Below are 41989 nucleotides of genomic sequence, written 5' to 3'. Positions count from 1 at the left end.
CCTGCCGAAATCCGCCAAAAAATCGCACCAACCGCGATGGCTTGCGGTAACGCAACACGATTTTCAGCAGCCTGCTAGATTTCGTTCCGTCCGACGCCTGCGGCGCTCACCCGGTCAAAGCGGGTGAGGGCGCGTAGCACAGGCTCCCCGCATTTTTGTCACGGCCGGCATCGATCGCCGGCCCTCTCGTTTGCCGATTCGGGTACTTGAAGCATTAGAAATCCTTAAAGAACAGGGTAAATTTCTATGCTTAATCCGATATTAACCGCGACATGTGAAGTTGAACCCAACGGAAAGTTGCACGGCCGTCCTGTGGGGGTTGGCGAAATATTCGCGGGGGCATGTCATGAAGAAATACTTGAGTGCGATTGCGGCGGTATTGTTGGGCGGTGCCCCTGCGATGGCGGCGGACCTTTACATCGAAGATCCCGGCGATCCGGCGCCGGTCGTCGTCGGCGGATGGTATCTGCGCGGCCATCTCGGCATGAGCAACCAGCGGCTCGGCAGCATGGAGCATGAGTTGTTCGACGACGTCGCGCTTCATGAATTCGTCGATGAGGGCAGCTTCGACAGCGCACCGCTGGCAGGCGTGGGTATCGGCTACCAGTTCAATGATTGGCTGCGCATGGACGGCATCGTCGAATATCGCGGCAAGGCGGATTTCTCCGCGCTCGACCGCTACGACGGCGACGGTGACGGCGTATTCGACAACACCAACGACTATGACGGCGCCAAGTCGGAGTGGTTGTTGATGGCCAACGCCTATGTCGACATCGGCGACTGGTACGGCGTCAAGCCCTATGTCGGCGCCGGTATCGGCGCCTCACGCAACACGATCTCCGGTTTCCGCGACGTCAACGTGCCGATGGCCGGCGTCGCCTATGCGGACGAAGACCCGACCTGGAATTTTGCCTGGGCGCTCCATGCCGGCGTCGCCTATCAGGCGACCGAGCGGCTGGCGATCGATTTCGGCTACAGCTACGTCGACCTCGGAGATGCTAAGACCGGCAAGCTCCGCGCCTACGATGGCAGCGTCGTCAACGCCCCGATGCATTTCGAGGACATCACGTCGCACGATTTCAAGCTCGGCATGCGCTACGCGCTGCAATAGTCGACCGCCTGCGGAGCCGGATTTCGTTTCAGGGGCCGCATTGCGGCCCCTTTTTTGACCGCAGATCTCCCGAAAACCCACGCCCATAGAGGGCGCTCTTTCGACCTCGGCAGCACGAACAGATGAAGACGCTCGCGACCACCTTCTTTCTCCTCTCCGCCGCACTCGCCCATGCCGGCCCGCCGGCGAAGGTTCCCTCGTCGGACCCGGATGACATGACGGCGCGGCGGTTTCTCACCGGCAGCGATTTCGAAACCGGCATGACCTTTGCCGAGGTCCAGGCGGTCATCTCGCGCAGGTACGCGGATTGGCAGAAGACGGAAAACCGCCTGCCGGTGAAGACGAAGCAGGATGGCGCGCCGGCGACCTTCGTGGCGACGGTCGAGTTGAAATCGCCGCGCGCGCCGGGCGACTCGCCGCTCTCCGATGTCTATCGGCTTTCCTTCACCTCGCCGCTCTCGGGAAGCGTGCTTTACGGCATCACCCGCGACGTCAAGTTCTCCCACCTCCCGAAGGACCGCATTGCCACCGGGCAATGGGTGCGAACGCTTTCGGCCTACTGGGGAGAACCCTATGCCGTTGTGGGGCCGGATGAGGACAAGTTGGTTTCGGCTGCCTTCTTCTTCAACGACGCCGGCGTCGCCACCGCGCGGGGCGATGGCTTCTGCACGAAGATGTTCGCGAAACTGGATGCGATTTCGCGAAATGCCGCCGACAACACCAGGGAAGTCATTGGCGAGATAGAAAAGGAGGGCTGCCATTTCCTGGTCGAGGCAAGAGCAATCGTGGGCGAACACGATCTGCTCGTGCGCACGCTGTCGCGACGCACGGATGTGCACGCTTACGTGAAGGACATGGATGCGCGCCAATCGCGCGGAAGCCGATAAGGTCATGACGGATCGCGTGTCCTGGGCGCCCTCGATTGCGTGAATTTTCCGTCAACGGATATGCTTAACCGTCGGTTAACTTGTCGCTGCCAATAGTTAACGCCGATGCGGTCGTCATGGCCGCCGATACGGACGATTGGCAGGACGCTGAAAATGGACAGGCGGAAATGGGTTTGCGGCATCGCTTTGAGTGCCGGCTTGCTGCTGCCCGGCGCGGTCCTCGCCGACGACGAGGATTTGCTCGACGCGCCGGAAATCAAGATTTCCACCGAAGCGAACGCCGGTGGCCGCGTCTACTTGCGCGGTGACATCGGCTATTCCGGCTGGCGGGATGAGGGCGACCCCTTCTACCGCAGCTTCGACGGCGGCACGGGCAGCTACGACCATGTTCCGTTCGACAATGCCCGCTTCGACAAGCCTCTCTCCGGCACCGTCGGCATCGGCTACCGGTTCACCGACGTCCTGCGCGCCGATGTGACGGCCGAATATCTCGAAGGCCGCTTCGACGGTTCTTCGTTCACATCCGGTCCGTGCGCGGGCGAGGGGGCGGGGACATCCTGCGCCTTGTCGGATACCGCCAATTTCTCCGCCCTCGGGCTGATGGCGAACGGCTATGTCGACCTCGCGACGCTTGCCGGCTTCACGCCCTATCTCGGCGCCGGCATCGGCGCGACCCGCATCGACTGGAACACGGTCCATGAAACGTCCGCCTGCGTCGCCGGCGGCGGCGCCTGCTCCGGTGCGACGGGCACGGCCTCCTATCGGGGAGAGGATAGCTGGCGGTTCACCTACGCCCTGATGGCGGGTGTCTCCTACGACGTGACGGACCGGCTGAAATTCGACGTCGGCTATCGCTATTCGCATGTTGCAGGCGGCGACATGTTCGGCTTCGGCGCCGAGGCGCTTTCGGGCGCTGCCGGCACGAAAGGGCACGACGACGGCCTCTCCCGGCACGAGATCCGCGCCGGCCTGCGCTTCGCCCTTTGGTAAGAGGGCAGGCGCTATGCTCGGAACGCCATAAATTTTTTCAAACGCGACGCAACGCGCTTGACTTCCTCTCCGACCCGCAATATTCACGGCGGCGGGACACCCCTCCCCAACGAGGGGCTTCTATCTGAGAGGATAGCATATGACGAAGCCTGCCAAGCCGGCCGTGCGCCCGGCAAATACCCATTTCTCTTCTGGTCCTTGCGCGAAGCGTCCCGGTTGGACGCTCGAAGCTCTCTCCGATGCGCCGCTCGGTCGTTCGCACCGCGCCAAGATCGGCAAGACGAAGCTGAAGCAAGCCATCGACCTTACCCGCGAAATTCTCGAAGTGCCGGCCGACTACCGCATCGGCATCGTGCCCGCTTCCGATACCGGCGCCGTCGAAATGGCGCTGTGGTCGCTGCTCGGCGCCCGTGGCGTCGACATGCTGGCCTGGGAAAGCTTTGGTGCGGGCTGGGTCACCGACGTGGTCAAGCAGCTTAAGCTTGCCGACGTCCGCCGGTTCGAAGCCGATTACGGCGAGCTGCCGGATCTCTCCAACGTCGACTTCGACCGCGACGTCGTCTTCACCTGGAACGGCACGACGTCGGGCGTGCGCGTGCCGAACGCCGATTTCATTCCTGCCGACCGCAAGGGCCTGACGATCTGCGACGCGACGTCCGCCGCCTTCGCCCAGGCTCTCGATTTTGCCAAGCTCGACGTCGTCACCTTCTCCTGGCAGAAGGTACTGGGCGGCGAGGGTGCCCATGGCGTGCTCATCCTGAGCCCGCGCGCGGTCGAGCGGTTGGAAACCTATGTCCCCGCCTGGCCGCTGCCGAAGATCTTCCGCATGACCAAGGGCGGCAAGCTGATCGAAGGCATCTTCACCGGCGAGACGATCAACACGCCGTCGATGCTCTGCGTCGAGGATTACATCGATGCGCTCCTCTGGGCGAAGTCGGTCGGCGGCCTCGAGGGCCTGATCGCCCGTGCAAACGCCAATGCCGATGTCATCCACCGGTTCGTCGCCGCCAACGACTGGATCGCCAACCTCGCGGTCAAGCCGGAGACGCGCTCCAACACCTCCGTCTGCCTGAAGATCGTCGACGGCGACGTTGCGGCGCTCGATGCGGATGCGCAGGCCGCCTTCGCCAAGGGCGTCGTCGCCCTCCTCGACAAGGAAGGCGTCGCCTTCGATGTCGGCCACTATCGCGATGCCCCGTCCGGCCTGCGCATCTGGGCCGGCGCGACCATCGAGACGTCCGACATGGAAGCGCTGATGCCGTGGCTCACCTGGGCCTTCGAGACCCAGAAGGCAACGCTTTCGCAGGCCGCCGCCTGATCCGATGCGATTGCTTCGCTCTCGAGGAGGGCGAAGCCGTTTCCGAACCGCTCAAGACCTGATCTTCAAGGAGGCCTTCATGGCACCTCGCGTTCTCGTATCCGACGAACTGTCGGAAACCGCCGTCCAGATATTCCGCAACCACGGCGTCGAAGTGGATTTCCAGCCGAAGCTCGGCAAGGACAAGGAAAAGCTTGCCGAAATCATCGGCAATTACGATGGTCTCGCCATTCGCTCGGCCACCAAGGTGACCGAAAAGCTGATTGCCGCGGCCACCAACCTCAAGGTGGTCGGCCGTGCCGGCATCGGCGTCGACAATGTCGACATCCCCGCCGCCTCGCGCCGCGGCATCATCGTCATGAATACCCCCTTCGGCAACTCGATCACCACCGCCGAGCATGCGATCGCGCTGATGTTCGCCGTCGCCCGCCAGCTTCCGGCCGCCGACAATTCGACCCAGTCCGGCAAGTGGGAGAAATCCAAGTTCATGGGTGTCGAGATCACCGGCAAGGTGCTCGGCGTCATCGGCGCCGGCAATATCGGCTCGATCGTTTGCGCCCGCGCCATCGGCCTCAAGATGCACGTCGTCGCCTACGACCCGTTCCTGTCGAAGGAGCGGGCGGAGGAGATGGGCGTCGTCAAGGTCGAGCTCGACGAGTTGCTCGCCCAGGCCGACTTCATCACCCTGCACGTGCCGCTGACCGACAAGACGCGCAACATCCTGAACGCCGAAGCGATCGCCAAGACCAAGCCTGGCGTGCGCATCATCAACTGCGCCCGCGGCGGCCTCGTCGATGAAAGGGCGCTTGCCGAAGCGCTGAAGTCCGGCCATGTCGCCGGCGCCGGCTTCGACGTGTTCGAGGTGGAGCCCGCCACCGAAAGCCCGCTCTTCGGCCTGCCGAACGTCGTCTGCACCCCGCATCTCGGCGCCTCGACGACCGAGGCGCAGGAGAACGTCGCGCTCCAGGTCGCCGAGCAGATGTCCGAATATCTCGTCAAGGGCGCGGTGACCAACGCCATCAACATGCCGTCGATCACGGCGGAAGAGGCGCCGATCCTCAAGCCCTTCATCCGGCTCGCCGATGTGCTCGGCGCCTTCGTCGGCCAGGTCACCGAAAGCGCGATCAAGGAGATCGAGATCCTTTACGACGGTTCGACCGCGGCGATGAACACCAAGGCGCTGACGAGCGCCGTGCTTGCCGGCCTGATCCGCCCGCAGGTGGCCGACGTCAACATGGTTTCGGCGCCGATCATGGTGAAGGAAAAGGGCATCATCCTGTCCGAGGTCAAGCGCGACAAGACGGGCGTCTTCGACGGTTACATCAAGCTGACGGTGACGACGGCGAACCAGACGCGCTCGGTCGCGGGCACCGTCTTCTCCGACGGCAAGCCGCGCTTCATCCAGATCAAGGGCATCAACCTCGATGCGGATGTCGGCAACCACATGGTCTACATCACCAACACCGACGTTCCCGGCATGATCGGCTTCATCGGCACGACGCTCGGCGACGCCGGCGTCAACATCGCCAATTTCCAGCTCGGCCGCGAGAAGCAGGCCGGCGATGCGATCGCGCTGCTCTATGTGGACGGACCGGTTTCCGAGACGGTCCTCGACCGGCTTCGCGCCAACCCGGCAGTCCGCCAGGCAAAACCGCTGGTCTTCAACGTCGATTGAGGGGGCTCCACCCCTTCAGGCGTTGTTGAAAACTTCACCCTCCCCCCAAGAACCACAAGGGGGGAGGGGCTTTCCCCGTAGCGCCGCCGCGAGTCCCTTCTCCCCGTCAAGAATGGCGAGAAGGTTCCGGCAGGCGGATGAGCGGCCGGCACGCGGCCCGCTTGCACCACCCGAAGCGAAACGTCCTACTTCGACGGCTTCGGCCGTCCCCGCTCCGCGATTGCGATGCCGCCGAGGACGAGCGCCAGCGCCACGAGATGGAACGGCTGGAACGCCTCCCCGACGAGCAGGACGGAAAGAAGCGTCCCGAATACAGGAATGGCGTTGATGAAGAGGCCGGCACGGTTGGCGCCGATCATCTCGACGCCGCGGACATAGAGGACCTGCGACATCAGCGACGGGAAGATCGCGGCATAGAGGATGATCGCCCAGCCGGTCGCATCCGGCGCGAGCGCACTGCCGCTTGCCACTTCCCAGCCGAGGAGCGGAATGGCGCTCAGCAGCGCGCCGAAGGCCGGCGCGGCGATGAAACTCTGCCAATGCATGTTGGGCTTCCAGCGCAGCGCCACCGTATAGGCGGCATAGACGATGCAGGCGAGGATCATCAGCACGTCGCCGAAGTTGAACCGCAGCCGCATCAGGCTGGCGACGTCGCCATGGGCGGCCGTCAGCAGCACGCCGGTCAGGGTCACGGTAAAGCCGACGACCTGGGCAAGCGAGGCCTTCATCCGAAAAAGGGCGAAATTGAAGATGAAGATCAGCATCGGAATGCCGGCCTGCAGGATCACCGCATTGATGGCGCTCGTATATTTCACCGCCGAATAGAGAAAGGCGTTGAACAAGGTGAAGCCGATGGCGCCATAGGCGATGAGTTGCAGCCAGTGACGGCGGATCTTGTCCCAGTCGCGGCGGATCTGGGGCGTCATCAATGCGAGGATGACGGTGATCGCCACCAGCCAACGCAGCGTCGTCAGCATCATCGGGCTCACATGGCCGACGGCCATCTTGCCCGCGACCGAGTTGCCGCCCCAGAAGAGCGTGGTGATGCTGAGGTAGAAATAGGCCTTGGCGTTCACGATGATGCGATCCCGATGGGAATGGAGGAGGGGCTGCCGGAAAGGCGGAAGAGTTTTCGAGGTATAGGCGGTAACGTCGCAACTTGCCATTCAAAAAGGGCCGGCGGCGGTTTACAACGGGGTCGCTTTCCGCAAGACAACACAGTATAGATGCGCGGGTTTGAGAACGGCGCAAACGCTTCATGCGCGTGTGAACAGGAAGAGAATTATGACGAACGTCGTGGTGGTCGGTTCCCAGTGGGGCGACGAAGGCAAAGGCAAGATCGTGGACTGGCTCTCGGAGCGTGCCGACATCGTCGTGCGCTTCCAGGGCGGTCACAATGCCGGCCATACGCTGGTGATCGACGGCGTCAGCTACAAGCTGTCGCTGCTGCCGTCGGGCGTCGTGCGCCCCGGCAAGCTCGCCGTCATCGGCAATGGCGTGGTGATCGACCCGCATGCGCTGATCGCCGAGATCGACAAGCTGGCGGCTCAGGGCGTCAAGGTCGCGCCCGACAACCTGCGCATCGCCGACAATGCCACGCTGATCCTCTCGCTCCACCGCGAGCTCGACGGCATCCGCGAGGATGCGGCGTCGAACAGCGGCACCAAGATCGGCACGACCCGCCGCGGCATCGGCCCCGCCTATGAGGACAAGGTCGGCCGGCGGGCGATCCGCGTCATGGACCTCGCCGATGGCGACACGCTGCCGGCCAAGGTCGACCGGCTCCTGACCCACCACAATGCGCTGCGTCGCGGCCTCGGCGAGGCGGAGATCAGCCACCAGGCGATCATGGACGAGCTTTCCGCCGTCTCCGCGCGGATCTTGCCGTTCATGGATACGATCTGGCTGCTGCTCGACCGGGAGCGCCGCAAGGGCGCGCGCATCCTCTTCGAGGGCGCCCAGGGCACGCTGCTCGACATCGACCACGGCACCTACCCCTTCGTCACCTCGTCGAACACCGTCGCCGGCCAGGCTGCCGCCGGCTCGGGCATGGGGCCGGGCTCGCTCGGCTACATCCTCGGCATCACCAAGGCCTATACGACGCGCGTCGGCGAGGGGCCGTTCCCGACGGAGCTCAACGACGAGGTCGGCCAGTTCCTCGGCGAGCGCGGCCATGAATTCGGCACGGTGACCGGGCGCAAGCGCCGCTGCGGCTGGTTCGACGCCGCTCTCGTGCGCCAGTCGGTCGCCGCCAACGGCATCACCGGCATCGCGCTCACCAAGCTCGATGTGCTCGACGGCCTCGACGAATTGAAGATCTGCGTCGGCTATACTCTGGACGGGCAGCAGATCGACCATCTGCCGGCAAGTCAGGCACAGCAAGCTTCGGTAAAGCCAGTCTATATTACGCTCGAGGGGTGGAAGGAATCGACGGTCGGTGCCCGCAGTTGGGCCGATCTTCCGGCGCAGGCGATCAAATATGTTCGCCAGGTCGAGGAGTTGATCGGAGCGCCGGTCGCGCTTCTTTCAACGAGCCCGGAACGCGACGACACGATACTTGTGACGGACCCTTTTGAGGACTAGGGTCAAGACGTATCAAATTCGTCCATTCTGGTCCGGTCCGCGGGGAATAGATGGGAGAAAACAGCGCAAGGCGCGACCTTGAGGTCCGGTCGAGCCTTGCCTTCGATCAGGCGGCCCATGGACCGGGACCTGAAGGGGCGGGAACGCTTTCGCGCCCCGCAGACTGGACGACGTCAATATGGCCTGACCCTGGTGTCGGCGCAAAGGAAATGGCATCGCGGGCGCGGCCGCGCGCCTGCAAGTTGAGAAAGTTCTGATGGCGGATTTTGTTGCAGTTATTCGCAGGACGGTCGACGGCCTGTCGGAAAACACTCCGGAAATGCGAGGCAGGGTCTACGAGAAGGCGCGCAGTGCCGTGCGGCGCCAGCTCGAGAACATGAATCCCCGGCCGTCGGACGACATGATCAACCGCCAGCTCAACAAGCTGGAACAGGCGATCGCCGAGGTCGAAAGCGAGAACGCCGAAGCGCTGCCGGCTGTCGACGAGGCCGAACCGGCCGAGCCCGCGGCGGCCGAAGCGGCCCCTGCCGAAGCCCCCGCTGCCGAAGCCCCCGCCATGGAACCCGGCGCCGCAGCGCCCGCCGCCGCGGAAGAGCATGTCGTCCCGGCCCCTGATGAGGTGGAGGCGCATCCGGCCGCTTCGGAGGAGGTCGGGCAGCAATCCGCAGTCGAACCCGAGGAGCCGGCCGCGGAACCGTCTGCGGCTGAAGAGCCGTCAGTAGCGCCCCATACCGAGGCGCAAGAGGAGCCGCAGCCAATCGAGGCCGCCCCGGCGGCCGAGGTCGGCGCGCACGAAACGACGCAGTACGAGGAAGCCGCCGCGGCCGAGACGCCGGCGAGCGAAGTGGCGCATGAGGCCGACGGCGGAGAGGCGATCGAGCCGGCTCACGCCGCAGCGGAATGGGGAACGCCGGCCGAGGCGCAACCGGAGCCCGAGGTCCAGGATGAGGCCGCGGCGCCCGAGGCGGGCGCGGCCGAGCCCCAGCCCGTCGACGAACCGGCTCCGCCGGCCGAGGCGCCGGCGCAGGCGGAGCGGCCCTCCGAATGGGCGCTGCCCGAATGGGAGGATCCCGCGCCCTCCGTCGGGCCGAGCGCACCGCAGGCGGCACCCGAACGGGAGAAGGAGGCGGCCCCGTCCGAGCCGGCGCGGCTCGGCATGCATCCCGTCGAACCGGAAGCGGTTGAGCCGCGCAACGACGAGGCGGCTGCCGCACGCTCCTGGTCCTTCGATGACGGCGACCCCTTTGCCGCCGGGGCCGAAGACAAGAAGGGCAAGGCCGAGGAGCCCGACATCTCCGAATGGTCATGGCCGGTGGAAAAGGCGCCGGCGGCCGCGAACGAGGAGGCACGCGCCAGCACCGCCTGGGATCATATAGACGATCTGCTCGGCTTCGACGAAGGCGGGCGGGCGGCGAACGGCTCGGCCGTGACCGGCCCGGAGAAGGACGCCGAGCTCGGGCCGTCACCGGCGCCGGCCGGCCAGCGCCCGCCGTCCTACCGTGCCACGCCCAAGCCTCGCCTGTTCGGCATCAAGCGGCTCGTAATCGGTGCGGTGATCGTTCTTCTCCTCGGCGGCGGCGGTTACGCCTACTGGCAGAACCGGGAGGCGGGCAATGCCTGGCTCTCGGACATGGTCGCCAGGATCATGCCCGCCGGACCCGCCGAAGCGCCGCAGGCGCCGGCCGGCGAGGGCGAGCCGGAAGAACAACCGGCCGAACTTTCGGGCAAGCCGGATGAGGCCGCGCCGCCCCAGGAAGGCTCGACCAAGTTTACGCAGCGGCTGCTTGCCGACGGAACCGAGCGGGACGAGGGACCTGCAGGCGCGAACGGCACGGCCGCCTCGCAGGAGGGCAAGTCCGTTGCGGCGCAGACGGAGGCCGTCCGGCCGCCGAACGACGAGGCCGGCGTGCAGCAGGCCGCGACCGATCCCGCGACCACGCCGGCGGCGGGCCAGGGCAACGCCCAGCCGGCACAGCCCGAGATTTCCGTCGCCGATGGCGAGAAGATGTTCCTCTACGAGGAGCGGCTCGGCCAGTCGTCGCCGACCGCGATCCCCGGCGCCGTCGCCTGGTCGATCAAGGAGGAATCTCCGGGCGGTGATGCCAAGCCGGAGCCCGCGATCCAGGCCCAGATCAGCGTTCCGGACCGCGGCCTGACCGCGCTGATGACGATCAAGCGCAACGCCGATCCGTCGCTGCCGGCGAGCCACGTGATCGAGTTCGTGTTCTCGCTGCCCGAGAACTTCGAGGGCGGCAGCATCGACGGCGTCCAGCGCGTGTCGATGAAGCGCACCGAGCAGGACCGCGGCGATCCGCTGATCGCGGTACCGGCGAAGATCACCGACGATTTCCACATGATCGCGCTCAATGATTTCGCCGAGGCCGTCAGCGCCAATACCGAGCTCCTGCGCAGCCGCTCTTGGATCGATATACCGATCACCTACCGGAACGGACGCCGCGCCCTCCTGACGCTCGAGAAGGGGCCGAGCGGGACCGAGGCCTTCACCAAGGCCCTGCAGGCCTGGGCCACTCTCGGCAACACGGCGGCGAGCGGGCAATAGCAATAAGAGCACCGGGTCCAGAAACAAAAAATCCCGGCTGGAGAGCCCAGCCGGGATTTTTGCTTTATTCCCTATTGGGCCGCTTATGCGCCCTCGACGACGGGTAGCGCGTTGGCGCGCTCCAACGCGGCTTTCCTGACCGCGTCCTGGACCTTTTCGAAGGCGCGGACCTCGATCTGGCGGACGCGCTCGCGGCTGATGTCGAACTCGGACGAGAGCTCCTCGAGCGTCACTGGTTCCTCCGTCAGCCGGCGGGCCTCGAAGATGCGGCGCTCGCGGTCGTTCAGGACCTTCATGGCGCCGGCGAGGAGGGCACGGCGGCTGTCCAGCTCGTCCTGTTCGATAAGGATTTCTTCCTGGTTGTCGTGCTCGTCGACCAGCCAATCCTGCCACTGGCCGGAATCGCCCTCGCTGGCCTTGATCGGCGCGTTGAGCGACGCGTCTCCGGAGAGGCGCCGGTTCATCGAGACGACCTCGTCCTCGCTGACCTTTAGCGTCGTTGCGATCTCCTTGACCTGTTCGGGCTTCAGATCGCCCTCGTCGAGCGCCTGGATGCGACCCTTCAACCGCCTGAGATTGAAGAACAGCCGCTTCTGGTTGGCGGTGGTGCCCATTTTGACCAGCGACCACGAGCGCAGGATATATTCCTGGATCGCGGCCTTGATCCACCACATGGCGTAGGTCGCCAGACGGAAGCCGCGATCGGGTTCGAACTTCTTGACGGCCTGCATCAGGCCGACGTTGCCCTCGGATATGACTTCGCCAATCGGCAGGCCGTAGCCGCGATAGCCCATCGCGATCTTGGCGACGAGGCGAAGATGGCTGGTTACGAGCTTGTGCGCGGCGTTGCGATCGTCATGCTCCTGGTACCGCTTGGCGAGCATGTACTCTTCCTGCGGCTCGAGCATCGGAAATTTGCGGATTTCATCAAGATAGCGGTTGAGACCGCCCTCTCCAGCAGCAATGGTCGGCAAGGTATTGCGGGCCATGAAGCACCCCCTTTGTGCGTCTCCAGCCTCCAAGACGGCAGGCCGGGCCTGTGGGTCTTCATCCAGACCCCACGAGGCTAGAAGATAAGTACGGCGAAAGCATGATTCAAGGACTCCGGTTTCACGCTGCCGTGAAGCCAGAGAAAGGGAATGTTGCGATTTGAAGCTCCTATAAGATTGGAATCCTTCGTCGCCAATTCAAGGGTTGGATCGCCCGCTCGCCGCTGGATTGCGGGCATTTTTCGGATTGCCTGGAGCGGACGCTCATCCCGCTTTGAGGGCTTCGATCAGTTCGGCCATGTCCTGCGGCAGCGGCGCCTTGAAATGCATGGTTTCGCCGGTCGAGGGATGCTCGAACTGCAGCATGAAGGCGTGCAGCGCCTGCCGGGGAAAGCGGTTGACCATGGTCTTCGCCGGCTCCGGCAGCAGGTTGGCCTTGGTGCGAAAGGCAGCGCCGTAGTCGGGGTCGCCGATCAGCGGGTGGCCGATATGGGCCATGTGGACGCGGATCTGATGGGTACGCCCGGTTTCGAGATGGCATTCGACCGCCGAGGCGAGACAGGTGCCGTCCGGTTTCTCGTGATAGCGCTCGACGACCTCGTAATGCGTGATCGCCTCGCGCGCGTCGTCGCTTTCTTCGCGCTTGACGGCCCGCTTCGTCCTGTCGCCGCCGCGCCCGAGCGGCGCGTCTATCACGCCCTTCAACTGGCGGGGCCGGCCCCAGATCACCGCGCGGTAGGCGCGCTCCAGCGGTCCGTTGCGGCCGTGGTCGGCGAACTGGTCGGAGAGGTGGCGGTGGGCGGCATCGTTCTTCGCCGCCACCATGACGCCGCTGGTGTCCTTGTCGAGCCGATGCACGATGCCCGGGCGCCTGACGCCGCCGATACCGGAAAGACTGTCGCCGCAATGATGGATCAGCGCATTGACGAGCGTCCCGGTCCAGTTGCCGGCGCCGGGATGCACGACCAGGCCGGCCGGCTTCACGAGCACGATCAGGTCGTGGTCCTCGTAAAGCACGTCGAGCGGGATTGCCTCGCCCTTGGGCTCGGGATCCTCGGGCTCCGGCAGGGCGATCTCGAAGCTGTCGCCCGGATGGACCTTCCGCTTCGGCTCGACGATCGTCGCGCCGTTGATCGAAACGGCGCCCTGCTCGATCAGGCCCTTGATGCGGTTGCGCGAAAATTCGCCCGAAAGCGCCTCGGTCAGGAAGGCGTCGAGCCGGCCGGCCGCGTCGTTGCCGGCCGTCAGGACTTTCCTATTGCCGGCCGCTTGTTTAAAGGGATCGTTCATTCCGTTTCAATTCCGCTAGAAAGCCGACTATGACCATCGAGCCCGATCATCAGGAAGACGACAAGCCACTCGATCCCGCGATGGAGAACGTCCGCCGCAAGATGGTGCGCCTGCAGCTCGTATCGGCCGGCGTGATGCTGATCATGCTTATGGCCGTCCTCGGGGCGATTGTCTACAAGCTGACGCGCCCGGACGGGCGCAGCGAAACTGCCCAGCCGGCGATCGGCGTACCCGGGGATGCGCCGGTCAACGCCATCGCGGCCCTGCCGGCCGGCTTCTCCGTCAGTGACGTGGCGCTATCCGGCTCGCAAGTGCTCTTCTACGGCAGCCTGCCGGGGGCCGAGCCGCGCGCGATCGTCTTCGACATCGCTGCGGGCCGCATCGTCGCCGACGTCACCGTCAGGACGAATTGACGACATGGCCATGCCGCCCGTCCGCATCGACGATCCGGCCGACCCGCGCATAGCCGGGTTCGTGTCGATCAAGGAGCGCGACCTGACCGGCCGGCAGGGCCGCTTCATCGCCGAAGGCACCGTCGTGCTGCGGATGCTCGCCGCCGCGCATCGCGCCGGACGGGGCATCGCCGCGGAGGCGATCCTGCTGCTCGAGAACCGGCTCGCCGGCCTTGCCGACGTGCTGGCCGAATTCCCGGCCGATCTGCCCGTCTTCGTGGCCGATGGCCGGGTCTTCGACGCGATCGCCGGCTTCAACATGCATCGCGGCGTCCTCGCGCTCGGGCGGCGCGACCAGATGCCGGGGCGGGACGCGCTGCTTGCCGCGCTTGCCGCGGAAAGCCTCGCGCTCGCTGCCTGCGGCCTGTCGAACCACGACAATATGGGCGCGCTCTTTCGCAACGCCGCCGCCTTCGGCGTCGATGCCTTGCTGATGGACGGGTCGAGCTGCGATCCGATGTATCGCAAGGCGATCCGCGTTTCGGTCGGATCGGTGCTGACGCTGCCGTTTGCGCGCGAAGGGACGATTGCGGAGCTGATCGAGCGGCTGCAGGCCGCGGGCTTCGCGCTCTGGGGCCTGTCGCCGCGCGGGGAAACCGACATTGCCGATATTCCGCCGACACCGCGCACGGCGCTGCTCGTCGGCACCGAAGGCGAGGGTCTGCCCGACAAAATACTTGCGGCGATCCGCACGGCGCGAATCCGCCAGCGCCCGGGTCTCGACAGCCTGAACGTGGCGACGGCGGCCGCCATCGCGCTGCACCAGGTCGCGCGCACCAACGGCCGGATCTGAACGAAGTATATAAGCAGGGGGAGTTGCCCCTCATCCCGCTGCCGCGACCTTCTCCCCGTTTTTACGGGGAGAAGGGGTATGCCGCGGCGCGGCGAGTCCCCTTCTCCTCGCGTGCGGCCGCGTGCGGGGAGAAGGTGGCCGGCAGGCCGGATGAGGGGCGAATCCAGGATCGCAGCATCACTCGGGGGGCAGCATCTCCTTCGCCCGCTGGGCGAGGCTCTTGCGGTCTTTCTCCTTCGCTGCATCCTCGCCGGCAAGCAGACCGTGGATCGGCGAGGCCTTGCCTTCGCGCATCGCGGTCAGCGCCACCATGCCGGCGGCGATCTGGGCGACCTCCTCGCGCAGTGCTTCGTCGTGGGCGGAGGATTTCGTGTTGGTGAGGCGTTCGGAGAGAGCGGTGGCGCGGTTTCTGAGATCGTCGGAAAGCCCGGTCGTGTCGTGGGCCTCGGCTGTCGGTTCCGTCTCGTGCCTTGCGACGCTTGCCTTCGTGTGGTGCGTTCGCTTCGGGGCGTGGAGGCCGGCGGCGCGAAGCGCTTTCGTCGCTTCGCGCAGTTCGTGCTTGGCGTCCTGGATCTGCGACTGCAGCCGCGCGACCTCTGCCGCCCGCTGATCGAGCGCACTCTCGCGGTCGGCATTGGCCGCCGTTTCGCCGGCGAGCCGGCTTTCGAGCTGGCGTATGCGCCGCTCGTCCCTGCCGAGGCGCAGTTCCATTTCCCGTGCGCGTGCATTCTCGGCCTTGAGATCGGCGCGCAACGCCTCGCGCTCGTCGCGCAGCGCCGCCAGGCGGCTCTTCAGGTGTTCGATTTCGGTCTCGCGCGCCGCAAGGTCTATCCGGAGGCCATTGAGGTCGGTGGCGTGCCTGTCGACCTGACCGCTCAGCGCGAGCACCGTCTCGGTCTTGGCGCCGTTGTCGCGCTCCGAGGCAACGACGGTCGCCTCCATGGTTTCGATCCGCTCCTGGAACTGCCGGATGGCGGAGCGCATGTCGGCGGCCTCGAGGTTCATGTCCGCGATCTGCGCCTGCAGTTCGGCATTCTCGCTCGCCAGTTTGCGGGCTTCCTGCAGCGCCTTCTCGTTCGCGAGCATCAGCGCGACACCCTTGTCGCGCTCGCGTCGAAGCGCCTGCAGCGCCTTGGCATTCTCGACGGCATAGGCGGCGCGGGCGGCGTCCCTTTGCGCGCGCACCTCCTGCGGACTCAGCGGCATCGTCGCTTTCAGCCGATCTTCGGCGAAACGCACGATGCGTCTCTGGATCGCCGGCGCAACCAGCAAGCCGATGACGACCGCCGTCAGAAAACCCAGGGCAAAAAGTAACGCGTATTCAATCACGTGCTGGCCGTTTCAAATCTGGACCGGATCCGATGCCTGTTCGCCTTGGGCAGTCATTCGCTTTATGCAGTAAACATGATGTAGGAAATGCTGCAACACTTCCTCGACGGCTGCACGCTTTTTTCAGGCGGGCAGGGTGTCGCCCGCCGAACGCCTCTACGCATCTCAGAAGGGATTCCAGGTCGGCTGCTGTGTCAGCTTGAGATAGCCGACATTGACGCCGAGCCTCGCGCCGATACCGGTGCGGATCGGCACGACGACGACCTGCTCATCGGTCAGCACGGTCATGCCGACGCCGGCGACCACGTAAGCAGAGCCGGAAACGCCGCCGAAGCGCTTGTAGAGGGCCGGAACGCTCGGAAGATTGTAGACGAGCATCATCGCGCGGCTGCCCTGGCCGCCCCAGTCGAGCCCGAGCGATGGGCCCTGCCAGAAGAGCGTGTGCTGGCCGACGTTCTTCGTATAGAGCTGACCCTCGCCATAGGTAAGGCCCGCGATGAACGCGCCGGACCCCTCCTGTCCGAGAATGTAGCCGTTCGGCAGACCGTAGCGCTCGAAGGCGCGCTCGACCACCTTGGCAAGGCCGCCGGAGGTCTCGCCGAAGAAGCTGTGACCGGCATCGACGATCTCCTGCATGGTGTACTGGCTTCCGTCCGGAGACTGGGCATGCGCCGCGGACAGGCCGGCGACCAGCAGGCCGGCCGCCAGAGCCACCGTGGTCAGAATAGCGCGGACAGCCACTGCGGTCGTCTTCATCATCGGCTGCATCGTTTCCTCCGTCAGGCACGACAGCGATGCGGCGAGCCGGCTGCGATAGCCGGCTTTCGCATCAATCACGCGGTCGGCGCCGTTATGGGCCATTTCTCACAGGAATGCGCACGGGGCGCACTAGCTTTTTCAACGGGCGCACCTTATCCGCTTTCGCCAGATCAGCTGAAAGCGGGGCGCTCCGACAATTTGAACCGATGATCTTAACAATCGGTTTACCAAATGTGATGTCATTATGGCCTATTGAGAGAAGCGCCTCCGCCGCGCGCCCCATGGCGTCAGCCATGGCGGCGCCGGAGCCTTCAATGGGATGTGGCGCGCCCGGATGGAACCGAGCAAGGAAATATGATGGCGAAGAATCCGAACCTGACGTTGACGGGACCTGACCTGGCCGCGCTGCTGTGCAGCCGGGTTTGCCACGACATCATCTCGCCGGTCGGCGCCATCAACAACGGGCTCGAGCTCCTCGACGAGGGCGGCGCCGATGCCGACGCGATGGATCTGATCCGCACCAGCGCGCTCAACGCCTCGGTGCGCCTGAAGTTCGCGCGCCTCGCCTTCGGCGCCTCGGGCTCGGTCGGCGCCTCGATCGACACCGGCGAGGCGGAAAAGGCGGCCAAGGATTTCGCCGCGGCGGAAAAGAAGACCGAGGTCAGCTGGAACGGACCGCGCGCGATCATCGCCAAGAACAGGGTCAAGCTCCTGTTGAACCTGTTCCTCATCGCCTATGGCGCGATCCCGCGCGGCGGCTCGATCGATGTCACGCTGGAGAACCCGGAATTCGATGCGACCTTCACCCTCGTCGCCAAGGGGCGGATGATGCGCGTGCCGCCGAAGCTCGTGGAACTGATCTCCGGCACGCCGGAGGAGGCGGTCGATGCGCATTCGATCCAACCCTATTACACGGTGCTCCTGGCGGAGGAGGCCGGCATGACCATCGACGTCGTGTCGACCGGCGAGGAGATCGTCTTCACCGCGCGCACCGAGGCCTGAGCCTTCAGCAGCTCGAAGTGAACGCGCGTTCCTGAGCCGGGCGGAGGGTCACGAGCCCCCTTTGCCGGCGAAGCGCCTGCCTTGGCGGCCCAGTGTCTTCCCGAGCGCCGTTGCAGCGTCCGGTTGCAAGCCCGCCGCTGGCGTCACCGCGGTAACTGTTTCTTTGCCAAATCCCCGTAGGATCGTCTCATGGACGCCTTTTCGCGTCCCGTGAGGCGTGAAGGAGTTGAACATGCGCCGCTTGATGATTGCTGATGGGTCGGATGTCGTGCGCAAGGTCGGGAAACGCATCCTGTCGGGCATGGGGTTCCTGGTCTCCGAAGCGTCGAGCAGCCTCGAGGCGCTGGTCAGGTGTGAAGCCGAATTGCCGAATATTCTCATCGTCGATGCCGGGCTCGAAGGCGCGATCGAACTGATCGCCAATATCCGCCGTCTGCCGGAAAGTGCGTCGGTGCGGATTTACTATTGCGTCGTCGAAGCGGACCTGAGGAAGATGATGGCGGGCAAGCGCGCCGGCGCCGATGATTTCCTGCTGAAGCCCTTCGACCGCAAGATCCTGACGAGCGTTTTCGCAAACCAGTCGATGGCCGCCTGACGCCGCTTCGGCAACAGGAGTGACGACGAGGCCGCGGCCATGCTGCGGCCTTTTCGATTCTAACGTGCGAGGCGCCAGCCCGAAACGCGATCCGCCCCGAATGTGATCCGGACAACAAAAAACCCGCCCAGGGGAGGCGGGTTCTCGAGGCTGTGATCGGGCGAGAGGCAGATGCGGGGGGTGCCGGCGCGCCCGGGATCAAGGAAATCAGGCGGTTTCGAGATAGTCGCTGCCGTCCGGCTCGCGCAGCACATAGCCGCGACCCCAGACGGTTTCGATGTAGTTGGCGCCGCCGGCGGCGTTTGCGAGCTTCTTGCGCAGCTTGCAGATGAAGACGTCGATGATCTTCAACTCCGGCTCGTCCATGCCGCCATAGAGGTGGTTCAGGAACATTTCCTTGGTGAGCGTCGTGCCCTTGCGCAGCGACAGCAGCTCCAGCATCTGATATTCCTTGCCGGTCAGATGCACGCGCTGGCCGCCGACTTCAACCGTCTTGGCGTCCAGGTTGACGATCAGCTCGCCGGTGGCGATGACCGACTGGGCGTGGCCCTTCGAGCGGCGGACGATCGCGTGAATGCGCGCCACCAGCTCATCCTTGTGGAAGGGCTTGGTCATGTAATCGTCGGCGCCGAAGCCGAGGCCGCGCACCTTGTCTTCGATCCCGGCCATGCCGGAGAGAATGAGGATCGGGGTCTTCACCTTCGACAGGCGCAGCGTGCGCAGGACCTCGTAGCCGGACATGTCCGGCAGGTTCAGGTCGAGAAGAATGATGTCGTAGTCGTAAAGCTTGCCGAGGTCGACGCCTTCTTCCCCGAGATCGGTGGTGTAGACGTTGAAACTCTCGGACTTGAGCATGAGCTCAATGCTTTGAGCCGTCGCGCTGTCGTCTTCGATCAGTAGAACCCGCATAGTCTTCCCCTTTTCCGCCGCCCAAGGTTGCCGTCGCCCCCTTACGCGATACGGATCCAGTCGTTGCCTGATTTGGAGGCTGCCACCAAATGGTTAACAAATTCTGATTCACTCTGGCAAGGTGTATCGAGAATGTTAAATATTTTTAGCAGTCTCCTGATTCCAAAGGTGAATCTGAAATGGCGCTCTTCATGCGATACATGAGGATATGCCGCTATCCGACTCTTCTGACTCGCAAATGCACGAAGTGCCACATTTCATGCTTCAGCATTTACGGAGCCTTAAATCATCGTCCCTATGATTAACGATGCCCGTAAACGAAAGGTTACCAGCGGTAGGTATTTGTTAATGCCGCGGTCGATTTTTGTTTCCGACCCCTGGAGGGCCGGCGCAGCGGCGCTCGATCAGGCGGATTTCGGGTTCAGTCGACCCGGACTTGCGGCGGGTCGATTCGAAAGTCGAGCGCGGGGTGCGGTTGGAAACCGTGCACATTTTCCTCATCCCGCGCCCTATCAGTAACCGGGGTCTCGCTATCCACGGAGTATTGCGTATGAAAGCACGTGAGAGCCTTGTCCGTCTGAAGGAATTTCAGGTTCGGGAGAAGCAGCGCCAGTTGAACCAGCTTCAGTTGATGATGGCCGAGTTCGAGCGCATGACCAAGGATCTGGAAAGCCAGATCGTCTTCGAGGAAAAGAAATCCGGCATTTCCGATCCCGCCCACTTCGCCTATCCCACCTTCGCCAAGGCCGCCCGCCAGCGCGCCGACAACCTTCAGGTCTCGATACGCGAGTTGAAGGCGCAGCAGGATGCGGCCGAGCTCGCGCTTGCGGAAGTCCAGGCCGAATATGCCAAGGCTGCAGCCCTGGAGGAGCGGGACGCGGGGACGCGCATGCGCGCCTGAAGGCGCGACCGCGCCTTCGGCGCCGAGTTTGAGTTTCGACGGCCGCGCCCCAGGGGCGCGTCGCCGCGCTTACGCCTGCGCCCCTCCTCCCGCCGAAAGGGCGCTCGCCGCGGCCCTGTCTCTCAGGCCTCTGTCACATCCTGCCATTCCGGATGGCGCGCCACCTGGGCGCGCATGAAGGGGCAGAGCGGAATGATCTTCCATCCGCCCTTGCGGGCCTCGTCGACCGCGTGGGCGGCGAGGGCCTGGCCGACGCCCTTGCCGCGCAGCGCGTCCGGCACGAATGTATGGTCGACGATGATCAGGCGAGGCGACGACCTGGAATAGGTCATTTCCCCCGTGTGTCCGTCGAGCGTTGCCGCGTAGCGGCCTTTCGCATTGTTTTCCTCGGTGGCGATATCCATCGATCTTCCTTCGCTGGCACGGATGGTCCGTGCGGGACGCCAGGCAGCATAACCTTAAGATCGGTCGCGCACCAAGCCGGCGGCATTCGCCTCGCTCTCGGAGCATTTTGCAATCAGTCGGGCCCGACGCCGCACGAATGCGGCAAAACAAGCAGATAGAGCGGTGGCGCGAACGCCTGCGAGCGCATTCCGCCCCGAAACGAAACCGGCGGCTCGGAAGGTCCCGAGCCGCCGGTCGAACTATGGCCCTGTTGGGGGTCGGTCAGTGGCGGTACTGCTGGATGCGCGTGGTGCGCAGGCCGGCGAGGCCGTGATCGTTGATGGAAGATTGCCAGGAGAGGAATTCCTCGACGGTGAGAGCGTAACGCTCGCAGGCCTCTTCGAGGCTCAAAAGACCACCGCGCACGGCTGCGACGACTTCAGCCTTTCTGCGGATCACCCAGCGCCGGGTATTGGCCGGCGGCAGATCCGCGATCGTCAAAGGACTGCCATCGGGACCGATGACATATTTCACGCGTGGACGCATCATTTCGGTCATGGGACTCTCTACACAAACTCAAGACCATATGGCTGCGACCTTAGCTTGCCACATTTAATATTTGCCTAAGCGGCCGGTAACGATTTGATCATCATTTGATCGACTTCGATGTTCCGGGCACGTTCTGCGCCTTGCGGCGCGCCGGCGAAGAAAAGCCTCTGATTTCAGAAGTCTTCGTCACTGCATTTCCCTTGAATCGACCGCGATTGAAGGGCGAAGACATGCAGCAATTCAAAGTGTGACCGCGCCCTTTGCGCATCTGACGAGACGCGCGGCGCCGCAGGGGGCCTTGCAATTACCACATTTCGCTTCGACTGGAATTCCCGATAGCGAGGCGCCGGATAGCAGAACGAGCGCCCATGTATACGCTCCCGGATTTCACCCTAGGGACCGCACTTGCGGTCGTGGCGCAACCTTTGCGAGCCGCACCGGCGGCGCAGGTGCCGCGTCATCAGGTGTCCGGGAGCCGATTTGACGCCGGCGGCAGCGCCGGCAGCATGGTGACCGGAATGAAGGAATTGAACGAGCAGGCTGAGCGGCGCGAGGCCGACGCGGGCGCTCTTTTAGAAATCGATCCCGCATCGGTGCGCACGGAATACGAGCTTCTCCATCTGATGCGGCGGCTGATCAAGCGCTACGACTTCGCGCATTTCCTGATCGCGCGGCTGCCCTTGGCGGATGAGCAGCGCTTCTCCGAGCGCCTCGTGCTCAGCAACTGGCCGGCCGAACTGGTGCGCCAATACGATGCCGGGGAGACTTTCCAGGCGAGCGTGCTGGTGGAGCGCCTGCGCCAGACGAAGCTCCCCGTCGCGGGCGGCGCCGAGCTTTTGGAGCCGGCGCTGAAGGGCGCGGGCAAGGCGCCGGTCCGCCACCTCCAGCCGCATCCCGACATGGCGCGCCATTTCGCGGTGCTGCTGCACACGACCTATGGCGAGCCGTTCGTCGCCGTGCTTTCGGGCAGGCGCGACGAGCCCAAGGGGGTGGAGCGGGCGACGCTCTATCTCACCCTGGTGCAGCTTTTCGAATGCCTCGAGCGCACCTTCGACGCCGGCACGGCGGTGCGGGAAAAGCTGTCGAGCCGCGAGATCGAGTGCCTGCGCTGGGCGGCCGCCGGCAAGAGCAGCGACGAGATCGCGATCATCCTCGGCATATCGGCCTATACGGTCGGCAGCTATTTCAAGAGCGCGACCCGCAAGCTCGACGCCGTCAACCGCATGCAGGCGATCGCCCGGGCGATGCGGATGAAACTGATCTGACGGCCGGAGCGCAAGAGGCGGAGCGCGCCGCACTTGCCGGAATGAGCGCAAGTTTCTATATGTCGCGCCACGGAAAGCCGTAGGAATTGCCGCCGGGGCCGCTTTTTCGCCCGCGGCCGAACGCGTGAAACAGGGTAGAGGCGGGTGGCCCTGCCCGGATGCCGGATTGGATCCCGTGAACAGTCTCGATTTTGACCGCAAGCCAGAAGATACGCGCGTCGTCGTCGCCATGTCCGGCGGCGTCGATTCCTCCGTCGTGGCCGGCCTGCTCAAACGCGAGGGCTACGACGTTCTCGGCATCACGCTGCAGCTCTACGATCATGGCGCGGCCGTCCACCGGGCCGGCTCCTGCTGCGCCGGCCAGGACATCGACGATGCGCGCCGCGTCTGCGAGACCCTCGGCATCCCGCATTATGTGCTCGATTATGAGGCGCGCTTCCGCGAGACGGTGATCAATCCCTTTGCCGAGAGCTATGTCGCCGGCGAGACGCCGATCCCGTGCGTCGCCTGCAACCAGACGGTCAAGTTCGCCGACCTGCTCGCGACCGCCAGGGAGCTCGGCGCCGACGCGCTCGCGACCGGCCACTACATCCGCTCGCGCCCGAGCCCGGACCCGCGCTATGCCGGCCAGCGCGCGCTCTACCGGCCGGCCGACGCCGAGCGCGACCAGAGCTATTTCCTCTTCGCGACGACGCAGGAGCAGATCGACTACCTGCGCTTTCCGCTCGGCGGCCTTCCGAAGGCCGAGACGCGGCGGCTTGCCGAGGAAATGGGCCTGGTGGTCGCCAGGAAGGCGGACAGCCAGGACATCTGTTTCGTGCCGCAGGGCAAGTACAGCGACATCGTCTCGAAACTGAAGCCGAATGCCGCGCTTGCCGGCGAGATCGTCCATCTCGACGGGCGGGTGCTCGGCACGCATGAGGGCATCCTGCACTACACGATCGGCCAGCGGCGCGGCATCGGCGTCGCGACCGGCGAGCCGCTCTATGTCGTCTATCTCGACGCCCGCTCGCGCCGCGTCATCGTCGGGCCGAAGGAGGCGCTGGAGACGCGCCGCGTCTATCTGCGCGACGTCAACTGGCTCGGCGACGAGGAACTCGATGCGGCGGCGGCGCGCGGCTTCGACTGCTTCGCCAAGGTGCGCTCCACCCGCCAGCCGGCGCCGGCCGTCTTGAGGAGCGACGCCGAAGGAATCTATGTCGAACTCCTCGAAGGCGAGGCGGGCGTCGCCCCCGGCCAGGCCTGCGCGCTCTATTCCGCCCCCGGCGACGACGCCCGCGTCTATGGCGGCGGCTTCATCCGCAAGTCCGAGCGCGAACCCCGCGCCGAGGCCGCCCTGAAGGCGCTCCTCGAAGCGCCTGCGGCCGCGTGACAGGGCGCGATCGGCAGCCTCTGGAAAAGTTCACATTTTCCGACAGACTTTGCTTGACACTAGCTGGAACAGCACCTTATAAGCCGCCCGACCAGCCGAAACGGGCTTCGTTCACGAAGCTCGAAGGCACCGGCGGCGGAGTAGCTCAGTAGGTTAGAGCAGAGGAATCATAATCCTTGTGTCGGGGGTTCGAATCCCTCCTCCGCTACCACACGTCCCCTGTCAAGCCCGCGAAAGTCTGTTCCGGCTTCTCAATCTCGTTGCCGAGAAGATGATTTCGGAAGCCGAAGCACGTTGTAGCGCGCCGCGAATTTCCGGAATTTTGACAGCGAAAACCGGAAAAATGGATTCTCCGGCTAGCCTGTCAAAATCACCCTCAAAATATCCCTGAGGCCACCTCAAAGGCTGAATTTGTGGCTAGCTCCTCTTCGGGAAGGCTACATCCCAAGCTCATGACTTCCAGCCGTCCATCTCTTCAGGAGAGAATCTCTTCTTTCGGACACGGCTCCATGTCACGCCTCTCTTGATGACTTTGGCAGGCACACCAGCGATGACTGTTCCTTCCTCATCGAACTTGCCGTTCACGAAGGACATAGCACCAACGATGCTATCCGCTGGGACGGATGACCCTTTGCTGATGATCGCGCCGAGCCCCACCCATACGTGATCCCCGATGCTAACAGAGCCCGGGCTGTTCACCCTCTTGCCGCTGGCCCGTTCGATCACTGAATGCGCGTCTGTCGTGCGTATCTCGATCTCCCGAGAGAACATGCACCATTTGCCGAGGTGACGGCGATGTCCTGGAACTGCGCGGCGATGTTCGCGGTTTCGAAGCCACGGGCGCCGCGTGCCACAGGACCAACTGCGCCAGCGGCATTGGAATTGGCGGCACCTTCCAGAATGGCCCGGTTCCGACCTTTGATCGCGTCGATCGAAGCCAGCGTTGCCTGCCGATGACGGCTGAGAGCGGCCGTCATTTCGTTCGTGGACAGCGCGCCCTGGGCGTGGGCAGTGCGGATCTCGGTGACCGTCTGCTTGTACTGACGGATGACCCCGAAGAGCGGATTGTACTTGGCCCGGAGATTGTCGAGCGCCATGCCTTCGGCAGCAAGCGCGCCGGTCCACTCGCGGACATTTCTGTTGGCGGCTCCATCATGCAGCCCGACCGAGGAATTGATGAGCCGCTGCAGCTTGGTGGCGGTGCGCTCGGCTTCGGTCCCGATCGCCGCGACGGCAGCCTGGGCGGAGGCACCGCCACTCTTGGCGCCGGCTGCGTCGATGTTGACGCCGATCGAGAGTTTCAACGGTGTCGCCATCAGCCATCAACTCCATTGAGGATCGGGAGCGCGGCTTCCTCCATCGCGTGCAGGTCGGCGAAGATGTACGCCGGCGCGTCGAGCTGCTCGAGGACGATCTGACAGGCGGTGTAATCGAGGCCGATCCAGATGAGGCCGGCCATGGTCGCGACTACCCGCCACTGCGTTTCGCAGGCGCGGAAGGCGATAAATGATGACCAGTTGCATGCCATGATCGAAACGACACCCTCTTCGTCAGTCTCGTCCTCGGGCGCCCTCAAGCTCACCCGGAGGCTTTCAAATTCCCGCCGCATCTTGTCGTCGAGCACGGCGGGCTTGGTACGATCGGAGCAGCCGGTCCTGCCGTGAGCCCAGGCCTCGGCTGCTGCCTTCAGTTTCCCAGGCGGGCCTTGTCGCCCGAGATCGCCTCCTGGTAGGCGGCGTTCAGTCCCCGCCGGACGCGTTCGTGTTTCACGACGGCAAGGAAGGTCTGATCATTGAAGGGGATCGGCTGGTCGGTTTCGTCGATCAGCCCGCGCCAGTTCTTGAGCACCCGGCGGAAAGCCATCTGGTCGTGCGCGTCGAGCAGCTTCTCGATCTTCGCAAGGTTTTCGTCGCTCGGATCGTCGGCGGCCTGCTTCAGCAGAGCCTTGCGCTCCTCTTCGACCTTCTGGCTCTCCTCCCGATCGAGGATCTGCAGTTCGGCCTCAAAGGTGTGCTCGATGAACTTGCCGGGATTGTTCGGATCAGGCTCGGAAACCTTCACCGGCCACCAGCAGGTCAGGTTCTGGACAAGTTTGAACATGGGGTTTTCCTCGTTTCAAAGGGGCTTTGAAGGCGGCAGAACGCCGCCTCACTGGAAGGTGATGGTGAACTCGTCGTTGCCGGCGGCGGGCGTGAACATCAGCGGCAGGCTGTTGTTGACGATCTTCTGGGTCTCGCCGTAGGTCGGCCGGCCGATCTGAACGGCGGGCGCATCGAACTTCACGATGTTGCCGGCGACGGTCCCATGCTGGGCGGCGAGCACGCCGGTGGTGTGGGCGAGCGCCGTCTGGAACCAGTTCTTGCCGGCGAGGTTCGTCGCCTCGAAGATCGCGTTGCCGGTCATCACGCGGTCGACGTGCTCGATCTTCTCCTGGCCGATCAGCATGCGCGGCTCGATCTGGTTGCCGAGGTCGAAGGTGACGCCTTCGCAGGCGCCGGCATGGCCGTGCAGTGAGAACGTCGTGTTGACCTTGTTGACCGGGACCGGCTTGATGAACTTGGTAAGATCGACAACCGGCAGCACCGTGTCGGCGATCGGCCCGAGAAGGCCAGTGAGCGTCAAGGCGAAGCGCGGGATCTGGCGCGGCGTCAGGTTCGCCGTAAGCGTACCGCGAACGCCGAGCATCTTGTGGAGCACGCCATCCAGGTTGAAGTAGATCGACGCCGACTCCTGCAGAGACGACACCGGCGCATATTTCACGTCGACGCCGGCCGTGATGGTCTCGCTCATGCCGCAGGCCCGGAGGAGAACGCCGCCTGCCGGAGCCGTGCCGGCCGCGCCAGATCCGGCTATCTCGAGCTCGGCGGTCATGCGCACATAGTCGCCAACGAGGATCGCGCCCTGGTGGCCCATATAAGGTAGGGTCAGTTCGCGATTGACCTCTTCGCCAAGCAGCGGATCAATGCGGGCGTTGACGAGCAGCATGGCGTTTGCCGCGCCGGTCGGCGCCGCATCGACGCCATAGGTCACCTCGGGTTTCGCGAGCGCCGCGATGTTACGAATGAAGCGGGTCATGGTCGGTCCTTACTTCTTGCGGGAGGTCTTGGCGGCGGAGTTATCGGCGGAGGCGGCTGCCCGTTCCGCCTCCGCCACCGGGGACGAGGAAGCCCCGTCCGAGGCGGGTTTCTCCGCCTTGGCCTCTTCGGTGCGCTGAACGAGCCTCAGCGAACCATCTTCCGGATTGCGGATGTACGATCCGCCTTTGCCTGCATGCATCAGGGTTGCTCCTCGATGTAACGGTCGGTGGTGTAGACGTCCTCGTGCCAGATCGTGCCGGCGAGGGCCTGCTGCAGCTCGCCGGTGACGTGCTGCAGCGGTTCGTCGGCGCCAGTGGGCACGAAGCCGATCAGCTGATTGCGGACGTAGCTCTTGAGGTTGCCGATATCCTCGGCCGCGGCGAACTCGTCCGTGCCCGACAGGTTCTCAGTGACGATGACGACGCCGATATCGACCGAGCTTCGCTGCAGGACCGGGCCGGTGGAGCGTTCGCTCAGCGAAGACGTCTCGGTTGCCTCGAAGACGTAGACGGCCGGAACCTGCGGCGGACGGTCGGTGAGGCGACGCCGGAGCGACCGTTCGGAAGGGATCGGCGACCAGCCGTGCAACTGAGCGGCTTCCATCATGCGCCGGTAGCAAGCGGAGAAGCCCGGCTTCTCCGGCCGCAAATAATCGGACTTCAGGAAGTCCCAGGCGCTGGGGTGGCATTCGGCAGTCTGCGGAGCCACTCCGTCCGCCGAGGCGGAGGCCGGAGCGAGCGCTGCCAGCCAGTCTTCGGGATCGACGCCCTCGGTCGCCTTGCGCCACTCGTAATAGGCGGACTTCTGAATGCCGGCATCCAGCGTGGCGACGCCAATTGCTGCCGTCCTGTTCAACCCGCGTTCTCGGACGAGCTGCTCGACGCGATTGAGGACCTTCAGGCGCTCTTCGCAAGTCTCTTTCTGCGCCTTTGAAAGCGCATTGAAGCGCGACCAAAGGAGGTTCTTTCTGGCGCGCGCTTCTTCCCATCCAGCAGCGTCCGGAGCTTGCCGGAGGCGGAGTTGCGCCGCCTGCGGCAAAAGAGAGATGTGATATTCGAAACCGCCGCCACGTCCGGCCCGAGGCCGGGCCTTGTCGGTCGAGCGCCAGCCGGACTGGGCGATCATCAATTCGATGCCCTGGCGTGTCTGCGGCAGGTCGGGCAGGCGCGCCGCCGCGATCTCCGAGGATGTGAGCCATTCTTTCGCGCCGCTGCTGATCATCCGCGCGTCCTCCGGATGTTCACCGGCCGGGACTTGAGCGCACGCAGCTCCGCGCGGATGGTCTCCTGTTCCTGCTGCAGGCGGGCGATTTCTGCGAGGCGGGCCTCGTCACCGATGAGCAAAGTCGCACCCTGCTCGGAAACGGCCTCATCCCAAAGCCACATCGCGCCGGTCGCGTGCACGAAGGCTGCGAAGCGCGGCAGCGTGATGTCGTGCCCTTCCTTGCTCTCGGCAGTGTAGGCATCGAGCATCGCCTTGCTGATCGAAGGCAGGCCGAGATACTGCGCCATGCGCGCTGCGATGGTGGGGCGGTCGTAGGGGCACTCGCGGATGGCGCGGGCCATCGCCCGCTTCATCTTCGACCGATAGCGGTCGATGTCGATACGCGCGACTGGCTCGCGAACCGGGAACAACGGCTCCAGAAAGAGGTCGAACTGCGAAGGATCGCGCTTCATTCTGCGACCTCACCGATGAAGGCCGCAAAGACACCGTCGGGCTGCTCGTAGATTGCGCGCAGGAACTCAATGCAGGCGTCTTCGTCCGCATCGTCCCATGCTGTGAGCAGGCGGCTCACTGCGAGCTTGCGCCGATCCTCGTCGGAGAGCTGCATCTTGGTCTCGCTGCCGACGACAGACGTCCAGGCGGCTTTAAGGTCGCCGCCGGCAGCCAGCGCCGTCGCCAGCTTGCCCTGCTCGGTCGGACCGAGTTTGGCTATCTTGAGCAGTTCCGATTGGTTGTCGGCATGAGGTGTTCCGCGAAGCCGCTCGCGCACCTTCGGATGGAGATTCTGAGCGATTTTACTCAAACGGAAGTAGGCGCGGCGGGACAGGCCCATGCGATCCGCGACGTGCTGTGAAAACCCGCCGCTTTCTGCCTCCTGTTCGAATAATAGTGCCAAGTTGGCACTATTTCCGGGGCGACCTGCTTCGACCTTGCCGTTCTTCTGCTCCCACACCTCACGGTACTTTGCGAGGAAGACAGCCCGATCGATAACGGACAGTTCGTTGCGAAACAGGTTTTCCGTGATCTCGACTAAGTGCGCCTCGGCCTTGTCACCTTCGACGACCATGGCATCTATCTCGGCGTCGTCATTGATGACGCATGCCCGAAGGCGGTGGGCGCCGGCAACGAGTGTGAATTTTCCGCCCTTGGCCGCGGGTGTCGCACGCACCGTGATGGGGTTGATCTGGCCATGCTCGACCATGCTCTGCGCGATGGCGATCGCGTGCTCTTCCTCAACTGCGCGCAGTCGTTCCGGAACGACAATCTCGGCGATCCTGATACGTTTGAACTCGGCCATTACGCTGCCGCCTTTCTCAATTGCTGCATGAAGATGTCCTTTGCCTTTGCCGCCATGCGGGCGTAGGCCTTCGCGAAAACTGGGCAGCCGAGCCGCTCGTCGATCTTGGCAATGGCGAAGGAAATGGAGGTGCGCTGGCGCGCCTGCATCTTGACGATGCGCCGGCGCGGCACGCCGAATTCGACATGAAAAATGTAGATGGCGACCTGCCGTGCGAGGGCCGCGTCAAAGAGATCATGCGGAGGCGCAATGATGTCCCGCACCGCGATGTGCGAGAAGTGCGCCTGCACTGCCTTGAAGCAGCATGAGAGCATCACGTCGAGCCGCTGCTGTTCGTCGTAAGGGTTCAGCATGCGGCGTCCACCAGGGCAATGATTGCGGCGACGAGGCCTCCCAGCGCTACGCTGAACAAAAGCGCTGTTTGGGCCGCATTGCAGATCGGGGACCGTGACGGGATGAAAGGGTTTTCCATGTCTAAACCCTCGCCGCTTTTTGGCGTTGCCGCATCGTCGGCGGCCGCTCATAGTTCTCACGCGGCTGAGGGGATCGGCGCTGACCGGAGGGCCGGTAACGGCTTGGCCACAACAGGTGAGCCTTTGTACCGAGAGCAGCGGCGATCGCCCTTTCGCCAGCCGCGTTGGGTTCGCGGAGTGTCGTTCCGGCGGTGCCGCGGGACAGTTGGAAGCGTCGGTCGATATCGAGCAGTGAGAGGCCGGCAAGCACGAGCTTGTGCTTGATTGCGGCAAGCTCTTCCAACTTGTCGATCGATGTTTCTTGCGGGTTGTCCGTCCTTTGTGGGCGGTGCATAGTCTTTCCTCGTTGTGAAAGGGGAGGCCCTGGCCGGTCTCCCCTTTCATGGGTGATTTGTTCCGTATCTATGGATAGAGATAGCCAGATTTGGCCATCTCGTCAAGGGAAAGTGGCCAGATATGGCTACATGGTGCTGATGGATAATCTGGGTGACCGCATTCGAGAGGCGGCTGCAGAAGTAGATGGCCTGAAAAGGCTAGCTGAGCTCATCGATGTGCCGAGACGTTCTCTCGGTAACTGGCTAACGGGAACGCAGCCGAAGCCCGAGCACCTGCAAAAAATTGCGGACGTAACGGGCGTGCAGCTTCACTGGCTCATCACTGGTGAAGGACCGAAAAAAGAGGACCCGATTTCGAAGGCGATGCAGCGCCTTCTGAAGCTGTCAGAGAACCCCGGCGGATTGACCAACGAGGAGCTCGCTGATCTCAACCAGGAGAAATTCGGCGCGGCCATGCAAAAGTTCCGCGGGCTTCAGGAAGACGAGGTGCCGCCGTACGTCGCTCCTAACACGGGGCTCAATATTGCCCTGCTGCAGCGCCTCTCAGACCTCGTCCAGGCTGTTTTCCAGGAATGCAAACAATCGGCGCCTCCTCGAGCGATAACAGCCGAGGCTGGAAACCTCTATAACGAGCTTCTGCAGATGGTCGTCGACATACATGACGAGGAGGTCGTCGAGGCGCTCCTACCGGTCCTGCGCGCACGTTTTAAGAAGCGTCTCGATGAAGCTGCCGCCCGGCCCGGTTCTGGCAAACGCTCGGCCTAATGATCGTCAAGCCACGCTTGGATCAGCCAGAACTTCAGTCGTGACCAGCCGGCCCCGGTCTTCGACCAGGCTGCGCAGCGGTATCGACGATATGAGGGATCAAACCGCTCCCGCCTGGATGGCACGAGCGAAAGGGGCCAGCGGACGCGGCCCCTCGAAACTCAGGTACACATAACTCTAAACCCCAGCCCTTCAATTCACGTTCAAGTAGGTCCCGCATCATCTGCGTGCAAGGGCAGCAATTGCTACTCCTAGACGCAGGGGCACGGGCGCGTTGGCAACGTGGCCTCAGACCTTGTTACCGTTGTCTTTCTCGCTTGGGGGTGTAGCTGCGGCAGCGCGCTCGCGACGTTCGAGTTCCTTCAGAACCGCTTCGCGGATGAATTCAGCACGCTTCATCTTGCCGACGAGGGCGTCAATGCGCTCCGGAACGCCGTCCGGCAGCCGCACTAGAATCGGTTTCACTTTCAACGGAGGACGCCCCATGCGGCGTGGATTATCCGATATCGGAAAGTGAGTCAATTTCGCCTCCAGCATATCCATAAGCGATATCGCTTATTGGATATAACCGATATCGCTTATATGTTCAATCCAAAACTGCCCCAGGGGTTGAGGCACGCTGGGGATAGAGCTGTACAACTCAGCAGAGCGCCGATTTTTTTGCCGACCAGAGGACGTGGACGAGAGGCATTCTCGAAACATGCAAGTAGCGGGCAATTTTCGGGCGCGCGCTTGCATGTTCGAAACAGCACGGTGGAAACGCGCAACGCCTTGATTTCTCGGGACTTGACAGCCTCACGTGCTGAACATGCAAGCCGCTTGCATGTTCGAATTGGACTTCGCGCCTTGCCGATCGGCAAAATCGGTCGATCGCCGCTGCCGCGGCCGGCGCCTGGTCCTTGATTTTCAGGGCTTTGAAGACGCCTCAAAGGCATTTCATGGATTTTTGAAGGGCTTTGCGGGTTCGCGCCGCTTTGCCATCAACAGCCCGCCGCTGGCGCTGTTTTTGTCAGACCGGCTGTCAAAACGCCCCGCCGCCGTCGCGCCGCAGGTCCTCGCCAACGCCTTGTTTTCTCGGCGTTTCTCAGCAGTTCCCGGATAATCCCGGATATTCCCGCCTTCTTCCGGATATGTCTGTCAAACAACACACGTCGATGAAGTCTATGCGTTGCTGCGGGAAAGCGCACGCGCAGCAATCGAAGCACGCGACAAGAAATAAACACTAATCGGTAAGAAGAAAAAGCCCTCTTGCTTTCGCAAGAGGGCTTTTCCATTAGAGCAGTCGGCCGAACAACAGACCGATGAAGCCAGGCTGATCCGAAGATCAAAGCCCAATCGAAACGTCTTCGTCGACTGGCTGGCTTCGAGAACCAAAGAAGCGTGCATACGCATCTCCTATCCCATGTGCGGAAGCCCTTATTGAGCCGCGACCCGCACGCCGACTTTGTTGAGGGAATTTCCGATTTTGCAACAGCCTAGGAGGCCCCCTCAAGCACGCGGCTGTCTCGCGTTAAAGTTTATATGGCAGCGGCAACATCCGTGTTCAAGGGGTAGCTCGCCATGTCTTGAACGTGTTTCCACGATGCTGGGCGGGGCACATGCGCACTTGCTCCGTGTCTTACGTCAGCTTAACTTGATATCGAATATTGAACCGGGGGGCTCGCGAGAATGGAAGCGATTAGCCTTGGCACGGTACTTACTGCGCTGCGGGAGATAGCGCAAATTGTCACACGCTTTCAAACATATCTGCGAGAGCGTAATAAGAAACGATTTGAAATCATAGAGCAAATCTTGGCAGCGGTCGCCCGCACTTCTGATATCATCCGACAAAAAGAGCAGAAGACGCCGACCGGGGGCTGGGAGCAGGAATTGGCCCAGCGCGAGATAGGGCAGCTGTGGCGCTCAATCTCTTACGAAGTAAGGCAGATCGACCCAAGTTTCAGCAAAGAGCTGTTTGTGAAAGGTTTGTTCTGGCTCGACAAAGGAGTGGGGGGAAAGAGCAGGTTCGTCTTCGTTATATCCTTGAGCGAGATTGTGCGAAGGGCATTAGGGCTGCACCCAGACTATGGCAAGTTTCTCAGCAGCGAGAACCATCTGAAAGATATTAGCGAAGTAAACACATCACGCGCAGTTTCGGCGGCAATTGCTTTGTTGGGAAAAGTCACGCCGCCGATGGACGTGGTTGTCGAACGCAAAGTCGAGACCGAGAGTGTGCACGAAGCCATTGCGTTCGCGCTACCTATTCTTGACGGGGGGGAGGGCGATTACCTCTATGTCATTGACATGCTCCAGAATGCCCTTGCGGCACCCGAGGCGCAAACTGCACATAAAATCGACAAACAGAGAGCCGAGTATCTCTTGGCCGTTGCTCTGGATGGTACGGGTCAACAAGCTCAGGCATTATCGAAGATTGAAAACCTGATTTCCGCTCTTTCCGTTCAAGAGCCTACTGTGCAGGAAGCTGAGCTGCTCGCACGAAGCGAGGATCTTCGCGAGCATATTAGGTCGAGAATGCTGCACACCTAACACAATCTTTTTGGCGATCGTCGAAGGACGGTTTTGGCGCTGCTCTTGTTTTTTCGGGAAACGACAGCAAACGACTCGCCAGATTCTCGACGGCGCTGGCGTGAGGGTGAAGCTCTATTGCGGGAGCGGCGGGTACCTCGGCAAGTTCTGTGGTTAGGCGTTTCCGCTCCGCCTCAAGGGCCTTGTAATGAGCCTCGGCTTCGACAGGGAGCATACCGCGGGCCAGTAACTGGAATTCTAGCTGCCCCTTCATTCTCCCAGCCGACATTCCTTGGCCGCACGCTCCCGTACTATCTTGGAGCGAAAAATGCGCCTCTACACCGATCGCTGGTTCCGGCCTCCTTGATCCTTGACGCGGACCTTGGCTACAGTGTTGCAGACCATCGTTACCTTTTTCGCTAGCTCCTCGAGTGTTGCCATCACGCGGGTCACCTGCGTCAGCGTCGGGGCCATTTCAGGATCATACCGAGTGACGAGGTATTCCCTGTTAGAGGTAAGCGCTGCCAAATGTTCGGCCGTACGTCTACGCAACTTTAAGCCGGCACCAATCGCCATTTGCGATCGCTCGCGTATGTTGTGCTGAAGGCCGCGGATCGCCTTGGAATCGTGCCCCTTGGCGAGCAGAAATGCATTCAGATAGAGCTCAATTGAGTGAAGGGCGAGGAACCGTCGCGGAATGTGCAGTTTGCGCCGCGGAGAGTGTTCTCCGAGCACGGCGGCGGCCATCTTGTAATGCTGTGCCAACTTGAGAATGTCGTCTGCGCTGGCCGAAGCTCCAGGGTACGCTGTATCCACAAAGGTGTCTCCCCGTGATGAGAGATGCGATTTTGATGATCTTAAATATCACAGGTCAATTCACTCGATTGGGCTAGTAGACACAACCGCGGCGGAAGCTATTGCCTGGCATCAGCAATCCGCGCGTTCGAACGGCCTTAAGCGCCGTGGGAATCGCAACGCTTGATCATGAGGCAATTCAACGTAAACTTGTCAGGCGCACCCACGCCACGCGTTCTTTACGGCAACGGTGACAACATGCCCAGCAAACGCACACTCTTTGGAGCTCTCTCTTCCCGCTTTGCGTCGGATCAAGCCTGTGCCGTCAATAACTGCCTTCGGGCGGCGGTGAGGCAGACAAACCTTATCTGATGCTTCCCACAATGATCTAGACTCTCGCGAAATAGGTGCCACATTATGAAACATGAGCGGCGGAAACGACAGCGCGGGGAATGCGGGTGACGCAAGGCAGCGCTTCGGTTTGGGGGGGCTTGCCGAGGCGATCGTCGAGACGCTCGATCAGCCGCTGCTGATCCTCACTTCCAATCTCACCGTCGCGGACGTCAATTCCGCCTATTGCGAGACGTTCGGCGTTACAGCCGAGGAGACGCGCGGCCAGCCGATATATCGGCTGGGCAACGGCCAATGGGACATACCCGAGTTGCGCGGGCTCCTGGAGCAGGTCCTGCCCGAGCGCGTGATGGTGAAAGGCTATCGGATCGAGCACAAGTTTCCCGATATCGGGCGGCGCGTCATGATCCTGAACGCCCGAAGAATAACCGACAATCGCGGGCATCCGGAACTGATCCTGCTCACAGTCTCCGATCGAACGGAAGCGGAGCAGGCCCGCTTCGAGCTCGAAGGCCATCGGGAATTTTTGGAGAAGCTGATCGACAGCGTTCGCGAAGGACTGCTGGTGCTCGGCTGGGATCTGAGGGTCGTCAGGGGGAACCAGACCTTCTATGACCTGTTTCAGGTCTCCCGCGCCGGCACCGAGGGCCGGCTCGTGTATGAGCTTGGAAATCGGCAATGGGACATTCCGAAACTGAGGGAGCTCCTGGAAGACGTCCTTCCCGACAACAATGCCTTTGACGATGTCGAGGTGGAGCACGACTTCGAAACGATCGGTCGGCGCATCATGCTGCTCAATGGCCGCCGTCTCGATCATCTCGACCTGATCCTGCTGGCGATACGCGACGTCACCGAACAACGGCGAATGGAGGCGCAGCAGCGGACAATGATGGGCGAGCTCCATCACCGGGTGAAGAACGTCCTCGCGAGCGTGAACGCGCTGGCCAATCGCAGCCTGCGCGAAAGCCAATCCCTCGATGCGTTTCGCGACAGCTTCGCCACTCGCCTCGGCGCCCTCGCCAGGACCCAGGACCTGTTGATGCGTGCACCTGAGCACGATGTCCTCATGGCTGAGGTCCTGCGGCTGGAGCTGGAGGCCCAGGGCGGCCATGAGGGCGAAAACTACCAGCTGGACGGCCCGGACGTCACGCTGTCGCGCGAAACCACGCAAGCATTCGCGATGGCAATCCACGAACTGGCCACGAATGCCGTAAAACACGGCGCCTGGGCCTCGCCCGAAGGCCGGGTGAAGGTAACTTGGACAGCGCACCGGCGAAAGGGCAATGGAACGCATATCCGTTTCTGCTGGCGAGAGACCGGCCGCGAGATCGATACCACTTCGGCTCGCAAGGGCTACGGCTCGCAAGTCTTCGAAGGCGTGTTCAGCCATTCCCTGGACGGCACGTCCGAATTGACGCTCCATCCTGACGGCGCCGAGTTCGTTGCCGAATTCAAGCTGCAGGATTAGCTTTTGCCTGCTGCTGCCTTCGGATGCGTTTCCTTGATCTTCGCGTCCCGGGTTTCCGGCCCGGCGTCGCCGCGAGAGGTCGGCAGGCGACCTTGACAATTGTAAACGCACATTCTTTCGCTAGATTGGGCTCGTGCATGCGGCCCGCGTCTCGCCGGAAGACCCGGGCGAGCTTCGCCCGGCTCACAGGTGTTCAGGTCTATGACTATCCGTAAGCAGAAAGCAAACACGGCATCGGAAGAAAACGCGGTTCGAGCGCTTGCCACGGCATCCGAACAGCCGTCGAGCCACGCGGCGTTGTCGCAGAATGAGATCACGATCCTGGCGGAAACCTTCCGCCTCCTTGGCGATCCGTCGCGCTTGAAAATCCTGCTCAGCTGTCTGTCGGGCCCGAGATCGGTGAGCGACATCGCCGAGAGGCTGGATCTGTCACTATCCCTGGTGAGCCACCATTTACGGCTTCTGCGCGGGGCACGCCTCGTCAAGGGCGTGCGCCGGGCCAAGCAGATTTTCTATGAGATCGCCGACCAGCACGTCAGTCAGGTGCTGCAGGACATGGCAACGCACGTCTCGGAAGATCACACCGACGATTAGAGCGGAAGGCGCTCACATGCCTTCGCTCCAGCGCCCTATCTGTTTGTTTCTGCAGGATTTTGCAGTCAGGTGATTCCACCCGGCTGCAAAATGCTCGAGCGCACGCGGTCCGAAACCGGGACGGTTCTCGGAAAGCCCGAAGCGCGGGTTCAAACAGTCACAGCGACCCTTTGCGCCTGAGAATGACGCGCTGGGCCGTAGCTGTAGCGGAAAGTCTCCTGCTTACACTTGAATATTTGTTCAAGTATGCTATTGATATTCGAGCCGCGCAGGTTACCGAGGCGAAGGCGCCTGCTCGACGCGGCGGGAGGAGCACCGAAAATGACGAGAGGACTTTCAACGCCGGGCACTGGTGAACGCCTCGGCTTCCGCGTCGACGGCATGGATTGCGCAAGCTGCGTCGGCAAGATCGAGACTGCCTTGGAACGCCTGGGGGGTGTCTCCGATATCGCCGTGAACTTCGCTGGCGAGACCTTGTCGCTATCGCGCGATGTGTCCAGCAAGACGACGGCGAAGGACATTGCCAAGAAGATCCGTTCGCTTGGTTTTGACGTCACGGAACTGCCGCCATCCGCCGTTCCCGCCACGCAGCGCTCCAGCGCGGATGTTGCTCACGCCGAGCACGACCACGGCGGCTGTTCCGGCGCGCACGTTCACGAGCATGACCACAGCCATGACGACCACGGCTGCAGCGGCGGTCACGAGCATGGCCACGGACATGATCACGGCCATCACGGCTGCAGCGGCGGCCACGGTCACAAGCATGACCACGCCCACGATCACGGCCATCAGCATGGCCACAAGCACGACGGTTGCGGCGACCACGGCCATGACCACGGACATGACCATGACCATAAGCATGACGGCCACGGCTGCAGCGCCGGCCATGACCATTCGGCGCGTGTCGTCACCCCACGCGCGGCTCTGAGTTCCCCGCCCAACGTTTCGATGAGGGTCGAGGGCATGGATTGCGCGAGTTGCGTCGGCAAGATCGAAGTTGCGTTGGCGCGCATGCCCGAGGTTTCCGACGTTCGTGTCAATTTCGCGACCGAGACGCTCGAGCTGACGCTTGCCGGTGGCGAAAGCACGAAGGTCAGCGACATCGAGAGGACAATCAAGAGTCTGGGTTTCGGCGTCTCCAACGCAAGGAAGCTCGTCTCCTCCTCCGGCTCTTCGGCTGAGGTCGCGCCAGCCCCCGTCACGCCGCCCCGCCAGCGTTGGTGGCAGACCCGCAAGGGCAGGCACGTCGTCGGTCTTGGCCTGCTGATGGGCTCCGCCTACGCGATCGCTCTCTTCATCCCGCTTTACGCGGAGTGGATCTTTGCCGCCGCGGTCGTCGCAGGTGTGGTTCCCTTCGCCCGCAGGGCCTTCGCGCTTGCGGTATCAGGCTCGCCCTTTTCGATCGAAACCCTGATGTCCGTGGCCGCAATCGGCGCCCTCGTCATCGGCGAGGCGGAAGAAGCTGCGGCGGTCGTATTCCTGTTCGCAGTCGGCGAGTTGCTTGAAAGCGTCGCCGCAGCAAGCGCCCGCGCCGGCATCAAGGCGCTCGCCTCTCTCGTGCCGAAGACGGCAGTCCTCATCGATCCCGCTGGCGGCCAACGGGATGTCCCTGCCGCTTCCTTGCGCGTCGACGATCTCGTTCTGGTGCGGCCGGGAGATCGGGTGCCGGCTGACGGACGGATCGCCCGGGGAGCCTCCAGCCTCGACGAGTCTCCCATTACCGGCGAATCCGTGCCGCGCTCCAAGGCGCCGGGAGACAGCGTCTTCGCCGGTTCCATCAACGTCGATGGCGTTCTTCAGGTCCGTGTCGAAAAGACGGCCTCTGACAACACCATCGCACGGATCATCCACCTCGTTGAGCAGGCCCAGTCTTCCAAGGCGCCGACGGCCCGTTTCATCGAGAAGTTCAGCCGCTACTACACCCCCGTCGTTATGCTGATCGCGGCCCTGATCGTCGTCGTCCCGTCATTGGCAATGGACGGCGACTGGCACGCCTGGCTCTATCGTGGCCTCGCTCTGCTGCTGATCGCATGCCCCTGCGCACTGGTCCTCTCCACCCCCGCTGCCATCGCTTCGGGCCTGGCCGTCGGCACGCGCCGCGGTCTCCTGATCAAAGGGGGCAATGCGCTCGAAACCATCGGCAGGGTCCGTGCCATCGCTTTCGACAAGACCGGCACCTTGACCGAGGGCAAGCCCGGCATCACCGAGATCGTCGCGCTTGGAGACAACGAAGAGAATGGCGTCCTTGCTCTGGCCGCGGCCGTCGAGAGCGGCTCGAACCACCCGCTCGCGAAGGCGATTGTGGGACGTGCCGAGACCGCCGGAATTGCTGTACCGGCAGCAACCGATGCTTCCGCGACGGCTGGCAAGGCCGTCCATGCGACGGTACAGGGCCGTCGTCTGGCGGTAAGCTCCCCGGCGCATGCCATCAAGGTCGCGACGGTCGATGGGACGGCGCTCGAGGCCATCGAGAAGCTCGAAGGTCGGGGCAACACCGTCGCGGTGCTGTTCGACGAGCGGACGAAAGAGGTTCTCGGCCTCGTTGCCCTGCGCGATGAACCGCGGCGCGATGCGCGTGAAGGGGTCGCCCGACTGAAGGCAATGGGCGTGCGCCCCGTCATGCTGACCGGTGACAATCGGCGTACCGCTCAGGCGATCGCCAACGGTCTCGGCATCGAATGGAACGCCGAACTGCTTCCGCACGACAAGCTCGATCTCGTCAATGAGATGAAGAAAAGCGCGAAGGTGGCGATGGTCGGAGACGGCATCAACGACGCTCCGGCACTCGCCACGGCCGATGTCGGCATCGCCATGGGCGGCGGCACGGACGTGGCAATCGAGACGGCGGACGCCGCCCTGCTGAAGAGCAGGGTCACCGACGTCGCCCATCTGATAGCGCTGTCACGTGCGACGATGGCGAACATCCACCAGAACGTGGCCTTCGCTCTGGCGCTCAAGAGCCTCTTCCTCGTCACCAGCGTCGCCGGGATTACCGGCCTCTGGATCGCCGTGCTCGCCGACACCGGGGCTACCGCGATCGTCACCCTGAATGCGCTGCGGCTTCTGCGCTTCAAGGGCGCGGCTACGGCAGATGGCGACCGAGACGAAGGTTTGCGACGTCCCCTGCTGCCCGTCGAAAGCCATTGATCGTTCGCTTCGGAGAAGCCGCCGGCGTCTGGGTCGGCGGCCCGTTACTTCTGGAATGCCACGCTTTGAGTTGACTGCGGTCAACGGCAAGCTTTGCCAAATGCGCTGCTGGATTCAGCATATTGCTCTTCATGGCTTATATTAGGCTTTGGTAATTGAGGTGGCGACCGATTGAAGAGTCAGGCTTTAGCGTCGCCTTTGCCCAGGGCACCAGCCAGCCAGTGAGCGCAACATGCCAGAGGAGGGGCAGGCTCACCGGAACCGGGCGACGTGAGAGAGTGCCACCGAAAAGCTGGCGGCGGCGAGACTCCTTCTTCGTAGTGCAGAGTGGCTCAGAACAAGAAGCCGGCGTAGCACGGCCAGCGGTTCGCTTCCGGCGATCCGTTGCGGAGAGGGCAATACGAAACCACACAAGAGGAGGAACAGATAATGAAGAAAATTGCAGTGGCGGCAATCTGCGCGACGGCCTTGTCGACAGGCGCGAGTGCCCAGGAGGGCAAGACGCTGACCTATGCCGAGTTCGAGCCGGTTCAGACCAATTGGCAGATGGGCAGCAGCGATGCCTTTTTGGGTAGCCGCGCCGGCTGTTTCGAAGCACTGGTGCGTGTCAATGGGGAACTCAAGCTCGAGCCCGGTCTCGCCACGTCATGGAAGCAGCTCGAGCCGACGGTGTGGGAGTTCACGCTGCGCGATGGCGTCAAATTCCAGGACGATGCGCCTCTCACCGCTGAAGCGGCGGCCGGCGCGCTGAACCACCTGCTCGCCGAGAAAGTGCCGGCGCGGCCTTTCTCGCCCAAACTGATCAAGTCCGTGGAGGCGGTGGGGGAGAAGGTGGTCCGCATCACCACCCAGACCCCTTCGGTGCTGCTGCCGGCGCAGCTCGCTGCGCCCAACACTGCGATACTGTCGCCGGCCGCCTATCAGGGCGAGATCATCGATCCCGTCGGCCGTTGCACCGGCCCCTTCGAGATCGTCGAAGTCAAGCCCAAGGAATACGTGAAACTGAAACGCAATGACGATTACTGGGGCGGCAAGCCGGCGCTCGAGGGCGGCATGGTGGTTTTCATTCCCGATGCCAATACCCGCATGACCCAGGTTCGCAGCGGCGAGGCCGATATAGCACGCCTGATCCCCTCCCATGGCGTCAAGCAGCTGGAAGGGGTGGAGGGGATCGAGCTGATACAGCTCAAAACGCCGCGCGTGACCGAGTTGCTGCTCAACAACAAGAAGGCGCCGCTGAACGATGTCCGCGTCCGCCAGGCCATCCAGGCGGCGATCGACGTTGCCGGGATTGCGGCAAGCGTCTATGAAGGCACGGTAACGGCCGCGGCGTCCGCCTTCGCGCCCGGCGACCCCTGGGCGCCAAAGGATCTCAAGCCGATCTACGATCCGGCGCGCGCCAAGGCGCTGCTGGAGGAGGCCGGGATCCGGCCGGGGCAGTTGCAGCTCGAACTCCTGGCCTATACGGCCAGAGCCGAACTGAAGGATATCGGCGCCATCATCCAGGCGCAACTTGGCGAGATCGGCATCAAGGTCAACCTGCGCGTGGCCGAATACACCGCGATCGAACCGCAGATGATCTCCGGCGACTATGACATGGCGCTGCTGTCGCGCGGCTATCTCAGCGACGTTGCCGATCCCTTCGGCTTCCTCTCGGCCGATTATTCCTGCGGCGGCGGCTACAATATGTCGCATTACTGCTCGGAAGAGGTCGACGCCCTGATCGAGAAGGCTTCCTCGCTCAACGATGCGCAGGCGCGTTACGAAATCTATGCGCAGCTCGCCAGGAAATTCTTCGAGGAAGCGGTCACCGTATACCTGGTGAACGAGACGTCCTTCGACGCCCGTAGTGCGCGGGTGAAGAACTACGAGATGCATCCATTGACCTACAACCTGATGACCAAGGATATCACGCTCGAATAGCTCGAATACCGGGATCGCACGGGCCTGCTCCCGCGCGATCCCATCACCCCTACGGCAGTTTTGGTACTTCCCACTCCCTGCCGTGACGATGAGGCGTCACGGGCCGCGGCAGCAAGCTGCTCGTGATTTGCGCTTCCTACCGCCTGTCCATGCCCATGTTCGGGAGCCATGCCGTCCGACAGGCAGGTGGCAAGGCCGTTCGCCCTGAAGCACCCCGCGGACGATCATGCCGAGATCGCCACTAGCAGGCTGCTGAAAATCGTGTTGCGTTACCGCAAGCCATCGCGGTTGGTGCGATTTTTTGGCGGATTTCGGCAGGATT

At 63.1% G+C, this 41989-nt stretch carries 42 protein-coding genes and 1 tRNA gene; 23 read left to right on the top strand and 20 right to left on the bottom strand.

Annotation, left to right across the window (positions count from 1 at the left end; genetic code table 11):
• Positions 1–346 precede the first annotated feature (346 nt).
• From ATB98_RS22225 to serA, 5 genes are all read left to right on the top strand, one after another.
• Positions 347–1111: an outer membrane protein gene (locus ATB98_RS22225; protein ID WP_066877577.1), complete on the top strand. Its 765-nt coding sequence runs from the start codon at positions 347–349 to the stop codon at positions 1109–1111.
• A 122-nt stretch (positions 1112–1233) separates the two neighbouring features.
• Complete coding sequence (locus ATB98_RS22220; protein WP_066877562.1) at positions 1234–1998, top strand: hypothetical protein; 765 nt, start codon at positions 1234–1236, stop codon at positions 1996–1998.
• Between the two features lie 153 nt (positions 1999–2151).
• The gene (locus tag ATB98_RS22215; RefSeq protein WP_153435987.1) at positions 2152–2988 is read left to right on the top strand and encodes an outer membrane protein; all 837 of its coding nucleotides are present in this window, start codon (positions 2152–2154) and stop codon (positions 2986–2988) included.
• 139 nt (positions 2989–3127) lie between these two features.
• Positions 3128–4306: a phosphoserine transaminase gene (locus ATB98_RS22210; protein ID WP_066877560.1), complete on the top strand. Its 1179-nt coding sequence runs from the start codon at positions 3128–3130 to the stop codon at positions 4304–4306.
• Positions 4307–4385: 79 nt separating this feature from the next.
• A complete protein-coding gene (gene serA / locus ATB98_RS22205; protein WP_066877558.1) occupies positions 4386–5981 on the top strand; it encodes a phosphoglycerate dehydrogenase in 1596 nt (531 codons plus the stop codon).
• 185 nt (positions 5982–6166) lie between these two features.
• On the opposite strand, the gene ATB98_RS22200 is transcribed toward serA, so the two are convergent.
• Positions 6167–7057: a DMT family transporter gene (locus ATB98_RS22200; protein WP_066877574.1), complete on the bottom strand. Its 891-nt coding sequence runs from the start codon at positions 7055–7057 to the stop codon at positions 6167–6169.
• A gap of 208 nt (positions 7058–7265) precedes the next feature.
• On the opposite strand from ATB98_RS22200, the gene ATB98_RS22195 reads away from it, so the two are divergent.
• Positions 7266–8564, top strand: a complete 1299-nt coding sequence (locus ATB98_RS22195) for an adenylosuccinate synthase (RefSeq protein WP_066877556.1) — start codon at positions 7266–7268, stop codon at positions 8562–8564.
• Positions 8565–8820: 256 nt separating this feature from the next.
• Entirely contained in the window at positions 8821–11124 is a 2304-nt protein-coding gene (locus ATB98_RS22190) for a hypothetical protein (protein ID WP_066877554.1), read from the top strand.
• Positions 11125–11207: 83 nt separating this feature from the next.
• Here ATB98_RS22190 and rpoH read toward each other — a convergent pair whose 3' ends face one another.
• The gene (rpoH, locus tag ATB98_RS22185; RefSeq protein WP_066877552.1) at positions 11208–12113 is read right to left on the bottom strand and encodes an RNA polymerase sigma factor RpoH; all 906 of its coding nucleotides are present in this window, start codon (positions 12111–12113) and stop codon (positions 11208–11210) included.
• A 264-nt stretch (positions 12114–12377) separates the two neighbouring features.
• The gene (locus tag ATB98_RS22180) at positions 12378–13403 is read right to left on the bottom strand and encodes an RluA family pseudouridine synthase (RefSeq protein ID WP_066877550.1); all 1026 of its coding nucleotides are present in this window, start codon (positions 13401–13403) and stop codon (positions 12378–12380) included.
• 29 nt (positions 13404–13432) lie between these two features.
• On the opposite strand from ATB98_RS22180, the gene ATB98_RS22175 reads away from it, so the two are divergent.
• Positions 13433–13816, top strand: coding sequence for a hypothetical protein (locus ATB98_RS22175; RefSeq protein ID WP_066877548.1), 384 nt, complete (start codon positions 13433–13435; stop codon positions 13814–13816).
• Positions 13817–13820: 4 nt separating this feature from the next.
• Positions 13821–14648 carry a TrmH family RNA methyltransferase gene (locus ATB98_RS22170; protein ID WP_066877546.1) on the top strand — a complete coding sequence of 276 codons (828 nt, stop codon included), beginning with the start codon at positions 13821–13823 and terminating at the stop codon, positions 14646–14648.
• A 177-nt stretch (positions 14649–14825) separates the two neighbouring features.
• On the opposite strand, the gene ATB98_RS22165 is transcribed toward ATB98_RS22170, so the two are convergent.
• On the bottom strand, positions 14826–15977 hold the full coding sequence (locus tag ATB98_RS22165; RefSeq protein WP_066877544.1) for a coiled-coil domain-containing protein: 1152 nt from the start codon (positions 15975–15977) through the stop codon (positions 14826–14828).
• Positions 15978–16142: 165 nt separating this feature from the next.
• Entirely contained in the window at positions 16143–16745 is a 603-nt protein-coding gene (locus ATB98_RS22160; protein WP_066877572.1) for a DUF1134 domain-containing protein, read from the bottom strand.
• A gap of 348 nt (positions 16746–17093) precedes the next feature.
• Here ATB98_RS22160 and chpT point away from each other — a divergent pair, with 348 nt between their 5' ends.
• Together chpT and ATB98_RS22150 are read left to right on the top strand one after the other, a co-directional pair.
• Positions 17094–17738, top strand: coding sequence for a histidine phosphotransferase ChpT (gene chpT / locus ATB98_RS22155; protein WP_066877541.1), 645 nt, complete (start codon positions 17094–17096; stop codon positions 17736–17738).
• A gap of 232 nt (positions 17739–17970) precedes the next feature.
• Positions 17971–18333, top strand: a complete 363-nt coding sequence (locus ATB98_RS22150) for a response regulator (RefSeq protein WP_066877539.1) — start codon at positions 17971–17973, stop codon at positions 18331–18333.
• Between the two features lie 207 nt (positions 18334–18540).
• On the opposite strand, the gene ctrA is transcribed toward ATB98_RS22150, so the two are convergent.
• The gene (gene ctrA / locus ATB98_RS22145) at positions 18541–19242 is read right to left on the bottom strand and encodes a response regulator transcription factor CtrA (protein ID WP_066877537.1); all 702 of its coding nucleotides are present in this window, start codon (positions 19240–19242) and stop codon (positions 18541–18543) included.
• A gap of 550 nt (positions 19243–19792) precedes the next feature.
• On the opposite strand from ctrA, the gene ATB98_RS22140 reads away from it, so the two are divergent.
• Positions 19793–20143: a flagellar export protein FliJ gene (locus ATB98_RS22140; RefSeq protein ID WP_066877535.1), complete on the top strand. Its 351-nt coding sequence runs from the start codon at positions 19793–19795 to the stop codon at positions 20141–20143.
• Positions 20144–20265: 122 nt separating this feature from the next.
• Here the strand turns inward: ATB98_RS22140 and ATB98_RS22135 are convergent, their stop codons facing one another.
• Entirely contained in the window at positions 20266–20547 is a 282-nt protein-coding gene (locus ATB98_RS22135) for a GNAT family N-acetyltransferase (protein WP_066877533.1), read from the bottom strand.
• Between the two features lie 262 nt (positions 20548–20809).
• Positions 20810–21085, bottom strand: coding sequence for a CtrA inhibitor SciP (gene sciP / locus ATB98_RS22130; protein WP_066877531.1), 276 nt, complete (start codon positions 21083–21085; stop codon positions 20810–20812).
• A 95-nt stretch (positions 21086–21180) separates the two neighbouring features.
• On the opposite strand from sciP, the gene ATB98_RS29135 reads away from it, so the two are divergent.
• From ATB98_RS29135 to ATB98_RS22115, 4 genes are all read left to right on the top strand, one after another.
• Positions 21181–21327 (top strand): hypothetical protein, encoded by a 147-nt coding sequence (locus ATB98_RS29135; protein ID WP_153435984.1) that lies wholly within the window; start codon positions 21181–21183, stop codon positions 21325–21327.
• Between the two features lie 267 nt (positions 21328–21594).
• On the top strand, positions 21595–22341 hold the full coding sequence (locus tag ATB98_RS22125) for a helix-turn-helix transcriptional regulator (RefSeq protein WP_066877570.1): 747 nt from the start codon (positions 21595–21597) through the stop codon (positions 22339–22341).
• Positions 22342–22516: 175 nt separating this feature from the next.
• The gene (gene mnmA, locus ATB98_RS22120; protein ID WP_066877568.1) at positions 22517–23713 is read left to right on the top strand and encodes a tRNA 2-thiouridine(34) synthase MnmA; all 1197 of its coding nucleotides are present in this window, start codon (positions 22517–22519) and stop codon (positions 23711–23713) included.
• Between the two features lie 134 nt (positions 23714–23847).
• Positions 23848–23924: transfer RNA gene (locus ATB98_RS22115), tRNA-Met, on the top strand.
• 511 nt (positions 23925–24435) lie between these two features.
• On the opposite strand, the gene ATB98_RS22105 is transcribed toward ATB98_RS22115, so the two are convergent.
• From ATB98_RS22105 to ATB98_RS22060, 10 genes are all read right to left on the bottom strand, one after another.
• Positions 24436–25029: a hypothetical protein gene (locus tag ATB98_RS22105; protein WP_066877529.1), complete on the bottom strand. Its 594-nt coding sequence runs from the start codon at positions 25027–25029 to the stop codon at positions 24436–24438.
• A complete protein-coding gene (locus ATB98_RS22100) occupies positions 25029–25337 on the bottom strand; it encodes a DUF1799 domain-containing protein (protein WP_084435678.1) in 309 nt (102 codons plus the stop codon). The genes ATB98_RS22105 and ATB98_RS22100 overlap by 1 nt, the downstream gene beginning before the upstream one ends.
• 62 nt (positions 25338–25399) lie before the next feature.
• Positions 25400–25813 (bottom strand): hypothetical protein, encoded by a 414-nt coding sequence (locus ATB98_RS22095; protein WP_066877527.1) that lies wholly within the window; start codon positions 25811–25813, stop codon positions 25400–25402.
• 48 nt (positions 25814–25861) lie between these two features.
• Positions 25862–26788: a phage tail tube protein gene (locus tag ATB98_RS22090; RefSeq protein ID WP_066877525.1), complete on the bottom strand. Its 927-nt coding sequence runs from the start codon at positions 26786–26788 to the stop codon at positions 25862–25864.
• Positions 26789–26797: 9 nt separating this feature from the next.
• A complete protein-coding gene (locus ATB98_RS22085; protein ID WP_066877523.1) occupies positions 26798–26989 on the bottom strand; it encodes a hypothetical protein in 192 nt (63 codons plus the stop codon).
• Positions 26989–28011 carry a phage tail terminator protein gene (locus tag ATB98_RS22080; protein WP_234781986.1) on the bottom strand — a complete coding sequence of 341 codons (1023 nt, stop codon included), beginning with the start codon at positions 28009–28011 and terminating at the stop codon, positions 26989–26991. Before ATB98_RS22080 ends, ATB98_RS22085 begins: the two co-directional genes overlap by 1 nt.
• The gene (locus ATB98_RS22075) at positions 28008–28466 is read right to left on the bottom strand and encodes a hypothetical protein (RefSeq protein WP_066877521.1); all 459 of its coding nucleotides are present in this window, start codon (positions 28464–28466) and stop codon (positions 28008–28010) included. Before ATB98_RS22075 ends, ATB98_RS22080 begins: the two co-directional genes overlap by 4 nt.
• Positions 28463–29311, bottom strand: coding sequence for a ParB N-terminal domain-containing protein (locus ATB98_RS22070; protein ID WP_066877519.1), 849 nt, complete (start codon positions 29309–29311; stop codon positions 28463–28465). Before ATB98_RS22070 ends, ATB98_RS22075 begins: the two co-directional genes overlap by 4 nt.
• Complete coding sequence (locus tag ATB98_RS22065) at positions 29311–29664, bottom strand: hypothetical protein (protein WP_066877517.1); 354 nt, start codon at positions 29662–29664, stop codon at positions 29311–29313. Before ATB98_RS22065 ends, ATB98_RS22070 begins: the two co-directional genes overlap by 1 nt.
• A 121-nt stretch (positions 29665–29785) precedes the next feature.
• Positions 29786–30118, bottom strand: a complete 333-nt coding sequence (locus ATB98_RS22060; RefSeq protein WP_066877514.1) for a helix-turn-helix domain-containing protein — start codon at positions 30116–30118, stop codon at positions 29786–29788.
• Between the two features lie 130 nt (positions 30119–30248).
• Between ATB98_RS22060 and ATB98_RS22055 the strand changes: the two genes are divergently transcribed.
• Positions 30249–30884, top strand: a complete 636-nt coding sequence (locus ATB98_RS22055) for a helix-turn-helix domain-containing protein (RefSeq protein ID WP_066877512.1) — start codon at positions 30249–30251, stop codon at positions 30882–30884.
• 288 nt (positions 30885–31172) lie between these two features.
• On the opposite strand, the gene ATB98_RS22050 is transcribed toward ATB98_RS22055, so the two are convergent.
• Positions 31173–31427: a ribbon-helix-helix domain-containing protein gene (locus tag ATB98_RS22050; RefSeq protein ID WP_234781984.1), complete on the bottom strand. Its 255-nt coding sequence runs from the start codon at positions 31425–31427 to the stop codon at positions 31173–31175.
• A 280-nt stretch (positions 31428–31707) separates the two neighbouring features.
• Here ATB98_RS22050 and ATB98_RS22045 point away from each other — a divergent pair, with 280 nt between their 5' ends.
• Together ATB98_RS22045 and ATB98_RS22040 are read left to right on the top strand one after the other, a co-directional pair.
• Positions 31708–31986 (top strand): hypothetical protein, encoded by a 279-nt coding sequence (locus ATB98_RS22045; RefSeq protein WP_066877510.1) that lies wholly within the window; start codon positions 31708–31710, stop codon positions 31984–31986.
• A gap of 566 nt (positions 31987–32552) precedes the next feature.
• Positions 32553–33410 carry a hypothetical protein gene (locus ATB98_RS22040; protein WP_066877508.1) on the top strand — a complete coding sequence of 286 codons (858 nt, stop codon included), beginning with the start codon at positions 32553–32555 and terminating at the stop codon, positions 33408–33410.
• A 315-nt stretch (positions 33411–33725) separates the two neighbouring features.
• Here ATB98_RS22040 and ATB98_RS22035 read toward each other — a convergent pair whose 3' ends face one another.
• Complete coding sequence (locus ATB98_RS22035; protein WP_066877506.1) at positions 33726–34205, bottom strand: HEPN domain-containing protein; 480 nt, start codon at positions 34203–34205, stop codon at positions 33726–33728.
• Positions 34206–34608: 403 nt separating this feature from the next.
• Between ATB98_RS22035 and ATB98_RS22030 the strand changes: the two genes are divergently transcribed.
• From ATB98_RS22030 to ATB98_RS22010, 4 genes are all read left to right on the top strand, one after another.
• Positions 34609–36003 (top strand): sensor histidine kinase, encoded by a 1395-nt coding sequence (locus ATB98_RS22030; protein WP_066877504.1) that lies wholly within the window; start codon positions 34609–34611, stop codon positions 36001–36003.
• A gap of 201 nt (positions 36004–36204) precedes the next feature.
• Complete coding sequence (locus tag ATB98_RS22025) at positions 36205–36597, top strand: ArsR/SmtB family transcription factor (RefSeq protein ID WP_066877502.1); 393 nt, start codon at positions 36205–36207, stop codon at positions 36595–36597.
• Between the two features lie 321 nt (positions 36598–36918).
• On the top strand, positions 36919–39744 hold the full coding sequence (locus tag ATB98_RS22015) for a heavy metal translocating P-type ATPase (RefSeq protein ID WP_084435674.1): 2826 nt from the start codon (positions 36919–36921) through the stop codon (positions 39742–39744).
• Between the two features lie 429 nt (positions 39745–40173).
• The gene (locus ATB98_RS22010; protein ID WP_066877496.1) at positions 40174–41667 is read left to right on the top strand and encodes an ABC transporter substrate-binding protein; all 1494 of its coding nucleotides are present in this window, start codon (positions 40174–40176) and stop codon (positions 41665–41667) included.
• Positions 41668–41989: the final 322 nt, after the last annotated feature.

The organism is Sinorhizobium saheli, from assembly GCF_001651875.1.
Taxonomy (GTDB): domain Bacteria; phylum Pseudomonadota; class Alphaproteobacteria; order Rhizobiales; family Rhizobiaceae; genus Sinorhizobium; species Sinorhizobium saheli.
Note: the sequence above shows the minus strand (reverse complement) of the source record. Positions and strands in the feature narration are given on the sequence as shown.

What these genes read in the sequence shown, in the direction of transcription:
- ATB98_RS22225 (WP_066877577.1), top strand. Translation starts at nt 347, where the DNA reads ATGAAGAAATACTTGAGTGCGATTGCGGCGGTATTGTTGGGCGGTGCC.
- ATB98_RS22220 (WP_066877562.1), top strand. Translation starts at nt 1,234, where the DNA reads ATGAAGACGCTCGCGACCACCTTCTTTCTCCTCTCCGCCGCACTCGCC.
- ATB98_RS22215 (WP_153435987.1), top strand. Translation starts at nt 2,152, where the DNA reads ATGGACAGGCGGAAATGGGTTTGCGGCATCGCTTTGAGTGCCGGCTTG.
- ATB98_RS22210 (WP_066877560.1), top strand. Translation starts at nt 3,128, where the DNA reads ATGACGAAGCCTGCCAAGCCGGCCGTGCGCCCGGCAAATACCCATTTC.
- serA (WP_066877558.1), top strand. Translation starts at nt 4,386, where the DNA reads ATGGCACCTCGCGTTCTCGTATCCGACGAACTGTCGGAAACCGCCGTC.
- ATB98_RS22195 (WP_066877556.1), top strand. Translation starts at nt 7,266, where the DNA reads ATGACGAACGTCGTGGTGGTCGGTTCCCAGTGGGGCGACGAAGGCAAA.
- ATB98_RS22190 (WP_066877554.1), top strand. Translation starts at nt 8,821, where the DNA reads ATGGCGGATTTTGTTGCAGTTATTCGCAGGACGGTCGACGGCCTGTCG.
- rpoH (WP_066877552.1), bottom strand. Translation starts at nt 12,113, where the DNA reads ATGGCCCGCAATACCTTGCCGACCATTGCTGCTGGAGAGGGCGGTCTC.
- ATB98_RS22180 (WP_066877550.1), bottom strand. Translation starts at nt 13,403, where the DNA reads ATGAACGATCCCTTTAAACAAGCGGCCGGCAATAGGAAAGTCCTGACG.
- ATB98_RS22175 (WP_066877548.1), top strand. Translation starts at nt 13,433, where the DNA reads ATGACCATCGAGCCCGATCATCAGGAAGACGACAAGCCACTCGATCCC.
- ATB98_RS22170 (WP_066877546.1), top strand. Translation starts at nt 13,821, where the DNA reads ATGGCCATGCCGCCCGTCCGCATCGACGATCCGGCCGACCCGCGCATA.
- ATB98_RS22160 (WP_066877572.1), bottom strand. Translation starts at nt 16,745, where the DNA reads ATGCAGCCGATGATGAAGACGACCGCAGTGGCTGTCCGCGCTATTCTG.
- chpT (WP_066877541.1), top strand. Translation starts at nt 17,094, where the DNA reads ATGGCGAAGAATCCGAACCTGACGTTGACGGGACCTGACCTGGCCGCG.
- ATB98_RS22150 (WP_066877539.1), top strand. Translation starts at nt 17,971, where the DNA reads ATGCGCCGCTTGATGATTGCTGATGGGTCGGATGTCGTGCGCAAGGTC.
- ctrA (WP_066877537.1), bottom strand. Translation starts at nt 19,242, where the DNA reads ATGCGGGTTCTACTGATCGAAGACGACAGCGCGACGGCTCAAAGCATT.
- ATB98_RS22140 (WP_066877535.1), top strand. Translation starts at nt 19,793, where the DNA reads ATGAAAGCACGTGAGAGCCTTGTCCGTCTGAAGGAATTTCAGGTTCGG.
- ATB98_RS22135 (WP_066877533.1), bottom strand. Translation starts at nt 20,547, where the DNA reads ATGGATATCGCCACCGAGGAAAACAATGCGAAAGGCCGCTACGCGGCA.
- sciP (WP_066877531.1), bottom strand. Translation starts at nt 21,085, where the DNA reads ATGACCGAAATGATGCGTCCACGCGTGAAATATGTCATCGGTCCCGAT.
- ATB98_RS22125 (WP_066877570.1), top strand. Translation starts at nt 21,595, where the DNA reads ATGAAGGAATTGAACGAGCAGGCTGAGCGGCGCGAGGCCGACGCGGGC.
- ATB98_RS22105 (WP_066877529.1), bottom strand. Translation starts at nt 25,029, where the DNA reads ATGGCGACACCGTTGAAACTCTCGATCGGCGTCAACATCGACGCAGCC.
- ATB98_RS22095 (WP_066877527.1), bottom strand. Translation starts at nt 25,813, where the DNA reads ATGTTCAAACTTGTCCAGAACCTGACCTGCTGGTGGCCGGTGAAGGTT.
- ATB98_RS22090 (WP_066877525.1), bottom strand. Translation starts at nt 26,788, where the DNA reads ATGACCCGCTTCATTCGTAACATCGCGGCGCTCGCGAAACCCGAGGTG.
- ATB98_RS22085 (WP_066877523.1), bottom strand. Translation starts at nt 26,989, where the DNA reads ATGCATGCAGGCAAAGGCGGATCGTACATCCGCAATCCGGAAGATGGT.
- ATB98_RS22080 (WP_234781986.1), bottom strand. Translation starts at nt 28,011, where the DNA reads ATGATCAGCAGCGGCGCGAAAGAATGGCTCACATCCTCGGAGATCGCG.
- ATB98_RS22075 (WP_066877521.1), bottom strand. Translation starts at nt 28,466, where the DNA reads ATGAAGCGCGATCCTTCGCAGTTCGACCTCTTTCTGGAGCCGTTGTTC.
- ATB98_RS22070 (WP_066877519.1), bottom strand. Translation starts at nt 29,311, where the DNA reads ATGGCCGAGTTCAAACGTATCAGGATCGCCGAGATTGTCGTTCCGGAA.
- ATB98_RS22065 (WP_066877517.1), bottom strand. Translation starts at nt 29,664, where the DNA reads ATGCTGAACCCTTACGACGAACAGCAGCGGCTCGACGTGATGCTCTCA.
- ATB98_RS22060 (WP_066877514.1), bottom strand. Translation starts at nt 30,118, where the DNA reads ATGCACCGCCCACAAAGGACGGACAACCCGCAAGAAACATCGATCGAC.
- ATB98_RS22055 (WP_066877512.1), top strand. Translation starts at nt 30,249, where the DNA reads ATGGTGCTGATGGATAATCTGGGTGACCGCATTCGAGAGGCGGCTGCA.
- ATB98_RS22050 (WP_234781984.1), bottom strand. Translation starts at nt 31,427, where the DNA reads ATGGATATGCTGGAGGCGAAATTGACTCACTTTCCGATATCGGATAAT.
- ATB98_RS22045 (WP_066877510.1), top strand. Translation starts at nt 31,708, where the DNA reads ATGTTCGAATTGGACTTCGCGCCTTGCCGATCGGCAAAATCGGTCGAT.
- ATB98_RS22040 (WP_066877508.1), top strand. Translation starts at nt 32,553, where the DNA reads ATGGAAGCGATTAGCCTTGGCACGGTACTTACTGCGCTGCGGGAGATA.
- ATB98_RS22030 (WP_066877504.1), top strand. Translation starts at nt 34,609, where the DNA reads ATGAGCGGCGGAAACGACAGCGCGGGGAATGCGGGTGACGCAAGGCAG.
- ATB98_RS22025 (WP_066877502.1), top strand. Translation starts at nt 36,205, where the DNA reads ATGACTATCCGTAAGCAGAAAGCAAACACGGCATCGGAAGAAAACGCG.
- ATB98_RS22015 (WP_084435674.1), top strand. Translation starts at nt 36,919, where the DNA reads ATGACGAGAGGACTTTCAACGCCGGGCACTGGTGAACGCCTCGGCTTC.
- ATB98_RS22010 (WP_066877496.1), top strand. Translation starts at nt 40,174, where the DNA reads ATGAAGAAAATTGCAGTGGCGGCAATCTGCGCGACGGCCTTGTCGACA.